Source organism: Microbulbifer okhotskensis, from assembly GCF_023895975.1.
Lineage (GTDB): Bacteria > Pseudomonadota > Gammaproteobacteria > Pseudomonadales > Cellvibrionaceae > Microbulbifer > Microbulbifer okhotskensis.
Genome location: NZ_JALBWM010000002.1, coordinates 57,429 through 108,052 on the forward strand (window position 1 = coordinate 57,429; position 50,624 = coordinate 108,052).

Annotated in this window: 47 protein-coding genes and 1 pseudogene (1 of these 48 only partly in view); 28 read left to right on the plus strand and 20 right to left on the minus strand. The window is 51.4% G+C overall.

From position 1 onward, the window contains the following. The 6 genes from ftsE to MO867_RS00850 form a co-directional block, all read left to right on the plus strand. Window positions 1–297, plus strand: partial view of a cell division ATP-binding protein FtsE gene (ftsE, locus tag MO867_RS00825; RefSeq protein WP_252464035.1) — the 3' portion only. The gene continues 390 nt to the left of window position 1, outside the view; the window shows 297 of its 687 coding nt (coding positions 391–687); its start codon lies beyond the left edge, outside the window; the stop codon is at window positions 295–297. Continuing rightward, the gene (gene ftsX, locus MO867_RS00830) at window positions 278–1,294 is read left to right on the plus strand and encodes a permease-like cell division protein FtsX (RefSeq protein WP_252464036.1); all 1,017 of its coding nucleotides are present in this window, start codon (window positions 278–280) and stop codon (window positions 1,292–1,294) included. The genes ftsE and ftsX overlap by 20 nt, the downstream gene beginning before the upstream one ends. 222 nt (window positions 1,295–1,516) lie before the next feature. Continuing rightward, on the plus strand, window positions 1,517–2,371 hold the full coding sequence (gene rpoH, locus MO867_RS00835; RefSeq protein ID WP_252464037.1) for an RNA polymerase sigma factor RpoH: 855 nt from the start codon (window positions 1,517–1,519) through the stop codon (window positions 2,369–2,371). 109 nt (window positions 2,372–2,480) lie between these two features. After that, the gene (locus MO867_RS00840) at window positions 2,481–2,858 is read left to right on the plus strand and encodes a DUF423 domain-containing protein (RefSeq protein WP_252464038.1); all 378 of its coding nucleotides are present in this window, start codon (window positions 2,481–2,483) and stop codon (window positions 2,856–2,858) included. An 87-nt stretch (window positions 2,859–2,945) separates the two neighbouring features. Then, window positions 2,946–3,713, plus strand: a complete 768-nt coding sequence (gene trmB, locus MO867_RS00845; RefSeq protein ID WP_252464039.1) for a tRNA (guanosine(46)-N7)-methyltransferase TrmB — start codon at window positions 2,946–2,948, stop codon at window positions 3,711–3,713. Window positions 3,714–4,663: 950 nt separating this feature from the next. After that, window positions 4,664–5,593 carry a thrombospondin type 3 repeat-containing protein gene (locus MO867_RS00850; RefSeq protein WP_252464040.1) on the plus strand — a complete coding sequence of 310 codons (930 nt, stop codon included), beginning with the start codon at window positions 4,664–4,666 and terminating at the stop codon, window positions 5,591–5,593. Window positions 5,594–5,701: 108 nt separating this feature from the next. Here the strand turns inward: MO867_RS00850 and MO867_RS00855 are convergent, their stop codons facing one another. Continuing rightward, window positions 5,702–7,621: an ABC-F family ATP-binding cassette domain-containing protein gene (locus MO867_RS00855; protein ID WP_252464041.1), complete on the minus strand. Its 1,920-nt coding sequence runs from the start codon at window positions 7,619–7,621 to the stop codon at window positions 5,702–5,704. 108 nt (window positions 7,622–7,729) lie between these two features. Between MO867_RS00855 and MO867_RS00860 the strand changes: the two genes are divergently transcribed. Next, window positions 7,730–8,224, plus strand: a complete 495-nt coding sequence (locus tag MO867_RS00860) for a TIGR02444 family protein (RefSeq protein ID WP_252464042.1) — start codon at window positions 7,730–7,732, stop codon at window positions 8,222–8,224. 195 nt (window positions 8,225–8,419) lie between these two features. Here the strand turns inward: MO867_RS00860 and MO867_RS00865 are convergent, their stop codons facing one another. Then, on the minus strand, window positions 8,420–9,319 hold the full coding sequence (locus MO867_RS00865; RefSeq protein WP_252464043.1) for a prolipoprotein diacylglyceryl transferase: 900 nt from the start codon (window positions 9,317–9,319) through the stop codon (window positions 8,420–8,422). Window positions 9,320–9,778: 459 nt separating this feature from the next. Here MO867_RS00865 and bamJ point away from each other — a divergent pair, with 459 nt between their 5' ends. After that, window positions 9,779–10,591 carry a BamJ family beta-barrel-assembly machinery protein gene (bamJ, locus tag MO867_RS00870; protein ID WP_252464044.1) on the plus strand — a complete coding sequence of 271 codons (813 nt, stop codon included), beginning with the start codon at window positions 9,779–9,781 and terminating at the stop codon, window positions 10,589–10,591. Between the two features lie 146 nt (window positions 10,592–10,737). Here bamJ and rsd read toward each other — a convergent pair whose 3' ends face one another. The 9 genes from rsd to rpmE all read right to left on the minus strand — a co-directional run bounded on the left by rsd (window position 10,738) and on the right by rpmE (window position 17,836). Continuing rightward, window positions 10,738–11,196 carry a sigma D regulator gene (rsd, locus tag MO867_RS00875; protein ID WP_252464045.1) on the minus strand — a complete coding sequence of 153 codons (459 nt, stop codon included), beginning with the start codon at window positions 11,194–11,196 and terminating at the stop codon, window positions 10,738–10,740. 170 nt (window positions 11,197–11,366) lie between these two features. Continuing rightward, window positions 11,367–12,053: an LrgB family protein gene (locus MO867_RS00880; RefSeq protein WP_252464046.1), complete on the minus strand. Its 687-nt coding sequence runs from the start codon at window positions 12,051–12,053 to the stop codon at window positions 11,367–11,369. Continuing rightward, the gene (locus tag MO867_RS00885; RefSeq protein ID WP_252464047.1) at window positions 12,046–12,384 is read right to left on the minus strand and encodes a CidA/LrgA family protein; all 339 of its coding nucleotides are present in this window, start codon (window positions 12,382–12,384) and stop codon (window positions 12,046–12,048) included. The genes MO867_RS00880 and MO867_RS00885 overlap by 8 nt, the downstream gene beginning before the upstream one ends. An 87-nt stretch (window positions 12,385–12,471) precedes the next feature. After that, the gene (locus tag MO867_RS00890) at window positions 12,472–12,963 is read right to left on the minus strand and encodes a disulfide bond formation protein B (protein WP_252464048.1); all 492 of its coding nucleotides are present in this window, start codon (window positions 12,961–12,963) and stop codon (window positions 12,472–12,474) included. A 58-nt stretch (window positions 12,964–13,021) separates the two neighbouring features. Beyond that, window positions 13,022–13,570, minus strand: a complete 549-nt coding sequence (locus MO867_RS00895) for an acyl carrier protein phosphodiesterase (RefSeq protein WP_252464049.1) — start codon at window positions 13,568–13,570, stop codon at window positions 13,022–13,024. A gap of 49 nt (window positions 13,571–13,619) precedes the next feature. After that, window positions 13,620–15,203, minus strand: a complete 1,584-nt coding sequence (gene gshA, locus MO867_RS00900; RefSeq protein WP_252464050.1) for a glutamate--cysteine ligase — start codon at window positions 15,201–15,203, stop codon at window positions 13,620–13,622. Between the two features lie 83 nt (window positions 15,204–15,286). Next, window positions 15,287–15,712 carry a hypothetical protein gene (locus MO867_RS00905; RefSeq protein WP_252464051.1) on the minus strand — a complete coding sequence of 142 codons (426 nt, stop codon included), beginning with the start codon at window positions 15,710–15,712 and terminating at the stop codon, window positions 15,287–15,289. 283 nt (window positions 15,713–15,995) lie between these two features. Next, on the minus strand, window positions 15,996–17,249 hold the full coding sequence (locus tag MO867_RS00910; protein ID WP_252464052.1) for a malic enzyme-like NAD(P)-binding protein: 1,254 nt from the start codon (window positions 17,247–17,249) through the stop codon (window positions 15,996–15,998). A 374-nt stretch (window positions 17,250–17,623) separates the two neighbouring features. Further along, window positions 17,624–17,836: a 50S ribosomal protein L31 gene (gene rpmE, locus MO867_RS00915; protein WP_252464053.1), complete on the minus strand. Its 213-nt coding sequence runs from the start codon at window positions 17,834–17,836 to the stop codon at window positions 17,624–17,626. Window positions 17,837–18,177: 341 nt separating this feature from the next. On the opposite strand from rpmE, the gene MO867_RS00920 reads away from it, so the two are divergent. The 7 genes from MO867_RS00920 to MO867_RS00950 all read left to right on the plus strand — a co-directional run bounded on the left by MO867_RS00920 (window position 18,178) and on the right by MO867_RS00950 (window position 26,937). Further along, window positions 18,178–20,391, plus strand: coding sequence for a primosomal protein N' (locus MO867_RS00920; protein WP_252464054.1), 2,214 nt, complete (start codon window positions 18,178–18,180; stop codon window positions 20,389–20,391). A gap of 82 nt (window positions 20,392–20,473) precedes the next feature. Beyond that, entirely contained in the window at window positions 20,474–21,055 is a 582-nt protein-coding gene (locus MO867_RS00925) for an SPOR domain-containing protein (RefSeq protein ID WP_252464055.1), read from the plus strand. Between the two features lie 167 nt (window positions 21,056–21,222). Continuing rightward, window positions 21,223–21,762 (plus strand): ATP-dependent protease subunit HslV, encoded by a 540-nt coding sequence (gene hslV, locus MO867_RS00930; RefSeq protein WP_305884224.1) that lies wholly within the window; start codon window positions 21,223–21,225, stop codon window positions 21,760–21,762. A 75-nt stretch (window positions 21,763–21,837) separates the two neighbouring features. Beyond that, window positions 21,838–23,154: an ATP-dependent protease ATPase subunit HslU gene (gene hslU, locus MO867_RS00935; RefSeq protein WP_252464057.1), complete on the plus strand. Its 1,317-nt coding sequence runs from the start codon at window positions 21,838–21,840 to the stop codon at window positions 23,152–23,154. Beyond that, window positions 23,155–23,529: a gamma-butyrobetaine hydroxylase family protein gene (locus tag MO867_RS00940; protein ID WP_252464058.1), complete on the plus strand. Its 375-nt coding sequence runs from the start codon at window positions 23,155–23,157 to the stop codon at window positions 23,527–23,529. Window positions 23,530–23,819: 290 nt separating this feature from the next. Then, window positions 23,820–25,355, plus strand: a complete 1,536-nt coding sequence (locus MO867_RS00945) for an alkaline phosphatase (protein WP_252464059.1) — start codon at window positions 23,820–23,822, stop codon at window positions 25,353–25,355. Between the two features lie 16 nt (window positions 25,356–25,371). Further along, window positions 25,372–26,937: an alkaline phosphatase gene (locus MO867_RS00950; protein ID WP_252464060.1), complete on the plus strand. Its 1,566-nt coding sequence runs from the start codon at window positions 25,372–25,374 to the stop codon at window positions 26,935–26,937. 60 nt (window positions 26,938–26,997) lie between these two features. On the opposite strand, the gene MO867_RS00955 is transcribed toward MO867_RS00950, so the two are convergent. Next, a complete protein-coding gene (locus tag MO867_RS00955) occupies window positions 26,998–27,810 on the minus strand; it encodes a CHAD domain-containing protein (protein ID WP_252464061.1) in 813 nt (270 codons plus the stop codon). Between the two features lie 123 nt (window positions 27,811–27,933). Here MO867_RS00955 and ubiE point away from each other — a divergent pair, with 123 nt between their 5' ends. The 8 genes from ubiE (at window position 27,934) to tatC (ending at window position 33,559) form a co-directional block, all read left to right on the plus strand. Next, the gene (ubiE, locus tag MO867_RS00960; protein ID WP_252464062.1) at window positions 27,934–28,683 is read left to right on the plus strand and encodes a bifunctional demethylmenaquinone methyltransferase/2-methoxy-6-polyprenyl-1,4-benzoquinol methylase UbiE; all 750 of its coding nucleotides are present in this window, start codon (window positions 27,934–27,936) and stop codon (window positions 28,681–28,683) included. A 59-nt stretch (window positions 28,684–28,742) separates the two neighbouring features. After that, window positions 28,743–29,372: a ubiquinone biosynthesis accessory factor UbiJ gene (locus MO867_RS00965; RefSeq protein ID WP_252464063.1), complete on the plus strand. Its 630-nt coding sequence runs from the start codon at window positions 28,743–28,745 to the stop codon at window positions 29,370–29,372. A 2-nt stretch (window positions 29,373–29,374) separates the two neighbouring features. Then, window positions 29,375–30,985, plus strand: coding sequence for a ubiquinone biosynthesis regulatory protein kinase UbiB (ubiB, locus tag MO867_RS00970; RefSeq protein WP_252464064.1), 1,611 nt, complete (start codon window positions 29,375–29,377; stop codon window positions 30,983–30,985). Between the two features lie 56 nt (window positions 30,986–31,041). Then, window positions 31,042–31,443, plus strand: a complete 402-nt coding sequence (gene hisI / locus MO867_RS00975) for a phosphoribosyl-AMP cyclohydrolase (RefSeq protein ID WP_252464065.1) — start codon at window positions 31,042–31,044, stop codon at window positions 31,441–31,443. Window positions 31,444–31,450: 7 nt separating this feature from the next. Then, a complete protein-coding gene (locus MO867_RS00980) occupies window positions 31,451–31,783 on the plus strand; it encodes a phosphoribosyl-ATP diphosphatase (protein WP_252464066.1) in 333 nt (110 codons plus the stop codon). A 128-nt stretch (window positions 31,784–31,911) separates the two neighbouring features. Beyond that, window positions 31,912–32,178: a twin-arginine translocase TatA/TatE family subunit gene (tatA, locus tag MO867_RS00985; protein WP_373565852.1), complete on the plus strand. Its 267-nt coding sequence runs from the start codon at window positions 31,912–31,914 to the stop codon at window positions 32,176–32,178. A 29-nt stretch (window positions 32,179–32,207) separates the two neighbouring features. Then, window positions 32,208–32,813 (plus strand): Sec-independent protein translocase protein TatB, encoded by a 606-nt coding sequence (gene tatB / locus MO867_RS00990; RefSeq protein WP_252464067.1) that lies wholly within the window; start codon window positions 32,208–32,210, stop codon window positions 32,811–32,813. Beyond that, complete coding sequence (gene tatC, locus MO867_RS00995) at window positions 32,810–33,559, plus strand: twin-arginine translocase subunit TatC (protein ID WP_252464068.1); 750 nt, start codon at window positions 32,810–32,812, stop codon at window positions 33,557–33,559. Before tatB ends, tatC begins: the two co-directional genes overlap by 4 nt. A 772-nt stretch (window positions 33,560–34,331) precedes the next feature. On the opposite strand, the gene MO867_RS01000 is transcribed toward tatC, so the two are convergent. Then, window positions 34,332–34,508, minus strand: a complete 177-nt coding sequence (locus MO867_RS01000) for a DUF3149 domain-containing protein (RefSeq protein WP_252464069.1) — start codon at window positions 34,506–34,508, stop codon at window positions 34,332–34,334. 146 nt (window positions 34,509–34,654) lie between these two features. Beyond that, window positions 34,655–34,888 (minus strand): hypothetical protein, encoded by a 234-nt coding sequence (locus MO867_RS01005; RefSeq protein ID WP_252464070.1) that lies wholly within the window; start codon window positions 34,886–34,888, stop codon window positions 34,655–34,657. Between the two features lie 71 nt (window positions 34,889–34,959). Between MO867_RS01005 and MO867_RS01010 the strand changes: the two genes are divergently transcribed. Then, window positions 34,960–36,105, plus strand: coding sequence for an aminopeptidase (locus tag MO867_RS01010; RefSeq protein WP_252464071.1), 1,146 nt, complete (start codon window positions 34,960–34,962; stop codon window positions 36,103–36,105). A gap of 494 nt (window positions 36,106–36,599) precedes the next feature. Here the strand turns inward: MO867_RS01010 and gap are convergent, their stop codons facing one another. Next, window positions 36,600–37,607: a type I glyceraldehyde-3-phosphate dehydrogenase gene (gene gap, locus MO867_RS01015; RefSeq protein ID WP_252464072.1), complete on the minus strand. Its 1,008-nt coding sequence runs from the start codon at window positions 37,605–37,607 to the stop codon at window positions 36,600–36,602. 96 nt (window positions 37,608–37,703) lie between these two features. Beyond that, window positions 37,704–39,704 carry a transketolase gene (gene tkt, locus MO867_RS01020; protein ID WP_252464073.1) on the minus strand — a complete coding sequence of 667 codons (2,001 nt, stop codon included), beginning with the start codon at window positions 39,702–39,704 and terminating at the stop codon, window positions 37,704–37,706. A gap of 259 nt (window positions 39,705–39,963) precedes the next feature. Here tkt and MO867_RS01025 point away from each other — a divergent pair, with 259 nt between their 5' ends. The 4 genes from MO867_RS01025 to metF all read left to right on the plus strand — a co-directional run bounded on the left by MO867_RS01025 (window position 39,964) and on the right by metF (window position 44,594). Continuing rightward, complete coding sequence (locus tag MO867_RS01025) at window positions 39,964–40,920, plus strand: metalloregulator ArsR/SmtB family transcription factor (RefSeq protein WP_252464074.1); 957 nt, start codon at window positions 39,964–39,966, stop codon at window positions 40,918–40,920. Between the two features lie 71 nt (window positions 40,921–40,991). Beyond that, a complete protein-coding gene (metK, locus tag MO867_RS01030) occupies window positions 40,992–42,212 on the plus strand; it encodes a methionine adenosyltransferase (protein ID WP_252464075.1) in 1,221 nt (406 codons plus the stop codon). Between the two features lie 98 nt (window positions 42,213–42,310). Beyond that, complete coding sequence (ahcY, locus tag MO867_RS01035; protein WP_252464076.1) at window positions 42,311–43,696, plus strand: adenosylhomocysteinase; 1,386 nt, start codon at window positions 42,311–42,313, stop codon at window positions 43,694–43,696. A 64-nt stretch (window positions 43,697–43,760) separates the two neighbouring features. Beyond that, window positions 43,761–44,594 carry a methylenetetrahydrofolate reductase [NAD(P)H] gene (gene metF / locus MO867_RS01040; RefSeq protein WP_252464077.1) on the plus strand — a complete coding sequence of 278 codons (834 nt, stop codon included), beginning with the start codon at window positions 43,761–43,763 and terminating at the stop codon, window positions 44,592–44,594. A gap of 75 nt (window positions 44,595–44,669) precedes the next feature. Here metF and MO867_RS01045 read toward each other — a convergent pair whose 3' ends face one another. From MO867_RS01045 to MO867_RS23900, 4 genes and pseudogenes are all read right to left on the minus strand, one after another. After that, window positions 44,670–47,579 carry a TonB-dependent receptor plug domain-containing protein gene (locus MO867_RS01045; RefSeq protein WP_252464078.1) on the minus strand — a complete coding sequence of 970 codons (2,910 nt, stop codon included), beginning with the start codon at window positions 47,577–47,579 and terminating at the stop codon, window positions 44,670–44,672. A gap of 495 nt (window positions 47,580–48,074) precedes the next feature. Further along, a pseudogene (locus MO867_RS23895) lies at window positions 48,075–49,099 on the minus strand (IS630 family transposase). Window positions 49,100–49,228: 129 nt separating this feature from the next. Then, window positions 49,229–49,687, minus strand: coding sequence for a helix-turn-helix domain-containing protein (locus tag MO867_RS01060; protein ID WP_309143293.1), 459 nt, complete (start codon window positions 49,685–49,687; stop codon window positions 49,229–49,231). Between the two features lie 8 nt (window positions 49,688–49,695). Then, complete coding sequence (locus MO867_RS23900) at window positions 49,696–50,178, minus strand: transposase (protein WP_373565853.1); 483 nt, start codon at window positions 50,176–50,178, stop codon at window positions 49,696–49,698. Window positions 50,179–50,624 lie beyond the last annotated feature (446 nt).

Below are 50,624 nucleotides of genomic sequence, written 5' to 3' on the forward strand. Positions count from 1 at the left end.
GAAAAGCAGAATCCCATTATGTTGTCTGGTGGCGAACAGCAGCGGGTGGGGATTGCCCGTGCCGTTGTGAACAAGCCAGCGATATTGGTAGCGGATGAACCGACGGGTAATCTGGACCCGAAGCTCTCCCAGGAGATTATGGAGTTGTTCACAGATTTCAATGCTGTGGGTGTTACTGTGCTGGTGGCGAGCCACGATCTGGAATTGGTTGCGCGAATGCGCCGCCGGGTACTAACGCTACAGAGTGGTCAGTTGATTTACGATGGAGTCCCAAGTCGTGAAGTACTCCCAAGCTAAGGTGCGGCGGCAGTCCAACCCCGCCGCCGACAAGCGTGCGCGCAGTACCGGCGCGGTAATCGCGCGCACAGGGTTTGCCGATAGATCGCACAGTTGGTTGGGGCACCACCGCGAAGTGGCTGCAGATTCTGTACGCCGTTTTTTTGCCACGCCGATGGCGAGTGTGATGACGGCTCTGGTTATTGCCATTGCACTGGCCCTGCCGGCTGCACTGCAGTTGGGGCTGCTGAATTTTCAACGCGCGGTGGCGGGTTGGGACGGGCAACCGCAAATTTCTGTATTCCTGCACAAGGAAGCAACGGATACGGCGGTTAGCGCTCTTGCCGAAAGATTGCGCAGTGACTCGGCAATTGCGGAGGTAACCTACGTTTCGCCCGAGGATGCCTTGGCGGAGTTTGAGCAGGCTTCCGGCCTTGGCGATGTTCTGGTTGGCCTCGGAGCCAATCCTCTACCGGCCGTATTACTGCTGCGCCCACGGGATGCGAAAAACGGGGAGAAATTACAGCAATTGGTGGAGAGCCTGAGGGCTCAGGCTCTGACAGATTCCGTGGTATTGGATCTGGCCTGGGTCCAGCGACTGGCCCAGCTCACTGAACTAGGTCAGCGTTTTTCTGCGGGCTTGGCCCTGCTGTTGGCATTGGGCGTGGTATTAGTGGTGATCAATACCATACGTCTGCATATCGAAAGCCGCCGGGAGGAAATTCTGGTGGTGAAGCTTGTGGGGGGGACTAATGCATTTGTGCGTCGACCATTCCTCTACAGCGGTATTTGTTATGGCCTGTTCGGCGGGTTTCTCGCCTGGGTACTCTTGGCGAGTGGCGTGGCGATGCTGTCCGGGCCGATAGAGGCGCTGTCGTCGAGCTATGGCAGCAGCTTTGAATTGAGCAGCCCAGGGGCGCGCTATTTGCTGCAGTTGAGCTTGGGAGCTTCTCTGTTGGGGCTTTTGGGTGCCTGGCTTGCGGTAGCACGCCATACCCATGAGATAGAACCGCGCTGACCGAGCGGTCTGGTGAAGAAGAGTAAAGAGTGTCTGAATAGGGAACCCGAGGTGCCGATAAGCCCTCTAATTCCGCGAAATACAACAGAATACGGCAGTTGTTGGCGGGCTTTCTCATCTGCTCGCGCAAGTGCTACACTGAGTCCAGCTTGTCGTCGGATACTGTATTCGGCGATTGCGGCCGGTAGGACCGGCCGACTAATAATGACAGGAGAGACCTGAATGGGAACCAGCCTACAGCCAGTGCACACGCTGTCTCCGGGCGCCAACCTGGGGGCTTATATCCAAACCGTTAGCGGCTTCGATGTGCTGACTGCGGAAGAGGAAAAACGCCTGGCAGAAGACCTCTATTACCGCGAAAATCTCGATGCTGCACGCCAGCTGGTTATGTCACACCTGCGCTTTGTAGTACATATTGCCAAGTCATACTCTGGCTATGGCCTCAATGAGGCCGACCTGATTCAGGAGGGTAATGTGGGCCTGATGAAGGCCGCCAAGCGATTTAACCCTGAAAAAGGCGTGCGCCTGGTATCCTTTGCGGTGCACTGGATCAAAGCCGAAATTCACGAATTTATCCTACGTAATTGGCGTATTGTTAAAATTGCCACTACCAAGGCGCAACGCAAGTTGTTTTTCAACTTGCGTGGGCAGAAAAAGAAGCTCGCATGGTTGAGTCACGCTGAGGCTAAGGCTGTAGCCAAAGACCTGAATGTGGATGTTACCCATGTCCAGGAAATGGAGGGTCGCCTGGCCGCCCACGATGCTGCCTTTGATGCGGGTGTCGATGACGATGACGATACCGCCTGGCAGGCGCCGGCCCACTATCTGGAAGACCGCAGTTTTGACCCGGCCGCTCAGCTCGAGCGCGACAACTGGCAGGAAACCAACCTGACCAGTTTGACCAGTGCGTTGGCACTGCTGGATGATCGCAGCCGCGATATCATTCAAGCTCGCTGGCTCAGTGAGGAAAAATCTACACTGCATGAGCTTGCCGACAAATATGGTGTTTCCGCTGAGCGTATTCGCCAGCTGGAAAAAAATGCCATGAAGAAAGTACGTGTCGCTATGGAAGCCTGAACCGGCTAATTAGCAGATAGGTAAAAAACCGCGCTACAGCGCGGTTTTTTTTGTCCCGATTGTTGCTGGTATACCATGTCACAATTAAGGGGAACATTAAGGGAAGCTGATGGCAAAATTCTATCTTCTGCTCTCTGCACTTTTCGGTGCGAGTGGCGTTGCACTCGGTGCATTTGGCGCTCACGGTCTGCGCGGTCAGGTGGCGGAACATCTATTAGAGGCATACAAGACGGGGGTTCTGTATCAAATATTCCACAGCCTGGCCCTTCTGGGGATAGCGCTGTTAATGCAAACTTGGGGGAGTCGCCTGTCGTTGTCGGTGAGTGGCGCCCTTTTTGTTTCCGGCATTGTACTTTTCTCTGGCAGCCTCTATGCCCTGGCACTGGGTGGTCCTCGCTGGCTGGGACCAATAACACCTATCGGTGGATCTTTGATGATTGCCGGGTGGATTGCGCTGTTTATTGCCGCATTAAATTTTTCCAAATAGGCGCCATCAAACTGGATAGCACAAGTTGTGTCGACAAGCGACACGTACAGCATGATACCAACCGTTTCGCATAAGAGGTCGCGAAAAATGCAAGACGAATCTGCGGAAGATTTTCCCTACCGCACAGAATTTAAGAAAAAGTCTATCCGTAGCTATGTTATTCGAGCCGGACGGATGACAGAGGGACAGCGCCGAGCTTTTGATAACTATTGGGGGGAATACGGCCTCTCTCTGTTTGATGGGTCGATGGATCGTCAGAAAGTATTTGGGAGGCAAGCTCCGCTGGCCCTGGAAATTGGCTTTGGAATGGGAGACTCGCTATTGGCGATGGCTGAAGCTGAGCCAGACAAAGATTTTATTGGCATTGAAGTTCATCCTCCAGGTGTTGGACGGCTAATCAACGGTGCTGCTAAGGCCGGCGTAAAGAATTTACGTGTTTATATGGCTGATGCGGTGGATGTTTTAAATGATTGTATCGGCAATGGATGTTTGGACCGTTTTCAGTTGTATTTCCCCGACCCTTGGCATAAGAAAAAACACCACAAGCGCCGAATTGTGCAATCGGAATTTGTACATTTGCTTTGCAGCAAATTAAAAACCGGTGGGCTGATGCATATGGCCACAGACTGGGAGAACTATGCCGAGTATATGCAGGAAGTATTACAGAAAGAAAAGCTGCTGGAGAATACCGCCACTGATGGCCAGTATGTGGCACGCCCGGAATGGCGCCCTGAAACCAAGTTTGAGCGGCGCGGTCAGAAGCTCGGACATGGTGTTTGGGACCTGGTGTATCGCAGGTTGCCTGGCGAGGTTCAGCCTCAGGTACTGACGCCTCCTGAAAATGATACTGCCTAAGCGGAAGAACCACGCGCTGAATAGGCGCTCCGTTTAATCGTAGGTGATGGCCATTGGCACCGGGAAAGGGGGGCCAATGGTAAAGCCAATTCAAAGCACTATCTAAAACCTCATCGCCCAGTACTTCTAGGCCGCTTCCCCTCGATCATATTCAGGTGACGGATAGTATTGTTTTCGTAAGTTATCTGGTCAAGCAATTCGATATTGTCCTGTGTAACAGCGTAGTAGCGCATACAGAAACGTCGAATGAATTGACGGGGTATTGCCATAGCTGCCACTTCGCGGCCCTGAGGTGTTGTAGTAATTTCGATACATTGGTGGTTTCTTTTATCGAGTTCATAGATAGGCCAGGTTGTCGTTAAGATAACCTGTTTGGAAGTACTACTGTCGAGGCGGGGGTCAAAGTGGCCATTTTATTCATTCAGAGAAATATGCCCCCGGCCTGCCACAGTTTTGTGGTGGGCGGGTATCCCCTTGGTATAGTAGTGAGGGGATATTATGCAGATTGAAGCCGGTGCGGCTGAAACGATAGTTATAGAGTGAAAAGGGGACGTCGCTATGGTCCTCAATGATTGGATTAAGTTATTCGTTCTGAGCTGACGGCCTCGCTGGCTTGTGATACCAGTTACTCCTGCTATTGAAATTTAGTGCGTACCTTCTGATCCTTTTTGGCAGGTAACAAGTGGTCTGAATGTTTTCCGGGTGAACTAGATTTCTTACATCGCTATCTATATCTGGCGCCAGTATTGGTTATCTCTTCTGTCTTTATTGATAACTTTTTCGGTTTCCAGTCTATGATGCTAATACCAGCCTACGATCGAAATTCAATATTAGATTGAATGAGAAGAGTACAAGAATCACGAAAATAAATCGGTTAAGTTTTAGTTTTTTGCAATTTAAGTTAATAAAAATCTGGGGGGCTGGTTCGAAAAGGAATTTCGGTGTTTCTAATGAGAAAGCGTCGCTCATTGCTTTCAATTTCCTATGGCATATTATTTTTCTTTATCTTTGTGGCCTTGGAGGCCAGTGCAGATTTTGTTGGGACCTTAAACCTGTACGTTAATGGAGGAAAACACTGGTTTGATGGTGATCGTCTAAAAGGCACGCCATTTCGCGGTTTTGAAATGCGAGATTCATCAGGTGTCGGTACCGGTTTCGGATTCAATATGACGAATTACTGGGCGATGGAAGGCGTTGTTGACTATTTCGTCGTTAATATTGCCGACACCCCTGAAAAAGTGGATGTGTACAACTATCATCTGGATCTACTCTATCAATTTGGCGGTCAATTTTGCGGTAATTTTTGTTGGCAACCCTATATTGCTTTTGGCATCGGGGAGATTCGTATTAATTACGACAGGCGTCGGCATAAAAAATACTGGGACCCCGATGATCCTGAATATTCTTATGATCCAGATCACCCATACGATCCGGACTATCCCTATCCTTACGACTGCCGCAAAAAATTCTATGTCCAGAAGAATGGACCCTATTACCCCTACCCGCCTTATCATTGTGACTGGCATGATCGACAAACGATGGTTAATTTGGGTGTCGGCATAAAATATAGTCTGGGTCCCCGCTGGCAAGCCCGCGCAGATATACGTCTTTTTCAGGGCGTTGAAGAGGGCGGTGTTGATGGGTTTGCCAGTCTGGCTGTCGGCTATCAGTGGATTGAATACCCGGATTTTTGGTATGACGAAGACGCCGATGGAATTATTGATGCGACAGATCAGTGCCCGCAAACTCCAGTAGGTGTCGATGTGCAGTTAGATGGCTGTCCTTTGGATACAGACTTTGATGGCGTGCCCAGTTATTTGGATCAATGTCCCAATACGCCGATAGGAATTGCTGTGGATGAATACGGGTGTATTCGCTAGTAGTGTGACGGATGTGTGGTTGCAGGTCTTAATGCAAGCGGCACATTGGCGGTGCCGCTTGCATAAAATTGAATTGCTGGTGAAAGTAAAAACTGGCAGCAGAGCTAGTTACTCCCCGCGTATTTCCTCAAGCTTCTCAGAAATCTCCAGCCATTCCAACTCAAGCTCTTCCATTTTTTCCCGCTGCGCTGCCTGTTCTTTGTTGAGTCGAGCAATTTCATCCTGCTGGCCGCCACTATACAGTTTCTCGTCAGAGAGTTTTTCCTGTATTTCGGTTAACTGCCCTTCGGAGGCTGACATCTGACGCTCAATATTTTTGAGCTTATTGGTCAGGGGCTTCAATTGCTCGCGCAATGCGGCAGCAGCCCGTCGCTGAGCTTTTTTATCCTCGGAAGGTGTCTCATCCAAATCAGCAGGCTCTGATACTTTTTCTTCGCTACGTTTTTTTTCCCGGTTAAAGCCCAGTAACCACTGTTTGTAGTCATCGAGATCACCGCTATAGGGCTCGGCGCGGCCATCGGCCACCAGGATAAACTCATCTACCGTATTTGCGAGCAGGTGGCGGTCATGGGAAACCAATATGACAGCACCGGGAAACTCCGCCAGTGCCAGTGTCAAAGAGTGCCTCATTTCCAAATCCAGGTGGTTTGTCGGTTCATCAAGCAGCAGCAGATTGGGCTTCTGCCAAGCCAGCAATGCCAGGGCCAAGCGGGCTTTCTCACCACCGGAAAAACCGCCCACCATTTCAAAAATACGGTCGCCAATAAAACCGTAGCCACCGAGAAAATCACGCAGCGACTGTTCTGAAGCATTTGGGCTGAGCCTTTGCAGATGCAGTATTGCAGAGCCGTTGCTGTCGAGAGCCTCCAACTGGTGCTGTGCAAAATAGCCAATGGCGAGATGTTCGCCACACTGTCGCTCGCCACTAAGAGGTGCGAGAGTGCCGGCCAAGGTTTTAATCAGGGAAGACTTGCCAGCCCCGTTAGGGCCGAGCAAACCGATTCGGCGCCCTGGTTGAATCCCCAGCTGAACTTTCTTCACGATCACTTTATCGGCATAGCCAATAGCGGCCTCGCGCAGATCAATCAGTGGATTGGAAGTTTTCTCGGATGAAGGCAGAGTAAAGTGGAAGGGGGAGTCCACATGTGCAGGGGCAATTTGGGCCATGCGGTCCAGTGCTTTCATGCGGCTTTGCGCTTGCTTTGCCTTGCTGGCTTTAGCGCGAAAGCGCCGCACAAAATCCTCCATATGTGAGCGCTCGGCCTGCTGTTTCTCGAACTCAATTTGCTGCTGTGCGAGACGCTCGGCACGGGCGCGTTCAAATGCACTGTAGTTACCGCTGTACAGTACCAATTTTTGCTGTTCAAAACTGACAATGCCACTGACCACTGCATCGAGGAAATCGCGATCGTGGGAAATAATTAGCAAGGTACCAGCGAACCGCTGTAGCCATTGCTCCAACCATAGGGTGGCATCCAGGTCCAAATGGTTGGTTGGCTCATCCAGTAATAGAAGATCTGCGGGGCACATCAGTGCGCGCCCCAGATTGAGTCGAATCCGCCATCCACCGGAGAAACTGCGCACTGGGCGCTGTTGATCGGCGTGGGAGAAACCCAGCCCATCGAGAAGCTGTGCAGCCCGCGCAGGACCACTGTAGCCATCGATATTGGCCATGTGCTCGTGGAGTTCCGCGAGTTTGTGGCCATTGGTGGCACCGCAGTTTTCGGCCTGTACTAGTTGTTTTTGTAAAAGGCGCAGCTCATTATCGCCGTCCAATACGTAGTCCAGGGCCGATTGCTCGTTCGCATTAACTTCTTGAGCCATATGCGAGATACGCCAAGTGCCCGGAAGGTCTACCTGCCCGGCATCGCTTTCCAGTTGGCCCAACAATAGCTTGAACAGAGTTGATTTGCCGCAGCCGTTGGCACCGATAATCCCCACTTTGTGGCCTGGAAAGATCCTGCAATCTGCTCTGTCCAGTAAGTCGCGCTCACCCCGGTGCAGAGAAACCCCTTGTAAATTGATCACTGGAAAAACCTCTTATGAACAGGCCGATGAATGCTAGGCTATTCGACATACCCAGGCTCGACCGAGGCCTGGGTATTTTGCCGATCAACAAAGGGTCGGGATTCTAACGTGACAAATACTTCACCTCCATCTTCCTGCAAGGAAAACCCACTCTGGCAGTTCAGTCTGGATTTTTATGCACACAGTGAAGTCGAACAGTTCCTACTCGACTGCCAGGACAGGAAAGGCGCCGATGTCTGCCTAATGTTGTGGGCGAGCTATACCTCTGTGTGTGGTCGACAGATCAGTGAGGAGGGCTGGAGGGTCGCCGATCGCGGTGTTGCTCCGCGAAGGCGTATGATAAGCAGCGTACGACATCTACGTCGTTGGCTGGGGCATCTGCGGCCTCACAGCCAGCGCGCTTATGATTTGTGTAAACGTTACGAATTGAATCTGGAGCAGCTGCAGCTGGCGGCTTTATGGAAAATATACGCAGAGGGGTGGCTGGGGGATCGCTCTGCACTGGAGCTTGCTTCGCAGCAATATGGCCTGTTGCAAAAAGATCAGGCTCGTTGGTCGGGCTTGATCGAAAGCTATTTAGCGGATTCCGGAGCTGCGGGTTAGCCAGATGCCCCTCGTCATTGAGCCCTTCGTGGCACACTGGGGAGTCGCCAGTAATACAGTGTTGAATGTTGGCTTCAAAACAATTCCAAGCGATGGGCTTCCTTGGGCCGCTGTTTTTTTGACCACGGCCAGTCTTACGCAATGTTTTGTTGGAACTTGGGGAGGCCGCAAGGACCTCGCCATGGGTGCTTTTAACTATTCGCCGCTGCGATGCTCAGTGGAAAATAGGCTGTTTGCAGGAGTACTTGGCGTTATTGTTGGTGCTGAGCGAGGAGTCTCCTGAGATTTTTCCTGTTCAGTCTGGGCAAGCATTTCAGTGTCGTCTGCCTTGGGCTTTTCAGGAGCTTCAGCTTTACTGGAGGCTTCAAGCTTGGGCGTTGCGTCGGCGGGTTTTGCCTTTGCCTGGGGGGTGGGTTTGGCCGTGTCTGGCTTCTTGGCGATTACCGATTTCGCCGGAGTTTTCTTGAGGGAGCTGGCCGCCTTTTTCACGGGAGTTTTCTTCACCGCTTTGGAGGCAGTCTTTGCCGGAGTCTTTGTGGCACTGGTTTTCTTTTCCGCAACTTTCTTCCCACCGGCTTTCTTTGCTGTGGTTTTCTTCACGGGTTTGTCAGTGGTGGCTGGGTTTACCTTACTGCGATTTTTTGTTGCGACTGTAGTTTTAACGACTGTAGTTTTACGGGCTTTGGGTTGCGTTTTGGCCAGGAGCTTTTCCATTTTTGCAGCGGCCTTACGAACCGTTGCAGCCGCCTTCAATTGAGCTTTTGCCTGAGACTCGATGCTTTTGGCTTCGGTCTGTGCGGCTTTGGCGAGCTGCAGGACTTCATTTTGTTTTTCTAAATTAGTCTTGGCAGTCTCGACTCGCTTTTTAGCTGCAGCTGTCTTACTTGTCTTGGCTGCAGTTCTAGCGTCCACGAGTTTGGCTTTGGCCTTGTTTGATTTCTCTTTCGCGGAAGTTAGTGCCTTGCCAGTTTTTAAAACAGCCTTGCCGGCATCGGTGACTTTTTTGTGGCGGGCTTTATCCAGTTTTAGGGTTAGCTTGGAAATTTGTGTTTCCAGTTCTGCGACCGGATTGACAGCTTTTCGTTTGGCAGCCATGAGTAAATGTCCTGACGTTTATTATCGATTGGAACATCCGGACAGTGTGTGTAATCCGATTTATAGGCAACAGGCGCATTTAAACCAGGGATCTACACACTGTACATTGTCCCAAAACTGAAAAGCACCTCAAACAGTCCGGAACAATAACCGGCGACTGGTCGATAATAGCGCTGTTTTTAAAAAAAAAGTATGCCGTCAGCGGTGAAAAAAGTGCAACGCTTGTATTTTTATTGTTTCCTCCGCAGGAACTAGAAGGGGGAATGTGGTGTCCTGCACAGTGTGCGCGTCACCGGTATGCACATACTGTCGCCTTGGGTTAGACTTGGGCGCACTGGCGGAAAAGGTGTGCCTGGTGGCGAATGGCCGAAATCAGGATAGCTAGAGAAGCCGCCCAAGGCGTTGGACCAAGGTCAAGCGCGAATCATTAAACGCAATACGGACAAAGAGACAACACCCATGAATAAATACCCTTTGGCTGCAGCAATTGCCCTTGGCCTGGTGCTGACCGGCTGTAACGAACAGGGAACCGAGCAAGAGAAAGAAGTTTCCCTGGACACTCAGGAGAAGAAGGTCAGCTACATCATTGCCGAAGATATGGCCAAGCGCCTTGAGGCTCAGGATGTGAAGCTGGACCCCCAAGTGGTGTTAATGGCTCTCAACGATGTATCCAGTGGCCGCGATCCGCGCTTGTCTGAAGAGGAAAAGCAAAAGACCATTGCCTCCTTCCAGGAGCAGATGCAGAAGAAGCAACAGGAGATGCTGGCGCAACAGGAGCAGGAATTTAAGGTAAATGCGGATAAAAACCTGCAGGAAGGTAAAACTTTCCTCGAAGGGAACGCTAAGAAAGACGGTGTAGTTACCACTGACTCCGGCCTGCAGTACAAGGTGATTACTGAAGGTTCAGGAAGTAAGCCCAGTGAAAATAGCACAGTAGAGGTGGACTACAAAGGCACCCTGATTAATGGTGAAGAGTTCGATAGCTCCTACGCCCGTGGCGAGCCGGTTCAGTTTCCGGTCAATGGTGTTATTAAGGGCTGGACAGAAGCTTTAAAGCTGATGAAAGAAGGCTCTAAATGGGAATTGTATATCCCCTCTGAACTTGCTTATGGCCCCGGTGGTGCTGGCGGCAAGATCGGCCCTAATGCGACTTTGATTTTTGAAGTGGAACTGCACAAAGCCAACGTTGGAGATGGTGATGACTCCGACAAAAAAGAAGACAAGAAAGAAGACAAGAAAGAAGACAAGAAAGAAGAGCCCAAGACCGAGTAATTTAAATTACCGTTTTTGATAAAAAAGGCGCCTGTAGGCGCCTTTTTTATGAGCGGCTAAATATCAGAGATGTTCAATGGTGAAAAGATATTGAATAAAGGCCGCAGGGCTTTCTCTGGAATAGCCGGAAGTCGCGCTCAGGCTCACTAATTTTTATGTGCAGTGTGTAAAAGTGCGATCATCCGATCCTCGGAGCTAAAGCGAGATTCCAGTGCTTCCCCCAGTTGCGAGAGATCTGGATTGAGGCTGGCGAGATCATCGGTTTCCTGATACTTGTCATTAAAGTCGACAGCGACATCAGTTGTCACATCGATATTTCGATAGAGTTCCCGAGCTTTTTGCAGGCCTTGTTTGTCATCGAATGCCTGACCTTCAAGTATGAGCTGCTGGTATACCTCAAAGTGGCCCGCAGAGACATAGTCGACCAGCAACTGGCATAAATGGCGAACACGGTTTTCGGTTTCCGTGTCGCCTTCACTAAATGCCTTTTTCTCCGACAGGTGGTAATAGCTCACGAGTAGGATTTGTCGGGACTGTAGCCACCGGTCAATGATCTCGCTGACTCCACCCCAGCGCTCGCGCGCAGATTTACAATTTTCCAGCATCTCCAAGATGTCCTTTGGTTACTGTTGCCGCGATGGGCAGCTTTATTGCTGATCCCGAAGGCCCTATGGAAGATAGGAGATTCCCCCGCCGACAGCAAGGTACAGAGCGTGATCTACGCCAGAATACGATGATGCTTGCGGTGATCATCATCAGAGGGCTTTTAGGCGCTTTACCCACTGACGATCAGTGGCAATATCAATGCCGTGAGGGCGCCACATGTACCCATCGCCAGCGCGGCACAGGCACCACATAAAGCGCTGATTTCCAGGGCTCTTGCAGTACCCACAGCATGGGCGTTGATGCCCAGGACAACGCCGATCACTCGCTCATCGCGAATCTTAAGGCGTTGCATCAGTGGCGGGCCAGCGATAGCCCCAAACACTCCTGTGAGCACCACTATACCTGCGGTAAGGCTCAGGGATGCGTGCACTTTTTCTGCCAGTACCAAGGCGATAGGCGTGGTAATGGACTTGCCACTGAGGGCCAATAACACCGATTTTCCTGCGCCTAATAGCAGTGCAATCAATACCGCAATTGCAGGGGCAAGAATTGCACCGACAGAAATCGTGATAATTAGTGGCCAGCCGGCCTTGCGAATGATCGTCAGGTTTTGCTTGAGGGGAACTGCCAGGGCAACCACTGCCGGTCCGAGTAAAGCATACAGCAGCCCACTGGCGTGGTGATAATTCTGGTAGGAGACGCCGGCAATGGTTAACAGTGTTGCCACCACAATACTGGCGGTGATGATGGGGTGTAACAATACCGTCTTAAACCGTCGATATAAGATGACCCCGATCAGAAAGGCGCTGAGGCTTAACGGCAATGCAAATAGTGGGCTCGACAGAAACTCACTCATGCTTGTCAGTTCCGGTTCGTTGCAGCATTTTTTTCAACAGCAATGCACAAATGGCAATGCTTATCAGAGTGCCGGCAATAATAGCGGTGAGCAGGGCAAGCCAGTCAGACAGGGCCAGGCCCCGGAAAAAAAATATACCCACTGCGGCGGGTAGAAAGAGTAGCGGCAACAGATAGAGTAATTGTGCGCTGATCTTGGCCAGGCCTTTGGGTACGCCACCATAGACCACAAGGAATAACAGTAACAATAACATACCCACGACAGAGCCGGGGATGGGAAGTGACAGCGCTATGCTGGCCAGGTTACCCAGCCAGCCGCAGGCCAGCAGCATAGCCGCTCCTCCGAGCCAGTGAAGGGTATTAAACAGGTTGGGTTTCAACATGGAGGAGATGGCGACCGCTACAGCCGCCGTTGCTTATCAAGGTTTACGAAATGCCTGCCAGCCGCCGAAGAGGATTAGTCCAGCAAATCCCAGCGCGGCCCAGCCGGCGATGCTCAAGCCCATCATGGTCCACAGCACTTCAGCACAATTGCCATCGCCACTCAAAAGAGCTTTGAGCACATCGGTCACGGGAAAGACTTCCACCATGTAGCTGACACTGGGGCCGCAAGCGGGCACCTGATCTTCCGGCAGGCTTTGCAGCCAGAGCTGGCGCCCAGCAAAATAGAGCCCCCCCATAGCCCAGAGGGAGATAAACAGGCCGTATACACGGCGCCCGATAGTTGCGGGGTTGTGCAGGAAAGCGATTAGCGATACCAAACCTATCCCGAGCAACATAACCCTTTGTGTAATACACAGTTTGCAGGGCTCCAGGCCGCGCACATATTCGAGATAAAACGCAGACCCGAGTAGAAATGAAACGAAGAGGAAAACCAGCAGAAAGGTGATGCGTGGATTGGGTAAGGTCATGGTAATTCGGATCCTGAATAGTGCTGTCGGAAGCGACTGGCTTCGAGATTCAAGTCGGTTAATAGTGTGTTGAAATTGTTTTCGAGTTTTTTCCGCCCGGCTTTGAGTTCGGGCAGTAATTCCTGCAGGGCGACCGGGCGACCGGGCGGCGCAGACGCTGCCCAACTCGCTTCAGGGTAAATGCGATTACCTGCTCCTCGCGATAGCTCTGCAGCAGTCTAATTTGCTCGGCACGCTCAATAAATACCTTTGCGCGTGGCGGAATATACCGGCTGTCGGAATGAAAGTCTCTCCAACAACCGTTACAAAAATCATCCAGGTCCTCGGAGTGCCATTGTTGCCAGTTCAGAGCCAGCAAGTGATCGAACCAAATGTCCAGTGCTATGCCGGCATAGCGGCGCCAGCTCGGGTCCAGTTGTGTTAGAGCGTCACGATATGCGGGGTGCGCATCCGTGGAGGCGTCGATGCGTCGATGTAGACGAATACCCCGTGCGATATCCATTGGCCAGTTGTCATCCAAAGGGCCTTTGACAAAATCTCCCAACAGGCCGCCCAGTCGCCAGCGAGGGTCGGGACCGGAAAGCAGTAGGTGTGCCAGGTAATTCATACGAATCGCTTTCCAAATTTTTTACATGGCACGCGACTAGCCCGGTAGGCTAGTCCTGGCAGCAAATATACTGGGCATAGTAGCGGCTGAGAAATGCTTCAAAAGTGCCGCTGTCTTCCTTCTCGACTTCTTTTTGCTTGAGCAGCGAGGCCTCGGCCTGGTGAAGGAAGTCCTGTAGCGAGTCGCTGTCGAGAGGCCGCTCAAGGAAATAGCGGCGGTGCTGTTCTGCCTTAGCCATGGCCCACTGAGAAAAATTGACTTTCTGCTCGCGCATCTCGGCCAGTATTTGCTGTGCGGGTGTAAGTATCTCGCCTTTCAGCTTGGCCTTTTGAACACCCACGGCACTGCGGTATTGCTCGCCACCCCAAGTGCTGTCGAGCAAGCCCGCAACTGAATCCACTTCCTCCAACAGCTGCGTGGCCCAGTCGCTGAGCTTGCGTTCGGTGCCATTGTCCAGCAGTGTCAGTTCGGGCTCATGGCCCCGATAGACGATGCGCTGTTGATTCTCCTGGGTACTGCGGTAATCAGAATCGCTGGTTTTGGGACTCTCTGTGAGCAGGCAGTGCAGCAGGAAGCTGTCGAGAAAGCGCATCTGTTGCGCATCGATACCCAGTGGCGAGAAGGGGTTCAAGTCGAGGCAGCGCACTTCGATATATTCGACTCCGCGATTGTCCAGTGCGGCCAGAGCGGTTTCCCCGCGTTTGGCTGGATTTTTCGGCCGTATTGGTGAGTAGAACTCATTTTCAATTTGCAGGATGCCGGTCGATAGTTGCTGGTAGTCCCCGTTGCCATCTTTGACACCCAACTCCCGATAGGGACCAAAAGAACTGCTGATAGCCGAGCAGAGTGTGGATAAATAGCTGCGCAAATCGTTGTAGCAAACCACCAGAGACTGCTGAACGTTGCTGTTGTAACCCAGGTCGCCCATGCGCAGAGAGGTGGCATGGGGCACGTGCAGAGTGTGATCATCGCCGTTAAAGGGCTCGAGGTCGTGCTCGCGGCCATCGACAAAAGAAGAGCAAACCGCAGGGGATGCGCCGAATAAGTAGATTAGCAGCCAGTAGTTGCGGCGGAAATTGCGAATCAGATCGAAGTAACGCCGGGTCTTGAAGCTTTCCAGATCTTCATTGCTGCCTTCAAATTCGTGTAGCCATAGCCAGAAATCGTCTGGGAGTGAGAAGTTGTAATGGATTCCGGCGATGGTCTGCATCGCCCGTCCGTAACGCAGACCCAGACCCAGGCGGTAGATGGTCTTCATGGTGCCGCTATGGGAGTCGCCGTAGCGGGCGACAGGGATATCTTTATCGGCGCCAATTGCGCAGGGCATGCTGTTGACCCACAGCAGTTCATCACCCATCTGGCTGTAGGTATAGCGGTGAATGCGATCCAAAACTCGAAGCGCCTCCTCCGGAGTTGCTACTGGCGGTGTGATGAACTCCAGTAATGCCTCGGAGAAATCTGTAGTAATACTTTCGTGTGTCAGTGCGGACCCCAATGTGGTCGCGTGAGGGGTTTCCGCGAGCGTGCCGTCAGAGGTGACCCGCAGGCTTTCCTTTTCGACGCCGCGAAGTATGCCCTTGAGCAGTTGTGCTGGTTTGGCTTGCGACAGGGCGGCCAGGTGAGAAATAGGCACTCGAATCTCCTTGGTACTACCGGAACGCTATTGTAGGGCCGCTATCTAGGGCGACTTTGTGCCGGTGCTGAATGGTCAGGCGCTCAGGCAGCGGATTCTGATTTTTTTTCGTCGGGTTGTGCGGACGTTTCTGTTGTCGCCTGCTCTGAAGCAACTTCTGGGGTTTCCTCGGGCGCGACTTGGGGGGCCGGGTCCAGATCCGGATCGTCCTGCTCTGGTAGCTCCTCGGGTGTGGAGGGCTCGGCTTCCGGGGTTCCCTGTATATCGTCAACGGGGGACTGGGCGAAAGCTTCCTCGGGAATAAGGGGTTGGCCCTTGGTGCTGAGATCGCATTGCAGTAATTCGATGCGAAGGCTCACATCGCGAGTGTTGGCCTCGAACATCTGATTGATAGCGATATCTTTATGTTCGTTGCGAAACAGTTTGTTTGGCTCGCGGCCGTCAGTCCACTCACCACTTTTACTCAGGAACTGCTGGTGCTGATTGGTCAGCACGTACACATGACTCATTATGTTGGGCAACTTTGATGCTGTGACAAAAAGGCAGTTTAGCGACGGGGGCTGTGCGGCTCAAGAATTCCGTTGAAGCGAAAGCGGTAAACGCATGCTCCAATGGGTTGAAAGGGAAGAAGTGGGACCTTTGGCGGCTATTGAAAGCATTTTTTTGGCCGTCTGCAACCCGCACGGGGAGGTTCGGGTTGCAGATCAAGTAGGTAGTTGTCTGAATTGTCGCGCTGGGACGGGATAAATCTTCATTGACCCCCCCCCCCGGTAGGCTTCATTCAACAAGTTGTTAGAGGGTTTCCAACGGGTAGTGTTCGGGATAGGGCAAGCGTGCGCAGCCACTGTCCACGGCGGCGCGAGCCACTGCGCAAGCCACCTCGGGTAACAGGCGTGGATCAGTCGGTTTGGGCAGGATATAGGTGGACCCGAAACTGAGTTCGATGCCGCCGTAACCGTCGCGTACAGAGTCCGGCACTGGCAGACGAGCGATTTTACGAATCGCCTCAATAGCGGCCAGTTTCATATCTTCATTGATTCGCGCCGCACGCACATCCAAGGCCCCGCGGAAGATAAACGGGAAGCAGAGTACGTTGTTCACCTGGTTCGGGTAGTCGGAGCGGCCCGTGGCCATAATCAGGTCATCGCGGACACTGTGCGCCAGCTCGGGTTTGATTTCCGGATTGGGATTGGAACAGGCGAAGACCACCGGTTTTGGGGCCATCCGCTGCAGCTGCTCCGCAGACAGCAGGTCCGGGCCGGATACACCGAGGAACACATCGGCATCGGTAATGGCGTCGTCGAGTGTGCGCATATCGGTATCTCGCGCCCACTCGCCTTTATAGGCATTAATATCGGTACGCCCGGAGTGAATAACTCCCCGGCTGTCGAGCATAGTGATTTGCTCTTTGCGTGCGCCCGCCGCCAACAGCAGCTTGCAGCACGCGGTAGCGGCGGCACCGGCGCCGAGGCAGACCATATGCACTTCGCTGATTTCCTTACCCTGAATCTCCAGGGCATTGAGCATGCCGGCCACCGTAACAATGGCGGTACCGTGTTGGTCGTCGTGGAAAACTGGTACCGGACAGCGCTCGATCAGGGCCTCTTCGATATGGAAGCACTCGGGCGCTTTAATATCCTCAAGGTTGATACCGCCAAAGGTATTGGCAATCGACGCGACTGTCTGGATAAATTGTTCGGGGCTGCTGGCATCGACTTCGATATCCACCGAGTTGATATCGGCAAAGCGCTTGAATAGTAGCGATTTACCTTCCATCACCGGCTTTGATGCCAGGGGACCCAGGTTACCGAGGCCTAGAATTGCGCTGCCATTGGAAATGACAGCGACCAGGTTGCCTTTGCCGGTATAGCGATAAGCTGCCTCCGGGTCCTTGGCAATTTCTCGCACAGGTTCTGCGACACCTGGGCTATAAGCCAAGGATAGGTCTTCCTGGGTTTCGGCAGAAGTCGTCAGTTCAACTGAAAGTTTGCCGGGACTGGGCAGCGCGTGGTAATCGAGCGCTGCCTGGCGCAATGAATCCGTCATTTGGGGGCTGTTCTCTCGAATACTGTGGGCAACACTTAAGTGTTAACCCGGTTACTGCGGGGGCCAGAGGATAACCGAGGGGAGCTTACAGCCACAAGCGTAAAAATCTGCGATACCTGGTGCGGACTGCTATTTTCATCGAGGTTATCGGCGATATTCAGGATAAGTAGCCGCGAAAACTCGACTTATAAGGATGAAGTTATCGATATTGGCCGAAAGATTAAGCGATTCAAGTCGATTTTGATTTGGGGTACACCAGCTTACAAATTGAGCCTGAGAAGGGCATAAAAAAAGGCACCATCGCAGTGCGAGGTGCCTTTTCGGAGCGGGTGCTGCTATAGAGCAGCGGACCGCGCTCGAGCGAAGAGCCCGGATTACTTGCCGATACGGCTGCCGAAACGCTTCTTGAAACGGTCAACACGGCCACCGGTGGTAGCTTGCTTCTGCTTGCCAGTGTAGAAGGGGTGACACTGGGAGCAAACGTCGATTTGCATGTCTTTGCCCAAGGTAGAGCGGGTTTGGACAACATTACCGCAGGAGCAGGTAGCGGACAGGTCGGTGTACTTAGGATGGATATCTGCTTTCATGATTGCCTCTTTTCGACACCGCCACTCGATCTGTTGCCGGGCACGGTATCGTCGTTGGAGCAGGAACCGGAATGATTCCAGGCTGTTTAAAAAGTCGGCGCATACTATCAGATTAGTGTCGGGGTTCAAGCACAAATAGGCCCCGCTGATAAAGGCATACTTATATGCAGGAAATGATATCAGCTTAGATCTCACCGGGGTTGTGGGCATGAACCCGATGCCCTGTCGAGTGACTTTAAAGTCGCAATTTAGCGGCTAACCCCCAATTCCTTGACGAGACCCTGCAACTTCCCACGTCAGCCAGTACACTAGCGCCTTTTGTCCAAGTGAGTGGGGGTAAGGTGCAGGAGTCAGTCCAACAGAGAGTCATTTTAAGGTTGGCAGTTCCCGTGCCCCTTAGGCGGCTGTTTGACTATTTGCCGCCAGAGGGCCTCTCCCCGGAATTATTGCAACCGGGGCAGCGCCTGTGGGTACCGTTTGCCGGCCGTAAACTGGTAGCAGTGTTGCTGGAAATTGTCCAGGAGTCCCCCCACACAGGGTTAAAGCCGGCGCTGGGGCTTGTGGATTCACAAGTATTGTTCGGTCACGACAGTCGCAAGTTATTGGCCTGGATCGCCGATTACTACCAGGCGCCACTCGGAGAGGTCTACGCAACGGCTTTGCCTGTCGCACTGCGAAAGGGTAAGCCAGCGGATCACTGGGCTGAGCAGTGGCTGCAGCTCACGATAGAAGGCAAGGGTCTACCGGAGTCCGCACTTGCGCGTGCGCCTAAGCAGCAGGCACTGCTGCAGGTGTTGCTGCGCGATGGAAAGCAAAGCCGCACCCATCTTAAAACTCTCGGGCATAACCCCACTGCGATTCGTGCATTGCAGGATCGGGGGCTGGTCGAGTGGGAGTCGGGCCCGACGGTGCCCTCCCCCCTGCCCGCCGCAGAGCGCGCGCCGGTTCCAGAATTGAACAGCGAGCAACAGCAGGTGCTGGAAGCTATTGACGGCAGCTGTTTCTCGGCTTCCCTGCTCGAAGGTACCACCGGTAGTGGCAAGACAGAGGTCTATTTGCGCTTGATCCAGCAGGTGCTGGACAGTGGGCGCCAGGCGCTGCTATTGGTGCCGGAGATTGGACTCACGCCACAAACCTTGAGACGTATAACTTCACGTTTTCCTACACGCAGTATTGCCGCACTGCATTCCGGGTTGGCCGACGGTGAGCGCGCGCAGTCCTGGTTGGCCGCCGCCGGGGGCCAGGCGGATATTGTGATAGGTACTCGCTCGGTGATTATGACACCCCTGCCGCGACTCGGCGTGGTGATTGTCGATGAAGAGCACGACGCCTCCTTTAAGCAGCAGGATGGTGTGCGCTATTCAGCCCGCGATCTGGCCGTGGTTCTGGGCCGCAATGCCAATGTGCCGGTGTTATTGGGTTCTGCCACGCCCTCCCTGGAAACTTTGCACAACGCTTTGAGTGGGCGCTATCAGCACCTGCGTATGCGCCACCGCGCGGGGGATGCCAAGCCGCCGCAAATTCATGTGGTACCGACACTCCGTGAGCCTTTGGAGGAGGGGTTTTCCCCCCAGGTACTGCGCCATATTGGCGATACTCTGATGCGGGGCGAGCAGGCTCTGGTATTTATCAACCGGCGCGGTTTTGCGCCGGCGCTCAGCTGCGACGACTGTGGCTGGCTGGCGGATTGCCCACACTGTTCAAGTAAATTGACCATGCACCGGCGTCAACGCCAGTTGCGCTGTCATCATTGCGATTATCGCCGCCCGCTGGTCGATAGTTGTCCACAGTGTCACAGCCATTCTATCTCGGCCCTCGGCGGCGGAACCGAGCGCAGTGAAGAGCTGTTGGCCCGGCGTTTTGGGGAATACCCGGTTATCCGGGTTGACCGAGATACTACCGCCAGTAAACAAGCTTTGGATAAGTTGCTGGCGCCGGCTCGCGAGGGTAAGCCCTGCCTCTTGTTGGGAACCCAGATGTTGGCCAAGGGGCATCATTTACCACGGGTCACTTTGGTGGTAATTCAGGATGCCGATGGCGGTTTGTTCAGTGCAGATTTTCGAGCGCCCGAGCGCACCGGACAATTGCTGGAGCAGGTGGCGGGCCGCGCCGGGCGCGGCAGCCTGAGTGGACGGGTACTGGTTCAGAGCCGCTTCCCGGAACACCCTTTATTACAACTGCTGCTGGAAAAAGGGTACGGCGCTTTTGCGCGGCAATTGCTGCGCGATCGCGCTGTCGCGCAGTTGCCACCAGTGAATGCCATGGCCCTGCTGAGAGCTGAGTGCGAAGAACCCCGTTGGGCCGAAGAGTTTTTACACAATGCGCGCCTTTTTATGCAGTCTCTGGTACCTCCATCTCCACAGATTCAATATCTGGGGCCGGTGCCAGCGCTGCTGGAGCGCAAGTCGGGCCGCTTTCGCTTTTATTTACAAGTAACAGCGCAGAGCCGTGCGCAGTTACAGCCGCTATTGGCGCGAGTCTGTGCCTGGGCGGAGGGCAATAAAAATCGCCGTCTGCGGTGGGCGGTCGATATGGATGCGCAGGAATTATCGTGAATATGCGCTGGATTGCGCGCCTGGGACTGAATTGACGGTACAATTCTCACATCGCTAAAACCATACAGGGAAGAGATTTTCGATGAGCCGTCGCAACAACAGCCGCCGCAGTAAAAACTCCGCAGGCAAGCCCGCATGGGTGTGGTTTGTCCTGGGGAACTTTGTCGGTGGTTTTGCGGTGACGCTGTTGTTTCTTTATGACATGAATGGAGATGGCCGGGGTATTAGTGGTACTAAACCCCAGACGCTAAAGCAGCAAAAAGAGGCTTCGCCACAGCCGCGCTTTGATTTTTATACCAAGCTGAAGGAAAACGAGGTGACGGTTCCGCCACCCAAAGTAGCGCAACCAGAACGGCGTAGTCACACCGATAACGCCTCTCAAAGTAGCAATTCACAGGATTCCGGGCGCAGCAGCGCGCCCCCCCAAGTCTATATTCTGCAGGCGGCTTCCTTTCGCGATGCGACTGAGGCAGAGCGCCTGCGTGTTGAGCTCACTCTCGCCAACCTCGATGTAAAAGTGGAGTCTGCGACCGATAACCGTGGAACCTGGCACCGGGTTTTGGTCGGGCCTTACAACAATCGTTCTCGCATGGCCAAGGCGCGCCAAGTCTTGGCTGAGCACAGGCTGATGCCGCTGGTATTGAAGCGCCCGGCAGCCCAGTGACCGCAAGTTCGCTGGCGGTGGGCCGGCATCACTGCATGCGGTAATTGTGACCTCTCTTATTGAAATCAGCGTGCACCGTCCTCACTTACCTAATCTGAAGAAAATTCCCCGGCGCGGGCATGCTGATGTCCGCAGCCCGAGTACACGCGCAATCCGAGAGGTCTCCATTGGAACAGTATCGCGGAACTACTATTTTATCCTGCCGCCGTAACGGCAAAGTTGTGATTGGCGGCGACGGTCAGGTGTCCATGGGCAACACCGTTATGAAAGGCAATGCCCGCAAGGTACGCCGCTTGTATAAAGATCAGGTTATCGCTGGTTTTGCCGGTGGTACTGCAGACGCTTTTACTCTTTTTGAACGCTTTGAAGCCAAGTTGGAGGCCCACGGTGGCCAGTTGACTCGCGCAGCGGTGGAATTGGCCAAAGACTGGCGTACCGATCGCGCCCTGCGTCGTCTGGAGGCTTTGCTGGCGGTAGCGGATTCCACCGCCAGTCTGGTAGTGACGGGCAATGGCGATGTCATTCAACCTGAAGACGACCTGATTGCCATTGGCTCTGGTGGCCCCTTCGCCCAGTCTGCGGCGCGTGCGCTGCTCGATAATACCGATATGGATGCCCGCTCCATCGTTGAGCAGGGGCTGAAAATTGCCGGTGATATCTGCGTTTACACCAATCAGAATCACACCATTGAAGAATTGACTTACTGAGTGCCAGGCAAATTTTAGAACGGCTGGCTGAGCGGGCTAATTAAGCCCCCGCAAGAATTTTTTGCAGGAATTTGTATGTCCCAGATGACCCCTAGAGAAATTGTCCACGAACTCGACCGCCATATTGTCGGTCAGCAAGAGGCCAAGCGCGCCGTGGCGATTGCGTTGCGCAACCGCTGGCGTCGTATGCAGGTGAGTGAAGAGTTGCGACCTGAGATCACACCAAAAAATATTTTGATGATCGGTCCAACCGGTGTGGGCAAAACCGAAATTGCGCGCCGCCTGGCCAAGCTGGCGAATGCGCCCTTCATCAAAGTGGAAGCGACAAAATTCACCGAAGTGGGTTATGTCGGTCGTGATGTTGAGTCGATCGTTCGCGATCTTGTTGAAATGGCAGTTAAGCAGGAACGCGAACAGGCCATGGCGGGGGTCAAGCAGCGCGCTATGGACGCCGCAGAGGAGCGCATCCTTGATGCCCTGCTGCCACCGGCGCGTTCGGCTGAGCCCAGCGACAAGGATTCCAGCACTCGCCAGCTGTTCCGCAAGAAGCTTCGCGAGGGCCAACTCGACGACAAGGAAGTGGAACTGGATCTGGTTGCCGCGCCAATGGGTGTCGAGATCATGGCACCTCCGGGCATGGAGGAGATGACCAACCAGCTGCAGGGAATGTTCTCTAACATGTCCCAGGGCAAAACCCACAAGCGCAAGCTGCCCGTTAAGCAGGCTCTAAAGCAACTCACGGATGAGGAAGCGGCCAAGCTGGTGAACGATGAAGAAATTAAAAGTCGAGCGATCCGTGCCGCCGAGCAAAACGGTATCGTCTTTATTGATGAAATTGATAAAGTGGCTAAACGCCAGGAGAGCGGTGGAGCCGATGTATCCCGTGAAGGTGTACAGCGCGACCTGTTACCACTGATTGAAGGCAGTACGGTCAACACCAAATACGGCATGATGAAAACAGATCACATTCTGTTTATCGCCTCGGGTGCTTTCCATTTGTCCAAGCCTTCGGACCTGATCCCCGAGCTGCAGGGGCGTCTGCCGATTCGTGTGGAACTCAGTTCGCTCAGCTCCGCAGATTTCGAGCGTATTCTCACCGAGCCATCGGCGTCGCTCACTGAGCAACAGAGAGCGTTGCTGGCTACCGAGGGCCTGGAACTGCAATTTACCGAAGATGGTATCCGCCGTATTGCGGAAGTGGCTTTCGAAGTGAATGAGCGTACGGAAAATATCGGTGCACGCCGTCTGCACACGGTATTAGAACGCCTGCTGGAAGAAATTTCTTTTGATGCGGGTGATGGCAATACATCATTGAATGTGGATGCTGCCTATGTGGACAGCCACTTGGGTGAACTGAGTCAAAACGAAGACTTATCGCGATTTATCCTGTAAATGAAACCGAAAAAAATCCGCTTAAATCGCGCGGAAAAAAACCTGCAGCTGGTATTTAGCGATGCCGAATTCACTCTGCCGGCAGAGTATCTGCGCGTCTACTCGCCCAGTGCCGAAGTTCGCGGCCACGGCGCCAGCGAGCGGGTGCTGGTCAGTGGCAAAATGCAGGTAAGCATCGATGCACTGGAAGCGGCTGGTCGCTATGCGTTGAAGATCAATTTCGATGACGGCCATGATACGGGTATTTTCACTTGGGAATATCTGCGCGAGCTGGCGGAAAATTATGCGACTAACTGGGAAGCGTACCTGCAGCGCCTGCGTGCTGCCGGTCAAGGTCGCGACCCGGATGAAAGCGTGGTGAAACTGATCGGTTGAGCCTTGCATTGCGCGATACGGATGATGATTGATATTCGAGGGCCTGTCGTATTTGCGTCCTCGAATATTCCCTTTTTTAGCCCTTCTCTCCTCCCCACCTAGCCAAGTAGTGGTCGAGTTGATCAGAATTTTATTGGTACATTGGGGGTAAATATTGTCAATTTTCAGTATTTTATGGCTCTTAGGTAACGTTGCCGTTAAAGGACCTCAGAACTTAACCGGCGCGTAATTCTTTTGTCATATTTCGGGACTCTAATACTCGTTCAAATTTATGAGTTCTGGAGGCCCCCGTGGCACAAAAGTTTGTCCGCGCGCTTAGCGCCTTTTGTTTGATTCCTCTCGCTTCTGCTGTTTCAGCGGCGACCTTGCCCGACTATCAAACCGGTAGTGATTGGTACACGGAAAGTGCCGATAGATTGGAAGAGCGCGCTGCGCTCTCCCGCGAGGCAAAAACCGCGAAGAATGTCATCCTATTCGTCGGCGATGGCATGGGGATCTCCACTCTCACCGCTGCCCGTATCCTTGAGGGGCAGCTGGTGGGCGAGAGCGGTGAAGAAAATGCACTTTCTTTTGAAGAGTTCCCGCATACCGCACTGATCAAGACCTACAACACGAATCAGCAGACCCCGGATTCTGCCGGCACCATGACTGCGATGATGACTGGTGTTAAAACCCGCGCCGGTGTAATCAATATTGATGGCGACGCACAGCGAGCCGACTGTGCCAGCAGCGAAGGTAAAGAATTAAACAGCTTCCTGGAAATGGTTGAGAGCCGCGGCAAAGCCACTGGCATTATTTCCACTGCACGCCTGACACACGCCACCCCCGCAGCTACCTACTCGCGCAGCCCGGAGCGCAACTGGGAATATTCCGCCGAGGGGGATTGTTCCGATATTGCCTCGCAGATGGTCGAACTGTCTGCCGGTGATGGTATTGACGTGATGCTCGGTGGCGGCCGCCGTAACTTTGTGACTACTGATGCTGATGGCAAGCGTGAAGACGGGCGCGACCTGACCAATGAGTGGTTAGAGCGCTATGAGGGTGAACAAACTGCCGTCTATGTCGAGAGTGGCTCCGACTTGGCAGGTGTTGATCTCTCTAACACCGATAAACTGCTGGGGCTCTTTACCAGCAGCCATATGAGCTACGATGCGGACCGCATCAACAAAGAGAGCGATGAACCGAGCATCGCCGAGATGACCGATACCGCAATTGAGTTGCTGGAAAAAGACAGTGATGGCTATTTCCTAATGGTAGAGTCCGGTCGTATCGACCATGGCCATCACGCCGGCAATGCCTACAACGCACTGCACGATACCATCGCCTTTGCCGATGCGGTACAGGTGGCACTGGATAAAGTGAGCTTGGAAGACACTCTGATTCTGGTAACTGCCGACCACAGTCATGTGATGACCATTGCCGGTTACCCGACCCGAGGCAATCCGATTCTTGGTAAAGTGGTTGAGAACGACAGCAGCGGTGCCGCTGAAGCGGAAGTAGATACAGCATCGGACGGAATGCCTTACACCACACTGAGCTATGCCAATGGGTTGGGCTTTGCCGACCTGGGTGAAAATACTGATGCGGACGAGCGCTACGATATCGCCGCTGATACTGGGCGCAAGGATCTCTCCGATGTGGATACTGAAGTTCCGGGCTTTCACCAGGAAGCACTGGTACATCTGGAGTCAGAGAGCCATGCCGGTGAGGATATCAGCCTGCACGCGATTGGTGCCGGCGCCGAACTGGTGCAGGGTAGTCTGGAGCAAAATGCGGTTTTCCACGTGATGACTGCTGCGACTGACCTGTCGCTGACAGAAGATTAACTGGGGGTAATTCACCATGAGACATTTTAAAAAAACTGTGCTGGCACTTTCTGTAGCATTACTGGCGAGTGCTTGTAGCGACAACAACTCGGGCTCTGACGACGTCGTGGAATTACCCGGAGAGGAAGAGTATGTTGGCGTTTCCACCGCGCAAAATAGCAGCAGTTGGTTCCAGGAAGCTCAGCAGGCTATCGAAGCGGCGAGCGCCGAGGAAATTAACAACAGTCCCGGTGCTGCCAAAAATATTATCCTGTTTGTTGGCGACGGTATGGGTATCTCCACGGTAACTGCCGCGCGTATTCTCGCAGGCCAACAGCAGGGACTCGATGGTGAGGAATACCAGCTGAGCTTTGAAACGATGCCGTTTGCCGGTCTGGTGAAAACCTACAACACCAACCAGCAGACACCGGATTCCGCCGGCACGATGACCGCGCTGATGACTGGGGTGAAAACGAAAGCTGGCGTGTTGAGCGTTGCGGAAAATGTCGCGCGCGGTGACTGTGCTGCCAGCCTGGACTACCCGTTGACAACCGCCGTTGAGCTGGCGGAAGACCAAGGCAAGAGTACCGGTATTATCAGTACCGCGCGTATCACCCACGCCACCCCGGCGGCCACTTATGCCAAGGTACCTGAGCGCGGTTGGGAAGAGGAAGCACCGGATGGTTGCACCGATATCGCAGTCCAGCTAATTGAGCTGGAAGCCGGTGATGGTATTGATGTTGTCATGGGCGGTGGACGTCGCAACTTCCTGCCCAGCGACGTGACCGATCTTGAAGGTAAAGAGGGGCGCCGTGAAGATGGGCGCAACTTGGTTGACGAATGGAAGACCCGTTACAACGACGGTGTGAATAATATCGCTTATGTTGAAGAAACGATCGCCTTTGAGGCAGTAGATGCCTCCGCAACCGATAAGTTATTTGGCCTGTTTAATTCCTCTCATATGGAATTTGAAGCGGATCGGGAAGACGATACTGCTGGCGAACCCTCCCTGACTGAGATGACCGCTAAAGGTCTCGAAGTATTGCAAAAAAATGATGACGGATACTTCTTGATGGTGGAATCCGGTCGTATCGACCACGGTCATCACGCTGGCAATGCACACCGCGCCCTGACCGATGCGGTGGAGTTTGCCGAAGCAATCCAATACGCCATGGATAACACCAACGCAGAAGATACTTTGATTGTTGTCACTGCAGATCACAGCCATGTGATGACGATCGCCGGCTATCCCACTCGCGGTAATCCGATTCTTGGCAAAGTGATTGGCAATGACAGCAGCGGTGAAGCGGAAACTTCTCACTCCCTTGCCGAAGACGGCCTGCCCTACACCACCCTGACTTACGCTAATGGACCGGGTTACAGTGCCGGGGATAGTGGCGCGCGTCTGGACTTGACCAGCATAGACACCGCCTCATTGGACTACCAGCAGGATGCTATGATTCCCATGAGCAGTGAATCTCACGCGGGTGAAGATGTGGGTGTTTGGGCGAGAGGACCGGGTGCGCATTTGGTGAGTGGCACCAACGAACAGAATTTCCTCTTTCATGTGATGGCTCGCGCCGGCGGCTTACTGGAACAGTAATCGCTGCACTGATAACCGGTGTGGATGGCATCGTCCACCCACACCGTATCTCCCTCTCGGTCAAAAGTTGAAGTGCTGCCTGGAGAAAAGCTTTTTACAGAACTCTTCAATTTTTTTCAGGAGTAATACTTGTCGGTGTCGGATAATTTCCAGCACCCTAGAGAACTCGCTCTGCAGTCTATCTTGCTGAATCACTACCATCCGCGCGAGCAAATGGAGATCACGCCAGTCCCCCAATGCCTGCCCCAGTTGCTTTAGCGACTCGCATCGGCTGCCGATTGTTATCGGGTAGCGCTTTCTTAATAGGCGGCTCTGGTACCAGTGATCCTTGGCCCGCTTGCGCAACAAATGCAGGCGATTCGCATTTTTGTGCTTTTGCACCTTCCGCCAGGCATTCACGGCTTTCTGATAGCCGCGCTGATAGCCGGCCTCTGTATTTTTCCAGCTTACGTGATCCAGTGGCCATGACGGGATTCGTTTCTGCCCCTCATCAAGGAGTCTCAGTGCCGCTGTAACAGCCGCGTGGTTCTGCTCTGCCTGGATCAATTCGTTCAGTAAATTGTGCAAGCGATGAAAATAATGTGGCGGGGCCAGATCCAGTAGGGCAATACGCAGGGCGGTGAGATCGCGGCTGCGAGCCAAAGTTTGTGACAGGGCGCGGTAGTGGCTATTTTCGTATTGAAAGACGTCGCTCATCTCTGTATCGACCAAACGCAGCAAAGCGCGAACCTTTTTACAACGCTTGCGCAATCCGTGAACGGCGATTTCGTTTCCGTCGCGACGTAAATATTCGGTAGCCGCCAATACCTTCTCCTGAGCGATACCTTTTATCTGCTCGGACAACGGGGAATCGCACTTGAGCTGGTAATTCATATCTATACCCACATTATTCTCACTAAATTTTAGCGGCTTCTGCTCCGGTTGATTTCAAGCGGTGCCCCGTGGGCCCCGGCAATGTACAATGGCCCATTAAAGTTTTTGCTCAGCAGGCATAGCATGAAGGATCGCAAGACCACCCACTTCGGCTACCAGGAAGTGCCGGTGGAAGAAAAGGCCGGTCGTGTGGCAGATGTGTTCCACTCTGTAGCAGCCCGTTACGATGTAATGAACGACCTGATGTCTGGAGGGGTTCACCGTCTCTGGAAGCGGTTCACCATTGAATTGTCCGGGGCCCGACGTGGCCAAACTATTCTCGATATTGCTGGAGGTACTGGTGATCTCACTGCGCGCTTCTCCCGTATCGTGGGTGCCAGTGGTCAGGTGGTGTTAGCGGATATCAACGAGTCGATGTTACGAGTGGGCCGCGATCGCCTGCTGGACCGGGGTATTGCCGGCAATGTGGTGCCGGTTCAGGCCGATGCCCAGTACTTGCCCTTCCCTGACAATACTTTTGATTGCATCACGATTGCCTTTGGTTTACGCAATGTCACCGACAAAGACCTGGCGCTGCGCTCTATGTTGCGGGTATTGAAGCCCGGCGGCCGCTTGCTGGTCCTGGAATTTTCCAAGCCGCAGTCGAAGCTGCTGGAAAAAGTCTACGATCAGTACTCTTTCCGCCTGCTGCCGTTTATGGGTAAGTTGATCGCCAATGATGCGGACAGCTATCGCTATCTGGCTGAGAGTATCCGTATGCACCCGGATCAGGAAACCCTCAAGGGGATGATGGCAGACGCCGGCTTTGTCGATTGTGAATTCCACAATATGACGGGGGGTATTGTTGCGCTGCACCGGGGCATTAAGCCCTAAGCTGCGTTGTCAGATAACCGTGTTTTTCTCTGAGCGCAGGCACGAGGCTATTAACCGCCATGAGCGATCCAACTTTTCGCGCAGGCTTCGATGCCGCGCTGGAAACCACAATTAATACCGCTTTACAGTACGATCCGGCGACACGACAACGCCTTTCTACGCTGGATGGCAAAGCAATGGCGCTGGATTTGACCGCCCCCAAGCTACAGTGCTGTCTCTGTATCGAAGGCGATCAGGTGCGGGTACGCCAGCAGTGGGAGGGCGAGGTTAGCACTCACCTGGGCGGTTCCGCTTTGGCGTTTGTACGCTTGATCAAAGATCCGGATGCGACACCTGCGGGGCTGGGGGTGTCGGTCAGCGGTTCCAGTGCATTGCTGGCGGAACTGCAGTGGATTTTAAGTGGTCTGGATATCGACTGGGAGGCGCCGCTCGCTGAAGTGATCGGTGATATTCCCGCCCACTCTATTGGCGGTGTTCTACGCGACGCCGCTCGTTGGTTGGGAGACAATCTTAACCGTGCGCCTGTAATGGCTGCTGAGGCCATTAGTGAAGAGTGGCAGCTGACCCCGCCACAGGCCCAGTTCGAAGCTTTTGTCGATGACCTGGCTGAGGTCTCCCTGGCCACTGAGCGGCTTGAAGCTCGGGTGCGCCTGTTGCAAGAACAGTTTTCCCGCAGGGAGGCTGAGTAGTTTTGCCACTTCGTCGAAGCTTTACCATCGCGCGGGTCTTCCTGCGCTATCGCCTGGATCAGTTGTTACCCTCTGAGCAACGCCCCCTGTGGTTACGGGGGCTGCTGTTACCGGTAAGACTGCTGCCGCAGCCAAAAATGCAACGAGGTGAGAGATTGCGCCGCGCCCTGGAAGAGCTGGGGCCTATTTTCGTTAAGTTTGGTCAGCTTCTTTCCACTCGTCCCGACTTGCTACCCCCAGATATTGTTGAACAACTGGACTATTTACAGGACAAGGTACCGCCTTTCCCCAGTGACCAATGCACGGCACTGATTGAAGAGGCGCTGGGCGCAAAAGTCAGTGAGGTATTCGCAAAATTTGACCAACAGCCACTGGCGGCAGCATCGGTTGCACAGGTACATGCTGCGGAGCTAAAAACCGGTGAATCAGTGGTGGTCAAAGTACTGCGTCCGGGTATTAATGAGATTATCCAGAAAGACTTGAGCCTGCTTGGTGTAATCGCCCGCGGTATCGAGCGCTTTGTGCCAGAGGGGCGCCGAATGCGCCCGGCAGAGGTGGTCGAGGACTACCGGCATACTATTGAGGGTGAGTTGGACTTAACCCGCGAGGCGGCCAACGGAACTCAATTGCGGCGCAACTTTACCAACTCTCCGCTGTTGTATATCCCCGAAGTATACTGGGACTACACGCGTGAAAATGTTCTGGTGCTGGAGCGCATAGAGGGTATCCCGGTCACTGATTTGGCACAGCTGCGGGCTCAGGACACGAATATGCAGTTGCTCGCCGAGCGCGGCGTGGAAATTTTCTTCAAGCAGGTTTTCGAGTACAACTTCTTCCACGCGGATATGCACCCGGGCAATATTTTTGTCTCCAGGGCGCACCCGCAGAGGCCGCAGTATATTGCCATCGATACCGCCATCGTTGGCAGCTTGACACGGGAAGACCAGTACTACCTGGCGCGCAATCTCCTGGCTATGTTCCGTCGCGACTATCGCATGGTGGCGGAACTCCATGTACAGAGTGGCTGGGTCAGGGCTGATACGCCTATTAACGCGTTTGAATCGGCTATTCGTGCTGTGTGTGAGCCGATTTTCGAGAAACCCCTGGGCGAGATTTCCTTTGCACGGGTGCTGATCAGCCTGTTCCAGACCGCGCGCCGATTCGATATGGCGGTGCAGCCGCAGTTGGTATTGTTACAAAAGACCCTATTGAATATCGAAGGACTTGGTCGGCAGCTTTATCCACAGTTGGATTTGTGGAAAACTGCTCATCCATTTCTGGAGCGCTGGATGCGCGACCGGATTCACCCCAAAACCATTTGGGGTGAAATAAAACGCTACGGTCCGGAGTGGTTGGAAAAATTTCCGCAGATGCCGCAACTGGTGTATTCAGCCCTGGAGCAGTCGCGGAAGTTAGCCCCGCAGCTGGAGACGATCGGCGAACAGCTGGCGGGTTCTCAGCGCCGTGGGTTGCACCAATATGTCCGGCGAGTCGGCGGGGTTTTGCTGGGGTTGGGCGCCATTGCTGTCACCCAACCACAGTGGTTGGAGCAGCTGCCGCGGACGGGCTGGGTTTTGGGAATTGCCGCACTGGTACTGCTACTGTGGCCCTAGGCCGCTTCAGCATTGTCCGCTCGACCTACACTGGAATTTCTAAGGAAAGTTAGACATTGACACAAGATCAAGCAAAGGCCGGCTTCCTCGATAAAGTCAGCTGGAACAGCGATAGTCTGGTGCCCGCGATTGCACAGGACTTTAAAAGCGGGCGCGTGTTGATGATGGCCTGGATGAACCGAGAATCACTGGCGCTCACTGCCAGTGAGGGATACGCAGTCTATTGGTCTCGCTCGCGTAAAAGCCTTTGGCGCAAAGGCGAGACCTCGGGTTTTATGCAGAAGGTTCGCGAGTTGCGTCTCGACTGCGATGGTGACACGGTACTGCTACTGATCGAGCAGGAAGGTGGGATTGCTTGCCATACCGGGCGCAGCAGTTGCTTTTATCACCTCCTTCAGGAGGATCAGTGGCAAGTGAGCCAGCCGGTAATTCAGGACCCCAAGGCGATCTATAAGTGAGTGAGTTATGAGTGACGTGCTGCAACAGCTCGATGCGGTTCTGGAAAGTCGTAAAAATAGTAGTGATGCCACCCAGTCTTATGTCGCTAGCCTGCATAGTAAAGGCCTGAATAAGATTCTGGAAAAGGTAGGCGAAGAGGCCACGGAAACCATTCTCGCGGCGAAGGATGCACAGAGCAGTGGTGAAAATGGAGATTTGATTGGCGAAACAGCGGACCTGTGGTTTCACTCACTGGTGATGCTTTCGCACTTGGGGGCTGACTCGCAAGATGTTGTCCGTGAGCTGGGGCGTCGCTTTGGCCTTTCCGGACTGGAGGAAAAAGCAGCGCGCTCAAAATAAGTGGGGACATTTACCCGGCTTGTGTTCTGGTAGATGAGGTTAAGCTTCCCAAAAGTTTAAAATATTATTCTAGCGGTCAAGGCTCCTTCGGAAGTTGGCCGTCATACTCGATAAAATGGAGATACAAGATGTTGGGTGGAATTGGCATTTGGCAGTTGTTGATTGTTTTGGTCATTATCCTGCTGTTATTTGGAACCAAGCGTTTGAAAAACCTCGGTGGAGACCTGGGTGGGGCGATCAAAGGTTTTCGCAAAGCGATCAAGGATGAAGACAAATCCAAAGATACCGACGAAGAAAAGGACCCCGAGCGCCTTAAGCACGACGAGGAAGAGAAGCCCGGGCAAGACAGCACTGTCAAAGACAAAGACAAAGTCAAGCAGTCTCAGGATAAGTAATCGGCAACAGTCATTGCGAGTGTCACTCTGTGTTTGATATCGGCTTTTTGGAATTATTGGTGGTGGCAGTGGTGGCCCTGCTGGTTGTGGGTCCCGAGCGTCTACCCGATGCTGTGCGGACAACAACACGTTGGTGGTCTGGCCTTAAGCGCACCCTGCACAATGCGCGAGAGGAATTGGAGCGAGAGGTCGGCGCCGATGACATACGGCGCGAGCTTCACAATGAGCGTATTTTGCAAGAGATCGAGGAAAGTCGCCGGGAAATGGAGAAAACCTTCAATGAGGCGAACAAGGAAGTGGCCGAGTCTCTGCAGCAACCGGCCAAATCACAGGCCGAGGTAACCTCGCCCGCTGATACATTACCAAAGGAGGCGGCCCCGGCGGTTTCAACGGAAACAAAAGAGCCAGAAAAGACGCTTGAAGAACCTCTTCATCCTCGCGCAGAGCAAGAGGATTATTTGCCTGAGCAGGATGAAACGGTGGAGGAGTTACAAGATCCTGAGTATCCGGAGCATTGGCATGATTTCGGCGATCCCGAACTAAACTCGGATCATCCGGAAAATATAGAAGCAGACGAAGATAAAAACGAAATCGAAAAAAAAGAATCGCAACAGGAAAAAGATAGCCAGCCATGAGCGATCAGTCCCAAGATAAACATCAACCTTTTATCGACCATCTGATCGAGCTGCGTAATCGCCTGTTACGGACTCTTTTGGTCGTCGTAGTTATATTTGTTTGTCTGATGCCGTTTGCCTCTGAAATATATAACTTCATTGCCAATCCTCTTCAGGAACGTTTGGTGGGCGGGGCCGGAATGATTGCAACAGAGGTGACATCAACATTCCTGACACCGTTTAAAACCACTTTTATAGTCTCTTTCTTTATTGCAATTCCTTTTGTGCTTTATCAGGCTTGGGCGTTTATCGCTCCCGGATTGTATAAAAATGAAAAGCGTATAGCGGTCCCGATACTGGCTACTAGTGTTGCATTGTTCTATGTCGGCATCGCCTTTGCGTACTATGTTGTATTTCCTATCCTGTTTGATTTCTTTGTGGGCTCGGCTCATGCCGATATCAAAGTTATGCCGGATATGCGCAGTTATCTGGATTTGGTGTTGAAACTGTTTTTTGCATTTGGTTTTGCTTTTGAGATTCCCATTGCGACAGTGTTGCTGATTTGGAGTGGGGCGGTCGATGCCAAAACCCTGGCGAGCAAGCGTGCCTACGTGATCGTCGGCTGCTTTTTAATTGGGATGCTATTGACTCCACCGGATGTTATTTCCCAGTCGTTATTGGCCCTACCGATGTGGCTACTATTTGAAATTGGGATTATTTTTGGGCGATGGATAAAATCCTCACCCAAGAATGAGGCCACCCAGTAGATGAAAAAAATCAATCGCCGCTGTCTTTTATAGCGATGATTGTTCCTGTCTTTCCCTTTCTCCTTTATGAGCACTGGGGCCAATTCAGTGTGGCATTTTGCGGCACGGGAGGGTGGCGCATCTATGCCCTGTGCGCAATTCACAAGCTACAGTTTGTCGGTGTCAATGCCTATATGCTTGATATCGACAGCATATTCAGGGTGTTTTTGCAAAGGGCCTTATTTGCTTATCCCGCGACTCCAACAGGGGTAGCTGGATTAACCGGCTGCTAAAAGTTCAGTCTACGGTCCTGTAGTGGTGGGGGAGATCGCCCCGCCAACGATAGGCGCGCATCCGCAGGTACTCTGCCGGGATACAAAGCCGGTGCAGCATATTGCTTATTCACAGGGACTGTTATTGCTCAGGCCGAGTAGTTGAGTGAGTGGTGATACTTGCTCGGTTGCATCAGGACCGTGGCATAGCTGCCATTCCCAGCAGTACCGTCACCACGAAATCTATAGTCGTAGCTTGGGCACTCGCAGGGCACTGATTTGAGAAACCAAAATGACTGAGATGCCCATTGAGTTCAACGCTGGCAGCTATCTCCCCAATATCCAGCGAAAACATCTACAGGACGCAGGAAACTGCGAGTGAATATGCTCGAGTAAAGGTGCTGCAGGAATTTGTGGGTGCATCCCGGCCGCGCGAAAATAGCCAATGACCAACAAGGTATAGCTCAAATACTACACTATTTTTTTGTTTGGCTTCTTACAGGGCGGGCAAACGGGTACGACTACCTGTTCACACTAGTAGTGCTGTGCGCGGCGATTCGATCTTGTTCTGCGACTTCTTTCTCAACATTGTTGCGAATCAGGCGAACAAAGAAAGCGGCCATCAAAAATATAAAGACGATAACGGCCAAGCTAAGAAGGCCAGAAAAGCTGGTAAACAGGTCAATCAAAGCATCCATTTTCTCTCTCCAGTAGGCCAATGCTTCACCTGTGCAGTCTATGGAGACCTAATGGAATACTCTTGACCTAAATCAAGCTAATAGGATTTTGGTCGGTCATTGAATGGGTGCTTTAACGGCCGGCTGGAGAGTGGGGGGGTGCCAGGTCATCGGAGAGTGCAAGCGGTCACCAGGCAAAAGCAAGCTGCCCCCGCCAATATAAATATTTCACCCTCCTCATGGCGTTGGGGTATAAGAAGTAGCAACGCCAGGGGAGGTAAAAATAACGCGATAAGCCCCGATAAGGGATCGCGCGCAAAGCCGACCAGTAGCAACCGCAACCAGGCAATAGCACCCAGGATCAGTGCGAAGACTGTCAGAACCGCCGCGACAGGTGCCATGCGATAACCCTTTGGGCATTCAGTAATTCGATTGCTGAGTTTTTCTAAGAAAAATACTAATAGGAAAAAGAGTGTATATCAGCATTTACGATCTACGATTTTCGGTGCGCCCCCGTGTCTGGTTAGTCGCGCTGATAGTGACGTTACTTTATGGTTGTGAAACGGCGGGATATTACTTTCAGGCGGCTACTGGGCAGTGGCGTATATTATCCGCTCGACAGCCTATTGATGAGGTGGTACAGGATGCTAATACCAGTGAAAAACTGCAGCGGCAGTTACAGCTGGTGCAGGAAATTCGCGCCTATGCAGCCCAGGAATTGCGACTGCCGGTGGGGCAGGCTTACAGCGCTTATGTTCAACTTGAGGACGAATATCCGGTATGGAATGTATTGGCGGCACCAGAGTTTTCCCTGACGCCAAAGCGCTGGTGTTATCCGGTGGCGGGTTGTGCCAGTTACCGAGGGTACTTCCGCAAATCTGCAGCCAGCGCCAAAGCAAGTAGCCTGCGTCACCAAGGTTATGATGTTTATCTCGGTGCTGTTCCTGCCTACAGCACCTTGGGCTGGTTTAATGATCCGGTACTCTCCAGTTTTGTAAATTGGCCACCGGAAAGACTGGCTGGACTTCTGTTTCACGAGTTGGCCCATCGAAGGGTCTATGTCGCAGGTGACACCCGCTTTAATGAGAGCTTTGCAACCGCAGTATCCGAAATTGCCTTACCGGATTGGTTGCGTAGCCAGGGCCTATCCAGTTCCGCCGAGGAAACCCAGGGGCAAGCCCTGGCAGTTCGGCATTTAATGAATGCTGCACGTAAAGAGCTGCAACCCATTTACCAATCCAGTTTACCCGATGAGGAAAAGCGCGAGGAGAAAGAAAAGATCCTGAGTCGCTTGAGGCGCTGCTATTGGCGTATGGCTGCAGACTGGACCTACCCGGCCCGCTATCAGGTTTATATCGAGAAAACCAACAACGCCACGCTGGCTCTGGCGGCTGAGTACGAATCCCTGGTACCGGCTTTTCAACAGCTCTATTTAAATAGTGATGGTTGGGAAGATTTTTATAATGCTACTGAGAGATTGGGAGCCCTGGAAAAGAGTGAGCGAGAACCGAGATTGCTAGAGTTGTCTGTTGAATACCGGCAGACGCATGTTGATACGGGCAGGAGGAATGATTTTGATACACAGGCTTGTATGCACAATGGACAGGAAAATTTGTAACCTTGATGAGTCGTTGTTGAGAGCTTTCTCGTAGGAATTCAGCTACAGCCAATAAGGTTATTCTCTGTGAGCCACTTTAATTACCAAGATTAAATATTTTTGCATGCTCAGAGGTTGATTATGGCTGATCGTACAATTTCATCAGGATTTCTAGTTGTGTTTTTTCCATAATACATCGCCAGAATAAAGATAGATTCTTAGAGACGCTATCCCAATCAGGCACTAATTATATTTTTTTATTCTAATACTTGGAAACTTTCTGCCAGCATCGGCAAAGCCATAAATTTCAGCCAGGAGGTCGTAGATATCTGCATTAATCTCAATCTGGGGATCGGTTTTTGCAAAAGCGGAGATTGCTTGTAAGCGCTGCTCTACTGAAGGTTAACCCCGCTAAATGTGAGCAGGAGCAGTATCTGGTGGCTCCAAGGATCGCTATAGATTTGCTCAAGTGTTCCTGGATGAAGTCCAAGTGAGCAGAGTGGATAAAGCTGCAGCTAAATAATTTTTTTTGCCACATCCAACATCCGGTTCGCAAAACCCCACTCATTATCAAACCAGATTAAAACCTTGGCCAGTTTATTGCTGGCTACTCGGGTTTGGCTGGCGTCAATGACGCCGGAGCGTGGATCGTGATTAAAGTCGCAGGAGGCCAGGGGTTCCCGGGTAAAGCCGAGCACGCCGTTGAATTCTGTTTCAGAGGCTAATTTTAATACGGCATTAATTTCCTTTTGATCGGTTTCTTTTTGTAGGGAAACTGATAAATCAATGGCTGAGACGTTTACCGTTGGTACACGCATGGCCTGCGCCTCAAATTTTCCGGCCAAGTGAGGCAAGATGCGTTCTATACCGCGTGCTAGGGCGGTGTCGACAGGGATAATTGAGGTTACGGCAGAGCGGGTTTTTCGCAGGTCGGTGTGATGGTAGGCATCACTTACCGGCTGGTCGTTCATTGCAGAATGTATTGTGGTGATGACTCCGGCTTCAATACCGAAAGCTTTATCCAAGGCAGCGATAACCGGCACACTGCAATTAGTGGTGCAGGAGGCTGCAGAAATAATGCTCTCCTTGCCAGTTAAAATATTGTCGTTCACCCCGTATACGATAGTGGCATCGACATCCCGGCTTGCGGGTTGGGAAAAAAGCACTTTTTTGGCCCCTGTGGCCAAGTGTAGTTCTGCACGGCTGCGCTCTTTAAAACTACCGGTGCACTCCAACACAATATCTACCTGTTCTCGACGCCAATCCAAGTCCTCCAGTCTCTTAAAGTGGGTGACGGAAATTGGGTCGCCATTGACGACAAGCACATCATCGCGCACAGATACATCACCAGAGAAGCGGCCGTGGACAGAATCGTATTTAGTCAGATGTGCGATGGTGTCACAGTCGGCCAATTCATTGATGGCGACAATTTGTAAATTGTCACGGGCGCCGGATTCATAAAGTGCGCGTAATACGGAACGACCGATACGGCCGTAGCCATTGATAGCAAGTCTAAAGGTCATAGCACCACTGCCGGGCTGGAAAAGAGTGTCAACTGAGGGGCTCCGATGTGGCAGCGACTGCTACCACATCGGATTGATAACGCATAGTTTACGGTTCTATTTCAATACTTTTTCCACGGCCTCGGCGATCTTGTCGACGGTAAAGCCGAAGTAAGGCATCAGGTCGCCGGCCGGCGCAGACTCGCCAAAGGTGCTCATACCAATGATGGCGCCATCGAAACCGACGAACTTATACCAATAGTCTTTGTGACTTGCTTCTACTGCGACTCGAGCGCGTACTGAAGATGGCAGTACAGACTCGCGATAAGCGTCCTCTTGCTCCATAAACAGCTCAGCGCAGGGCATGGAAACAACGCGTACCTTTGTGCCCACCAGTTGTTCCTGAGCCGCCATAGCCAGTTCTATTTCGGAACCAGTGGCAATAATGATGGCTTCTGGTGTGCCCTCGCAGTCGGAGAGGATGTAACCTCCTTTTTCGATCTGCGCCAGCTGTACACTATTACGGTCTTGAGGAGCCAGCCCCTGACGGCTGAATACCAAGGTGCTGGGTCCATCCTTGCGGGCAATGGCCATCTTCCAGCTCACGGCGGATTCGGTCGCATCACAGGGACGCCAAGTGTGCAGGTTCGGTGTGGCACGCAGGGCGCTCAGTTGTTCCACGGGTTGGTGGGTGGGGCCATCTTCTCCCAAGCCTATGGAGTCGTGGGTATAGACGAAGATTACACGCTGCTTCATCAGTGCGGCCATGCGCACCGCGTTGCGCGCATACTCCATAAACATCAGGAAAGTAGCGCCGTAAGGTACGAAGCCACCGTGCAGGGCGACGCCATTCATCATGGCACTCATGCCGAACTCACGCACACCGTAGTAGACGTAGTTGCCGGAGGCATCCTTAGCGCTGATGCCTTTTGAGCCGGACCAAATGGTGAGGTTGGAGCCTGCGAGGTCGGCAGAGCCACCAAGAAATTCGGGCAGCAGGGGACCGTAGGCGTTCAGAGCGTTTTGGCTCGCCTTGCGCGAGGCAATCTTCTGTGCGTCGTCCTGGCACTGCTTGATGTATTCATCCGCTTTAACGAGGAAGTCTGCGGGCAGTTCACCACTCATACGGCGTTCGAAGTCGGCGGCCAATTCCGGGAATTCCTCGCGGTAGTCAGCCAGGATATCTTTCCATTCGTCTTCCTGGGCCTCGCCTTTAGCCTTTCCATTCCAGCCGGCGTAAATATCTTCGGGAATCTCGAAGGGGGCGTGTACCCAGCCCAGCGTTTCGCGTACCAGGGCAATTTCTTCATCCCCTAGCGGTGCACCGTGGCACTCCTCACGGCCCTGCTTGTTGGGGGAGCCGAAGCCAATCACGGTCTTGCAGCAGATAATAGTGGGCTTATCGCTGACATCGCGCGCTTCTTCGATAGCCGTTTTGATCGCTGCCGAGTCGTGGCCGTCAACATTGGAAATAACATGCCAGCCGTAGGATTCAAAGCGCTTGGGCGTGTCATCAGTAAACCAGCCCTCGACTTCACCATCGATGGAGATGCCGTTGTCATCATAAAAGGCGATCAGTTTGCCCAGACCCAGGGTGCCGGCCAGGGAGCACGCTTCGTGGGAGACGCCTTCCATCAAGCAACCATCGCCGAGGAAAGCGTAAGTGTGGTGATCGACCAGCTCATAACCTGGACGGTTGAATTGAGCGCCCAATACTTTCTCCGCCATTGCCATGCCGACGGCATTGGTGATGCCCTGTCCCAGCGGACCTGTGGTGGTTTCGACGCCCGGTGCATACCCGTATTCTGGGTGGCCGGGGGTTTTCGAATGCAGCTGGCGGAAGTTTTGTAGCTCTTCAATCGGCAGATCATAGCCGGAGAGGTGCAGCAGCGAATAAAGCAGCATGGAGCCGTGGCCGTTGGACAGTACAAAGCGGTCGCGGTCAGCCCAGTTTGGATTTGCGGGATTGTGCTTTAAGTAGTCATTCCACAGCACCTCGGCGATATCCGCCATACCCATGGGCGCACCGGGGTGGCCGCTTTTGGCTTTCTGGACAGCGTCCATGGATAGGGCGCGAATGGCGTTAGCCTTTTCAGTGCGAGAGGGAGTAGAAGACATAAGAAGAGCTCTCTGGTTTCTCAGATAGAGTGCGGCGCTGCTCTGCCGGCAGATTCCCGCAACAATGAAAATGGTGGCGTATTTTCCCGTAAAGGCCCGCCTTGCGCAAAGCTTTGCTGGGGGAATTGTTACTGAGTGCAGCAACAATCTGCTATTCCTATGCTTCAGGGCGCGTCTTTAGTCGCTATATCAAAAAAAACTTATAAAGCTATATCAAAAATTTTTGATATAGCATGAGGCGCCTGCTAGACTCCAGCTCATGTCTGAATATGAGTCCACTTCTCAATTGAGCCCCGGTCAGGAAATTCCTCAGCTGGCTCTTACCTTGAAGGCCGCCGGGGATCCGCTGCGGTTAGAGATACTGCGCCTGCTCAGCCAGGATTCATATAGCGTATTTGAATTGTGCCGTATCTTTGATTTGCGTCAGCCGGCGCTGAGTCACCACCTGAAAGTGCTCTCTCAGGCAGGCTTGGTTAACAAGCACCGGGAAGGCAACAACCTCTTCTATCGGCGGACAGCGAGTAGCCCCCTGTTGGCACAGCTCATTACTAATCTGGACCAGCTACCTCTGGCCGAAACAAGAGTGCAGGCGGTAGCCCGTATCTCTGAGGAGCGGGCTGAGGCTTCACGGCGCTTTTTTGCCGATTATGGAAATTGCTTTCGCGAACAGCAGGAGCTGATTGCCAGCTACAGCGTTTATGGTCCGCAAGTGGCGCAGTTGCTCAAACCTGGCCGCCAAGCACTGGAAGTGGGGCCCGGTGAAGGTGAATTTTTGCAGGAGTTGGCCCAACGCTTTACAACGGTTACAGCACTCGATCTCTCATCTGCAATGCTGGAACGAGCCCAGTCCTTTGCCGATGAACAGGGCATTAATAATATCGAGTTTGTCTGTAATGATACCCGTGCAGCTGCGGCGCGACCGGCCAGCGCCGATACGATTGTGGTGAATATGGTGTTGCACCATACCCCTGATCCGGCACAAATCTTTCACGATTTACACAATGCGTTAAAACGTGGAGGCCAGCTGTTGGTGGCGGAACTACAAGAGCACAGCCAGGACTGGGCCAGAGAAGCTTGTGGGGATTTATGGCTGGGTTTTGCCCCCGAGCAGTTAAGCAATTGGGCTGAAAGTGCGGGCCTGACGGATGGGCGCAGTGTTTACAGTGCCCTGCGCAATGGCTTTCAGATCCAGATAAGAGAATTTATCAAGCCCTGACGGGGTTCGTCAGGCAAAGCCTGAAACAAGAATTTATGCAACCGCTACAGCGGGACAATGGAGACCTCTCAATGAGTGAATACAGACTGTTTACTTCAGAATCCGTATCTGAGGGACACCCGGATAAAATTGCCGACCAGATTTCCGATGCTGTACTGGATGCTCTACTGGCCCGTGATAAGCAGGCGCGCGTTGCCTGTGAAACCCTGGTGAAAACTGGTATCGCTGTTATTGCCGGTGAAATTTCCACTTCGGCCTGGGTCGACCTGGAAGAGTTAGTGCGCAAGGTAATTACCGATATCGGTTACACCTCCTCTGATGTGGGTTACGACGGTGAGACCTGCGGTGTAATCAATGTTATTGGCAAGCAGTCTGTAGATATTGCACAGGGTGTGGATCGTGTGAAGCCGGAAGATCAAGGCGCAGGGGATCAGGGGCTGATGTTTGGTTACGCGACCAACGAAACCCCGACATTTATGCCTGCGCCTGTCTATTACGCCCACCGTTTAGTGGAGCGTCAGGCAGAAGTGCGTAAGTCCGGTCTGCTGCCATGGTTGCGCCCCGATGCCAAAAGCCAGCTGACCTTTCGCTATGATGAACAGGGTCGCCCCTGTGCCATTGATGCCGTGGTTCTTTCCACCCAGCACAACCCGGATGTCAGCCACCAAGATCTGCGCGACGCGGTGATGGAGCTGATCGTGCATCATACTCTGCCGCAAGAGTGGTTACATAAAGATACCCAGTTCCATATCAACCCAACAGGTAACTTTGTTATCGGTGGGCCGGTCGGTGATTGTGGCCTCACCGGGCGTAAGATTATCGTCGACACTTACGGCGGTTCCGCACGTCATGGCGGCGGTGCATTCTCAGGTAAAGACCCCTCCAAAGTAGACCGCTCTGCCGCTTACGCGGGGCGTTATGTGGCCAAGAATATCGTTGCGGCCGGTCTCGCTAAACGCTGTGAAATCCAGGTCTCCTATGCCATTGGGGTAGCTGAGCCGACTTCTGTGGCGATTAATACCTTTGGTACCGGCTTGGTGCCAGAGGAAAAGCTGGTAGAGCTGGTGCGTGAGAATTTTGACCTGCGCCCCTACGCTATCTCCAAATCCCTCGATTTGTTGCATCCAATGTATCAATTGACTGCCGCTTACGGTCACTTTGGCCGTGATCCGTTTACTCACACTTACAATTGGATCGACAGCAATGGTCAGGAGCGCAGTGAGAGTTTTACTGCATTCCCATGGGAAAAAACGGATAAAGCGGATTCGCTTCGCTCCCAGGCCGGCCTCTAAGTCTCAGAGATAATTATTCATGCCTGGGCCAAAAGCACAGGCACACAAAATAGGTTGGGTACCACCCGGCAAATAGATAATTTTTGGACTCAATAACGATGAATCAAATGAGCACTGAATTTAAAGATTTTAAGATTGCGGATATTTCCCTGGCAGATTGGGGCCGCCGTGAAATTGAAATTGCCGAAGGAGAGATGCCGGCACTGATGACTCTACGCGAAAAATACCGCGAAGAGCACCCGCTGGCAGGTGCCCGTATTATGGGCTGTATCCATATGACGATCCAAACGGCCGTGCTGATAGAAACCCTGGTTGCTTTGGGTGCAGAAGTACGCTGGTCATCCTGTAATATTTTTTCCACTCAGGATCATGCGGCTGCCGCGATCGCCGCTCGGGGAATACCGGTTTTTGCCTGGAAAGGCGAAACCGATGAGGAATATGAATGGTGCTTGCAGCGTACCATCGGTGCCGATGTAGCCGGCTGGCAGCCGAATATTATTCTGGATGACGGCGGTGATCTCACAGAATTATTACATCGCGAGTACCCTGAACTTCTCGACAATTGTCACGGTGTCAGTGAGGAAACCACCACCGGAGTACACCGTTTGCAGGATATGTTGCGTGAGGGCACTTTGAAAATCCCCGCGATCAATGTGAATGATGCTGTTACCAAGAGTAAGAACGACAACAAATATGGTTGTCGTCACAGCCTTAACGACGCCATCAAGCGCGCTACGGATCATCTGCTGGCCGGCAAGCGGGCATTGGTAATTGGTTACGGCGATGTGGGTAAGGGGTCCGCCGCATCACTGCGCCAAGAAGGTATGATTGTCAGGGTTTCTGAAGTAGATCCGATTTGTGCGATGCAAGCCTGCATGGACGGCTTTGAGCTGGTTTCTCCTTATATAGATGGTATCAATACCGGTACTACGGAGGGCATCAATAAAGCATTACTGGCTAATATTGATTTGATTGTTACCACCACGGGTAACGTAAACGTCTGCGATGCACATATGCTTTCAGCCCTGAAGAGCGGTGCGGTAGTGTGCAATATTGGCCACTTCGATAATGAAATTGATACAGCCTTTATGCGTAAAAACTGGGAGTGGCAAGAAGTAAAGCCACAGGTGCATAAAATAGTACGCAACAGCGAGACTAATGACCACCTCCTGCTTTTATCTGAGGGGCGTCTGGTAAATCTTGGTAATGCTACCGGTCATCCGAGCCGTATTATGGATGGCTCATTTGCTAACCAGGTTCTCGCACAGATCCATTTGTTTAAAGAGAAATTTGCAGAGCTACCCGCGGACCAAAAAGTCTCTGCGTTGTATGTAAAAGTACTGCCAAAGCACCTGGATGAAGAAGTTGCCCGCTATATGGTTGAAGGTTTCAGTGGCGTTATTACTCGTATGACTGAGCAACAAGCCAAATATATTGGCGTCTCAGTGGAAGGCCCATTCAAACCTGAAAGTTATAAGTACTAATAGCCCCTAACTAAAGGGTGCCGGTATTACCGGCACCCAAAATGTGCGGGGTTGGAGAAATATAATGAAAGACTCCATTCGCATCAGTTTCGAATTCTTCCCTCCCAAAACACCTGAAGGCCGAGCAAAGCTATATACAACCCGTGAGGCATTGCAGAAGTTTAATCCTGAGTTTTTTTCGGTTACCTATGGTGCCGGCGGTACTACTCGGGAGACTACGTCAAATATTGTGACCAATATGAGACGCGATGGCATTTCTATTGCTCCGCATTTATCTTTTGGCGGTGATAATGAAGAAATTATTCTTGGACTTCTCAACCAGTATAAAGAAGCAGGGGTAAACAGAATAGTGGCACTAAGGGGTGATATGCCCTCGGGTATGGGAGCGGTGGCACAACTGGTTTATGCGAATGAGTTGGTAGCATTTATCCGCCGCCACACCGGTGATCAATTCCATTTGGAAGTTGCGGCATATCCGGAAATACATCCAGAATCAAATAGCTATGATGATGATATACGTTATTTGAAGGGTAAGTTTGAAGCTGGTGCGAATAGTGCTCTTACCCAATATTTCTACAATCCAGATTCTTATTTTTACTTTATTGATCAGTGTGAAAAAGCAGGTATTGATGCACCCATTTATCCGGGCATTATGCCGATAGTGAATTTTTCCAACCTTGTGCGCTTTTCTCGTAATTGCGGTGCTGAAATTCCGCGATGGTTAATAAAGCGTATGGAAAGTTATCGCAATCCTGAAGATGTTCGTAAGCTGGGGTTAGAAGTGGTGACAGATTTATGTGAAACCTTGCTGGAAGGTGGAGCTCCAGGTTTGCATTTTTATACGATGAATCAGGTTGATCCGATAGCTCTTATATTGAAGAGTACACTTAATTTTTGATACTAGCGCAATTGAAAATTGGTATCGTCTATATAGAGGCGCCCAATAGGGCGCCTCTATATAGATATTTGATTATTAAATCTTCATGTTAACGCCTAAGAAGACCCGACGCCCAATCACATCAAACATGGATTCGTCGTCACCGGTTCCGGTTATGTAACTAGGAGCCTCTTCATCAAAAACGTTTCTAATCCCGCCATTAACAGCAAGCTTTTCAGTTAGCTTATGAGAGAAATTAAAGTCATGGTAAAAGGTAGTATCTATGTAAGCAGGGCTTGTATCTTCAGTAGATTCACCATTTGGTGATACATCGAATCTTGCTTGCTCATCAAAAGCTCGAACGGTCCACCCTAGACTAGTATCATCATAGATGTAATTTGTGGTCCAACGGAACTGCCAGGAGGGGTCACCAACCTCGCCATCTTCATAGTTAACTTCATCTGGGCGATTCTGAAATTCAAATTCGTGCAATTTTTCTAGTATGTTGGCTGTTACTGAGGTCTTGAGGAAACCGTCGAGGCCTGCGATCGAAAGAGGCCTCTCATATGATGCACTAATATCGAATCCACTAGTTTCTAACGCAGAAGCATTAATGTAACCAGAGCGAACTAATACAACATTGTTATCTGTTCCCCGGTCTACTTGAGAGCAGAAACCACTGTCAGGTCCTCCAGATGCATCAACACAATTATCCAATATTGTCTGAGCAGTTACTTCAGTAATAGCATCAGTAATCTCAATATTGTAATAATCTACAGTGAGAGATAAACCTTCAACGAAGGATGGCTGCCAGATTACACCTGCGGTGTAAGACTCAGATTCTTCAGCAAATAGGTCAGGGTTTCCGCCAGAAATAATCTCAATAGAAACGTTATCGCTAGCCTCGAACCCAGAGGGAATCCCCAAGGCTGCACAATTAGCAGCGCGGTCTGCATCATCGCCGATTTGGTCGGTATCACAGGGATCGTTTATTTGAGTGAAACCAGGTTGTTGCGGGCTATAGGCTTCTGCAATATTAGGTGCACGAATTGCCATTGATTGAGTGGCACGGAATGTTACGCTTTCGATAGGACTGTACATTAAGCCCAGTTTCCATGCATTTGCGGATCCAGCATGAGAATAATCAGCATAACGTACGGCACCATCCAGTACTAGGCTTTCTACCCCTGGGAGATCAGCCAAAATAGGTAAGCTAACTTCCAAGAATCCCTCAGTAACATCAAATTCACCGAACGAGTCGGGTACGGCGGCTGTACTGAGAAGCCCTTGTTTTGCAAGTGAATCTACAATTTGTTCTGAAGATTCTTCGCGATATTCAAACCCTGCAGCAAAGCCAACAGGACCACCTGGAAGGGTTAAAAATTCACTTGAGTCAAATGAAGCGAACCCTGATAGAACCTTTTGTTTGATGGTTGTTTTATTAATAGTAGGTGTAGATATAAAGTCTAGGCTTTCTTGGCTGGCCTGATTGCTACCAAATGGGTTATATGGTGCACAAGTGGTGCTATTAGTAGTTGCGGAGTCTTGATAATCTTCACCTTGCGCACTGGCTACTTGGTTGCGGCACGCTGCTTCGCCAGTTTCTGGATCGATTACTGCGTCCAGGGCCGCAGTAAAGTTGCCCTCAATAATAGCAGAGGTTGTGCGTAGAGTATTTACGGTTCGACCGTAATTATAAGATAGCTCATAGTTGATTGGTGTTTCACTGAGCTCAAATTCACCGTTAAATCCGGTAACATATCGGAACAGTTCACGTTCATTATCTGCATTTCTTGGGACATCTGCCATGAATTTGGCAAGTGATACACTAGTAATATCTTCGGCTAAAAGCTGTTCACGGAGATCCTGATCAAGATAGGGGTTATCCGCTACATTTATTGAATGTCCGCCAAAGGTAAAATCAGGCTGATAAGTCTGCTCGATACTGCTTGAAATATATTTAACTTCTGAAAAGAAGTTTATTGTATCAGTCAGTTCATAAGAAAAAGTTGTGTTGAATACGTCTTTTTTTATACTGGGAAAAACATTTTCGTAATCATTTAATTCGAAGCAGTAGTCGCAACCATCTGGGAAATTACCAAATGCGCCGCTATTGGTATATTGACGCTGCTGTTGTGGCAGTGGGTTACCTTGATTATCAAAAACAAAGTCTCCAAGTGGTGTCCAAATAACAGCGTTTTCATCGATCCACTCAGAATAAACTCGAGGAACCATTATTCGATCTGAAATACCATCCTCTTCACCGGTATTATCAGGATTAACTACTGTGCCATAATCATCGGAGTGACGCAGATCATCAACCATTACTTCATCAATCTGCTCTTGGGCTGCATAAAAAGTAAAGTTACCTTTCCCATCAGCTGTATTGAAGCCTGCCAGGAAATTGACGCCTCGATTCCCGCTTCCAACGCCCTCGGTGGATTGGTCACCTGTAAAGTTAATTTCTATACCTTCATAGTTCTTTTTGGTGATGATATTTACAACACCGGATACCGCATCTGATCCGTATACTGCAGAGGCTCCGCCGGTAACAACTTCAACTTTTTCAATTAAGCCGACGGGTATAGTGCCAAGGTCAACTGCTACGGACCCATTACTGGAGCCAACGTGGCGTCGACTATCTACTAGAGTCAATGTACGATTTGAACCGAGCCTCCGCAAATCTGCAGTACTAAGGCCCGCATCGGCATTTCGATCGGCATTTCCTTGTAAGGTATCTGTCGCACCTACAGCGGGTAGCTCGGATAGAATAGAGCCAAGATCCATACTCCCGGTATTGAGAATATCTTCAGCAGAAAGGCCTGTGACTGGCGTTGGCTGTGTAAGATTTGGGCGGCTAATGCGAGATCCAGTAACAACCACTTCTTCAAGAGCATCAGCAATTTCAATACTACTCTCATTCTCTTGTGCAAATACAGTTGAGCTTCCTGTTGTCGCAAGTAAGATTGCAGCACTCAAGAAATTCTTGCTAAATTTTTTTTTCATCTAACCCTCCAAGGCATTTTTGATTTTTTGATTTTTAAATTCTCGCCGTCGTATCACTTTTACGCGTGACTTTAACGTAAGATTGAATAATACGGATATCTAAAATATCAATCGAGTATTAACGCGTCAGGACGAAAAAATAGAATTGTCGTCCTAAATTTCCATGCTTTCATTATGTTTTATCTCTTTTTGGGATGTTAATTTGGTCTATTTATAACTATATTGGGGTTGGGTTAGGATGATGTGAATATTTCGTTAGTGATAATCAAGGTTTATTGAGATTTTATATCATGCCAATTGTGACAAGGTGGTATTTCAAGCTGTTTGTATTATTTACTAGAAGGACAAGGCTGGCGTTGGGAAGTTGGCCCAATTGTGCCAATAAGGAAAAAGGTCGAAATTTCCCATCTTTTTTCTAGCCAAGTGGTTTATCTTTAGGTGTCAAGTTTGTTGTTTTTAAAATGAAAGGAAGATTTAGCTTTCTAGTGTGCTGTATTAAATAGAATGCTGATTTGAGGGTGCTTGGCGTGCACGCTCCACTTTCACTAAAATTTCTTCGGCAGATTTCGTTCACACGAAAGGTTTCTTGGCTTCATTATGTTTTTCAATAAATTGCACGATAGCCGCTTCCAGTTCCTTGACTGAGGTGAATACCCATCGGCGCAACTGCTTCTCTGTAAGTAATCCAAAAAATCTTTCCACCAGATTCAGCCAGGATGAACTGGTCGGAATAAAATGAAGATAAACTCGTTTGTTTCTCTTGAGCCAGCGCTTAACTTTTTTATGCTTGTGAGTCGCGTAATTATCGACGATAAGATGAAGATCTTTTTCTTTGGGTGTTTGCTTTTCTACGGTCTTTAAAAAGCGTAAGAACTCCTGATGCCGATTCCAGCACTCACCTATGACCTCACCAGTCAGCGTATTAAGGGCGGCAAAAAGAGTGCTTGTGCCGTGACGTTTATAGTCATGGGTCATGGTGCCACCCCCCCCCCCCCGATTTCAATGGCAGTCCAGGCCGTGTCCGATCTAGCGCCTGAATCGAGATTTTTTCATCCACACAAAAGACAACAGTATTTTCTGGCGGTGGCCAATAATATCGCGTAACTTTTCTTCAAAATCAGGGTCGTTGCTCACCTTGAGCTGTGTGGTTAGATGAGGCTTAAGGCCCACTTCCTGCCATGCGCTGCTGACAAAAGAGTGGTTAACTCCTAAGGCTTTCGCCATGCCGCGCGTTGTCCAGTGTGTCCCATCCTTTGGCTTGCTTTTTGTCGTCATCTTGATAATTTTCGAGCGGAGCTTTGCCTGCTCTTCTGAATTCTTACCACCATGATTAGCCCCCTGGGAAAATCCTTCTCTATCCCTGCCAGACGCTTTTCTGCAAAACGGTTGCGTCATCGGCCCACCGTATTGACATCAATGCTTAACTTTTCCGCAATTTGGTGGTTGGGCACCTCCTCGACAGCAAGCAAAATAATCTTTGACCGCTCAGCCAATCTCACCGATGTTTTTCGACTTTTTATATTCTTTTCTAACTGCTTTTCCGGAACTGGAAGCCGGCATTAAACCGATTTATGATCGAATTTGGCGAGCGACTTGCCGACTACCAATAATCCACTAGCAAGAGCGGTTACACAGAATTATTTACACCCTCATGTTTTTAGACGATGGGGTCTTAAGTCAACTGCTTTCCATATTTGCCGAACCTGCCATGGAGTCACTTCTGCGTATTTAGCCATTAACTCAACACTCCAGTGTGACGCTTCTTCGGGTATACGCTTTGTTGTTAAAAACAATACTCGATCAACAACGTCCTTTTCGATAACAGTTGGCCGACCACTACGAGCACGCTCACGCAGTCCTTCAATACCTTCCTGTACGAAACGGCTTCGCCACCGATGAACAGTCTTCGGTGATGTTCGCTGTGCGGTAGTTACATCTGTAGGAGTCATACCTTCGTTGAGCTGGAGAATAATCTTCGCTCGCATAACTTGCCCATGTGGAAGGGTTGTTGATCGGCACAACTCGTTCAGAATGGACGCTTCACTATCGGAAACTTGAAAAGGTTTAGGTGTACGCATAATGGATACATTATACGGACGGTCCGCCATTCGTTACATTACTTTCCGCATGGATCACTAGTTGGTTGATAAGTTTTCCTTGGTCGTTTACTGGTGCTTCCTAACCTTATTTTTTCAAATATGAAATCTTTATGTGTGATCAACACTTCGGACAGTTTCATGTAGCCATAGTCCCTGTACCGCTCGTAAATACGGGCAACTTTTCCGCAACTCAGGTCAAGATCTAACTCGTCAAAAAGTCTATCCATAAGGTGCTGATTGAACTTTCGACGTTTCCAGCTAGCAATTGAAATGACTGTAGCCTCATCCGTTTGTTTCGCATTTCTATCTTCGATTTTTAGCAGATTCAGAGCCGTCATTGATGCATTGACATGCAGGTTGATCGCTTCTTTTCGAGTCGACTGACAATGAGTCAGGCCTACGTGCTGTTTTGCGTCTCTGAATAGAAATTCTATTTGGAATCTAGATTTGTAATACGCGACCAGTGTCATTGCATCCAGCTTTGTGTCTGTCGAATACAATAATGCGAATAGTTCGTTTTAAATACCTGGTATGAACAATTTTCGTAGACACTTCTGTTTTTTCATTCAGAAAACCAACGTAGTCAAAAAGATACATATCTGTATCAAAATCACCTTGCCATCATATTTTCTGGGACGACCCATACATTTGTATGTTCCTTCATATAACCACTGTAAGTTTGCATCTATTCGCAATTTTCCAATATTGTGCAACCCCGTTGGAATGATGGCTGAAACAAATATCACGTTGCTATAATAGGTATCTGCAGCAAGGTATTTATTTCCAAACGCATGAATTACTGTCGCAACTTTGACGGCATGATCGGCATATAGCTAAATTCGTAATCGATCTTTTTCGACTATTGTCTGTTTGGCGTCCAAGGCAGTACTTGATTTTAGATCAGTGATACTGATCATGGAAATTTCGAGACCACGTTGTGATTCTC

Bases quoted from the DNA above. Each gene is read 5' to 3' on its own strand.
- MO867_RS01025 (WP_252464074.1), top strand. From the start codon at position 39,964: ATGTCTGAATATGAGTCCACTTCTCAATTGAGCCCCGGTCAGGAAATT.
- rpoH (WP_252464037.1), top strand. From the start codon at position 1,517: ATGGGAACCAGCCTACAGCCAGTGCACACGCTGTCTCCGGGCGCCAAC.
- tatA (WP_373565852.1), top strand. From the start codon at position 31,912: ATGTTGGGTGGAATTGGCATTTGGCAGTTGTTGATTGTTTTGGTCATT.
- gap (WP_252464072.1), bottom strand. From the start codon at position 37,607: ATGACCTTTAGACTTGCTATCAATGGCTACGGCCGTATCGGTCGTTCC.
- MO867_RS00955 (WP_252464061.1), bottom strand. From the start codon at position 27,810: ATGAATTACCAGCTCAAGTGCGATTCCCCGTTGTCCGAGCAGATAAAA.
- metF (WP_252464077.1), top strand. From the start codon at position 43,761: ATGAAAGACTCCATTCGCATCAGTTTCGAATTCTTCCCTCCCAAAACA.
- tkt (WP_252464073.1), bottom strand. From the start codon at position 39,704: ATGTCTTCTACTCCCTCTCGCACTGAAAAGGCTAACGCCATTCGCGCC.
- trmB (WP_252464039.1), top strand. From the start codon at position 2,946: ATGCAAGACGAATCTGCGGAAGATTTTCCCTACCGCACAGAATTTAAG.
- MO867_RS00980 (WP_252464066.1), top strand. From the start codon at position 31,451: ATGAGTGACGTGCTGCAACAGCTCGATGCGGTTCTGGAAAGTCGTAAA.
- MO867_RS00950 (WP_252464060.1), top strand. From the start codon at position 25,372: ATGAGACATTTTAAAAAAACTGTGCTGGCACTTTCTGTAGCATTACTG.
- tatC (WP_252464068.1), top strand. From the start codon at position 32,810: ATGAGCGATCAGTCCCAAGATAAACATCAACCTTTTATCGACCATCTG.
- MO867_RS00965 (WP_252464063.1), top strand. From the start codon at position 28,743: ATGAGCGATCCAACTTTTCGCGCAGGCTTCGATGCCGCGCTGGAAACC.
- metK (WP_252464075.1), top strand. From the start codon at position 40,992: ATGAGTGAATACAGACTGTTTACTTCAGAATCCGTATCTGAGGGACAC.
- MO867_RS01000 (WP_252464069.1), bottom strand. From the start codon at position 34,508: ATGGATGCTTTGATTGACCTGTTTACCAGCTTTTCTGGCCTTCTTAGC.
- bamJ (WP_252464044.1), top strand. From the start codon at position 9,779: ATGAATAAATACCCTTTGGCTGCAGCAATTGCCCTTGGCCTGGTGCTG.
- MO867_RS00940 (WP_252464058.1), top strand. From the start codon at position 23,155: ATGAAACCGAAAAAAATCCGCTTAAATCGCGCGGAAAAAAACCTGCAG.
- MO867_RS00905 (WP_252464051.1), bottom strand. From the start codon at position 15,712: ATGAGTCATGTGTACGTGCTGACCAATCAGCACCAGCAGTTCCTGAGT.
- MO867_RS01005 (WP_252464070.1), bottom strand. From the start codon at position 34,888: ATGGCACCTGTCGCGGCGGTTCTGACAGTCTTCGCACTGATCCTGGGT.
- rpmE (WP_252464053.1), bottom strand. From the start codon at position 17,836: ATGAAAGCAGATATCCATCCTAAGTACACCGACCTGTCCGCTACCTGC.
- MO867_RS00895 (WP_252464049.1), bottom strand. From the start codon at position 13,570: ATGAATTACCTGGCACACCTACTGCTTTCCGGTCCCGACCCTCGCTGG.
- ahcY (WP_252464076.1), top strand. From the start codon at position 42,311: ATGAATCAAATGAGCACTGAATTTAAAGATTTTAAGATTGCGGATATT.
- MO867_RS00865 (WP_252464043.1), bottom strand. From the start codon at position 9,319: ATGGCTGCCAAACGAAAAGCTGTCAATCCGGTCGCAGAACTGGAAACA.
- rsd (WP_252464045.1), bottom strand. From the start codon at position 11,196: ATGCTGGAAAATTGTAAATCTGCGCGCGAGCGCTGGGGTGGAGTCAGC.
- MO867_RS01045 (WP_252464078.1), bottom strand. From the start codon at position 47,579: ATGAAAAAAAAATTTAGCAAGAATTTCTTGAGTGCTGCAATCTTACTT.
- MO867_RS00890 (WP_252464048.1), bottom strand. From the start codon at position 12,963: ATGACCTTACCCAATCCACGCATCACCTTTCTGCTGGTTTTCCTCTTC.
- ubiE (WP_252464062.1), top strand. From the start codon at position 27,934: ATGAAGGATCGCAAGACCACCCACTTCGGCTACCAGGAAGTGCCGGTG.
- MO867_RS00880 (WP_252464046.1), bottom strand. From the start codon at position 12,053: ATGAGTGAGTTTCTGTCGAGCCCACTATTTGCATTGCCGTTAAGCCTC.
- MO867_RS00850 (WP_252464040.1), top strand. From the start codon at position 4,664: ATGAGAAAGCGTCGCTCATTGCTTTCAATTTCCTATGGCATATTATTT.
- hslU (WP_252464057.1), top strand. From the start codon at position 21,838: ATGTCCCAGATGACCCCTAGAGAAATTGTCCACGAACTCGACCGCCAT.
- MO867_RS00840 (WP_252464038.1), top strand. From the start codon at position 2,481: ATGGCAAAATTCTATCTTCTGCTCTCTGCACTTTTCGGTGCGAGTGGC.
- MO867_RS00910 (WP_252464052.1), bottom strand. From the start codon at position 17,249: ATGACGGATTCATTGCGCCAGGCAGCGCTCGATTACCACGCGCTGCCC.
- MO867_RS00885 (WP_252464047.1), bottom strand. From the start codon at position 12,384: ATGCTGCTGGCCTGCGGCTGGCTGGGTAACCTGGCCAGCATAGCGCTG.
- MO867_RS00925 (WP_252464055.1), top strand. From the start codon at position 20,474: ATGAGCCGTCGCAACAACAGCCGCCGCAGTAAAAACTCCGCAGGCAAG.
- MO867_RS01060 (WP_309143293.1), bottom strand. From the start codon at position 49,687: ATGGCGGACCGTCCGTATAATGTATCCATTATGCGTACACCTAAACCT.